This is a genomic window from Mycetocola zhujimingii (assembly GCF_003065425.1).
Taxonomy (GTDB): domain Bacteria; phylum Actinomycetota; class Actinomycetes; order Actinomycetales; family Microbacteriaceae; genus Mycetocola_A; species Mycetocola_A zhujimingii.
Map to the genome: position 1 here is coordinate 2,569,513 of NZ_CP026949.1, position 56,777 is coordinate 2,626,289.

The 56,777-nt window shown below is 65.5% G+C and carries 53 protein-coding genes (2 of these 53 only partly in view); 30 read left to right on the forward strand and 23 right to left on the reverse strand.

All coding sequences use genetic code 11. The features are described from left to right. From C3E77_RS12275 to pip, 3 genes are all read right to left on the reverse strand, one after another. Nucleotides 1-505, reverse strand: partial view of an ABC transporter ATP-binding protein gene (locus C3E77_RS12275; RefSeq protein ID WP_108391890.1) — the 5' portion only. Its footprint begins 428 nt before the window's first position; 505 of the gene's 933 nt are visible here — the first part of the coding sequence; it begins with the start codon at nt 503-505; its stop codon lies beyond the left edge, outside the window. 111 nt (nt 506-616) lie between these two features. Continuing rightward, nucleotides 617-1,510 carry a KPN_02809 family neutral zinc metallopeptidase gene (gene ypfJ / locus C3E77_RS12280; RefSeq protein WP_108391891.1) on the reverse strand — a complete coding sequence of 298 codons (894 nt, stop codon included), beginning with the start codon at nt 1,508-1,510 and terminating at the stop codon, nt 617-619. Between the two features lie 64 nt (nt 1,511-1,574). Continuing rightward, on the reverse strand, nt 1,575-2,531 hold the full coding sequence (gene pip, locus C3E77_RS12285) for a prolyl aminopeptidase (RefSeq protein WP_108391892.1): 957 nt from the start codon (nt 2,529-2,531) through the stop codon (nt 1,575-1,577). Between the two features lie 164 nt (nt 2,532-2,695). On the opposite strand from pip, the gene C3E77_RS12290 reads away from it, so the two are divergent. Together C3E77_RS12290 and C3E77_RS12295 are read left to right on the forward strand one after the other, a co-directional pair. Then, entirely contained in the window at nt 2,696-3,700 is a 1,005-nt protein-coding gene (locus C3E77_RS12290) for an aldo/keto reductase family protein (protein WP_108391893.1), read from the forward strand. A gap of 62 nt (nt 3,701-3,762) precedes the next feature. Continuing rightward, nucleotides 3,763-4,425 (forward strand): SDR family oxidoreductase, encoded by a 663-nt coding sequence (locus C3E77_RS12295; protein ID WP_108391894.1) that lies wholly within the window; start codon nt 3,763-3,765, stop codon nt 4,423-4,425. Nucleotides 4,426-4,553: 128 nt separating this feature from the next. Here the strand turns inward: C3E77_RS12295 and C3E77_RS12300 are convergent, their stop codons facing one another. Next, nucleotides 4,554-5,324, reverse strand: a complete 771-nt coding sequence (locus C3E77_RS12300) for a TetR/AcrR family transcriptional regulator C-terminal domain-containing protein (RefSeq protein ID WP_108391895.1) — start codon at nt 5,322-5,324, stop codon at nt 4,554-4,556. 77 nt (nt 5,325-5,401) lie between these two features. Here C3E77_RS12300 and C3E77_RS12305 point away from each other — a divergent pair, with 77 nt between their 5' ends. Then, a complete protein-coding gene (locus C3E77_RS12305; protein WP_108391896.1) occupies nt 5,402-6,391 on the forward strand; it encodes an efflux ABC transporter ATPase subunit, DrrA-related in 990 nt (329 codons plus the stop codon). Beyond that, complete coding sequence (locus C3E77_RS12310) at nt 6,388-7,233, forward strand: ABC transporter permease (RefSeq protein ID WP_108391897.1); 846 nt, start codon at nt 6,388-6,390, stop codon at nt 7,231-7,233. The genes C3E77_RS12305 and C3E77_RS12310 overlap by 4 nt, the downstream gene beginning before the upstream one ends. A 90-nt stretch (nt 7,234-7,323) precedes the next feature. Here the strand turns inward: C3E77_RS12310 and C3E77_RS12315 are convergent, their stop codons facing one another. The 4 genes from C3E77_RS12315 to C3E77_RS12330 all read right to left on the reverse strand — a co-directional run bounded on the left by C3E77_RS12315 (nt 7,324) and on the right by C3E77_RS12330 (nt 13,509). Continuing rightward, the gene (locus tag C3E77_RS12315; protein WP_108391898.1) at nt 7,324-9,414 is read right to left on the reverse strand and encodes an acyl-CoA dehydrogenase family protein; all 2,091 of its coding nucleotides are present in this window, start codon (nt 9,412-9,414) and stop codon (nt 7,324-7,326) included. Between the two features lie 493 nt (nt 9,415-9,907). After that, nucleotides 9,908-11,785 (reverse strand): DNA helicase RecQ, encoded by a 1,878-nt coding sequence (gene recQ, locus C3E77_RS12320; RefSeq protein WP_418288080.1) that lies wholly within the window; start codon nt 11,783-11,785, stop codon nt 9,908-9,910. A gap of 152 nt (nt 11,786-11,937) precedes the next feature. Beyond that, nucleotides 11,938-12,654: a copper resistance CopC family protein gene (locus C3E77_RS12325; RefSeq protein WP_162925003.1), complete on the reverse strand. Its 717-nt coding sequence runs from the start codon at nt 12,652-12,654 to the stop codon at nt 11,938-11,940. 198 nt (nt 12,655-12,852) lie between these two features. Continuing rightward, nucleotides 12,853-13,509, reverse strand: a complete 657-nt coding sequence (locus tag C3E77_RS12330) for a hypothetical protein (RefSeq protein WP_162925004.1) — start codon at nt 13,507-13,509, stop codon at nt 12,853-12,855. A gap of 125 nt (nt 13,510-13,634) precedes the next feature. Between C3E77_RS12330 and C3E77_RS12335 the strand changes: the two genes are divergently transcribed. The 7 genes from C3E77_RS12335 to C3E77_RS12365 all read left to right on the forward strand — a co-directional run bounded on the left by C3E77_RS12335 (nt 13,635) and on the right by C3E77_RS12365 (nt 20,360). Next, nucleotides 13,635-14,513: a DMT family transporter gene (locus C3E77_RS12335; protein ID WP_108391902.1), complete on the forward strand. Its 879-nt coding sequence runs from the start codon at nt 13,635-13,637 to the stop codon at nt 14,511-14,513. 105 nt (nt 14,514-14,618) lie between these two features. Further along, nucleotides 14,619-14,933, forward strand: a complete 315-nt coding sequence (locus C3E77_RS12340) for a GNAT family N-acetyltransferase (RefSeq protein ID WP_234031207.1) — start codon at nt 14,619-14,621, stop codon at nt 14,931-14,933. Then, entirely contained in the window at nt 14,930-15,886 is a 957-nt protein-coding gene (locus C3E77_RS12345) for a pirin family protein (protein ID WP_108391904.1), read from the forward strand. The genes C3E77_RS12340 and C3E77_RS12345 overlap by 4 nt, the downstream gene beginning before the upstream one ends. A 77-nt stretch (nt 15,887-15,963) precedes the next feature. Further along, a complete protein-coding gene (locus C3E77_RS12350; protein ID WP_108391905.1) occupies nt 15,964-16,563 on the forward strand; it encodes an ECF transporter S component in 600 nt (199 codons plus the stop codon). A gap of 8 nt (nt 16,564-16,571) precedes the next feature. After that, a complete protein-coding gene (locus C3E77_RS12355; RefSeq protein ID WP_108391906.1) occupies nt 16,572-18,299 on the forward strand; it encodes an ABC transporter ATP-binding protein in 1,728 nt (575 codons plus the stop codon). Beyond that, nucleotides 18,296-19,105, forward strand: coding sequence for an energy-coupling factor transporter transmembrane component T family protein (locus tag C3E77_RS12360; protein ID WP_108391907.1), 810 nt, complete (start codon nt 18,296-18,298; stop codon nt 19,103-19,105). The genes C3E77_RS12355 and C3E77_RS12360 overlap by 4 nt, the downstream gene beginning before the upstream one ends. A 157-nt stretch (nt 19,106-19,262) precedes the next feature. Then, nucleotides 19,263-20,360: an Rv2578c family radical SAM protein gene (locus C3E77_RS12365; protein ID WP_108391908.1), complete on the forward strand. Its 1,098-nt coding sequence runs from the start codon at nt 19,263-19,265 to the stop codon at nt 20,358-20,360. Between the two features lie 106 nt (nt 20,361-20,466). Here the strand turns inward: C3E77_RS12365 and C3E77_RS12370 are convergent, their stop codons facing one another. Beyond that, entirely contained in the window at nt 20,467-22,806 is a 2,340-nt protein-coding gene (locus tag C3E77_RS12370) for a DEAD/DEAH box helicase (RefSeq protein ID WP_108391909.1), read from the reverse strand. Between the two features lie 372 nt (nt 22,807-23,178). Here C3E77_RS12370 and C3E77_RS12375 point away from each other — a divergent pair, with 372 nt between their 5' ends. The 3 genes from C3E77_RS12375 to C3E77_RS12385 all read left to right on the forward strand — a co-directional run bounded on the left by C3E77_RS12375 (nt 23,179) and on the right by C3E77_RS12385 (nt 24,696). Further along, nucleotides 23,179-23,454, forward strand: coding sequence for a GlsB/YeaQ/YmgE family stress response membrane protein (locus tag C3E77_RS12375; RefSeq protein WP_108391910.1), 276 nt, complete (start codon nt 23,179-23,181; stop codon nt 23,452-23,454). A gap of 158 nt (nt 23,455-23,612) precedes the next feature. Continuing rightward, nucleotides 23,613-23,897 (forward strand): hypothetical protein, encoded by a 285-nt coding sequence (locus C3E77_RS12380; RefSeq protein WP_108391911.1) that lies wholly within the window; start codon nt 23,613-23,615, stop codon nt 23,895-23,897. Nucleotides 23,898-24,054: 157 nt separating this feature from the next. Further along, entirely contained in the window at nt 24,055-24,696 is a 642-nt protein-coding gene (locus C3E77_RS12385) for a DedA family protein (RefSeq protein ID WP_108391912.1), read from the forward strand. 16 nt (nt 24,697-24,712) lie between these two features. On the opposite strand, the gene C3E77_RS12390 is transcribed toward C3E77_RS12385, so the two are convergent. Both C3E77_RS12390 and yczR read right to left on the reverse strand, forming a co-directional pair. Continuing rightward, nucleotides 24,713-28,171 (reverse strand): efflux RND transporter permease subunit, encoded by a 3,459-nt coding sequence (locus tag C3E77_RS12390; protein ID WP_108391913.1) that lies wholly within the window; start codon nt 28,169-28,171, stop codon nt 24,713-24,715. A 205-nt stretch (nt 28,172-28,376) separates the two neighbouring features. After that, on the reverse strand, nt 28,377-29,807 hold the full coding sequence (yczR, locus tag C3E77_RS12395; protein ID WP_108391914.1) for a MocR-like transcription factor YczR: 1,431 nt from the start codon (nt 29,805-29,807) through the stop codon (nt 28,377-28,379). 62 nt (nt 29,808-29,869) lie between these two features. Between yczR and yczE the strand changes: the two genes are divergently transcribed. The 5 genes from yczE (at nt 29,870) to C3E77_RS12420 (ending at nt 33,063) form a co-directional block, all read left to right on the forward strand. Beyond that, the gene (yczE, locus tag C3E77_RS12400) at nt 29,870-30,520 is read left to right on the forward strand and encodes a membrane protein YczE (protein ID WP_108391915.1); all 651 of its coding nucleotides are present in this window, start codon (nt 29,870-29,872) and stop codon (nt 30,518-30,520) included. 156 nt (nt 30,521-30,676) lie between these two features. Next, nucleotides 30,677-30,976 (forward strand): rhodanese-like domain-containing protein, encoded by a 300-nt coding sequence (locus tag C3E77_RS12405; protein ID WP_108391916.1) that lies wholly within the window; start codon nt 30,677-30,679, stop codon nt 30,974-30,976. 141 nt (nt 30,977-31,117) lie between these two features. Continuing rightward, nucleotides 31,118-32,023 (forward strand): DUF4097 family beta strand repeat-containing protein, encoded by a 906-nt coding sequence (locus C3E77_RS12410; protein WP_108391917.1) that lies wholly within the window; start codon nt 31,118-31,120, stop codon nt 32,021-32,023. Then, nucleotides 32,020-32,649 (forward strand): PadR family transcriptional regulator, encoded by a 630-nt coding sequence (locus C3E77_RS12415; RefSeq protein WP_108391918.1) that lies wholly within the window; start codon nt 32,020-32,022, stop codon nt 32,647-32,649. Before C3E77_RS12410 ends, C3E77_RS12415 begins: the two co-directional genes overlap by 4 nt. 216 nt (nt 32,650-32,865) lie before the next feature. Further along, entirely contained in the window at nt 32,866-33,063 is a 198-nt protein-coding gene (locus tag C3E77_RS12420) for a DUF3073 domain-containing protein (RefSeq protein ID WP_108391919.1), read from the forward strand. Nucleotides 33,064-33,114: 51 nt separating this feature from the next. On the opposite strand, the gene C3E77_RS12425 is transcribed toward C3E77_RS12420, so the two are convergent. The 7 genes from C3E77_RS12425 to C3E77_RS12450 form a co-directional block, all read right to left on the reverse strand. After that, a complete protein-coding gene (locus C3E77_RS12425) occupies nt 33,115-33,456 on the reverse strand; it encodes a TIGR02611 family protein (protein WP_198410486.1) in 342 nt (113 codons plus the stop codon). Nucleotides 33,457-33,539: 83 nt separating this feature from the next. Further along, nucleotides 33,540-34,043: a MarR family winged helix-turn-helix transcriptional regulator gene (locus C3E77_RS12430; RefSeq protein ID WP_108391920.1), complete on the reverse strand. Its 504-nt coding sequence runs from the start codon at nt 34,041-34,043 to the stop codon at nt 33,540-33,542. Nucleotides 34,044-34,112: 69 nt separating this feature from the next. Then, a complete protein-coding gene (locus C3E77_RS12435) occupies nt 34,113-34,394 on the reverse strand; it encodes a hypothetical protein (RefSeq protein WP_146188131.1) in 282 nt (93 codons plus the stop codon). Between the two features lie 53 nt (nt 34,395-34,447). Continuing rightward, complete coding sequence (locus C3E77_RS15455) at nt 34,448-34,609, reverse strand: hypothetical protein (RefSeq protein WP_158270310.1); 162 nt, start codon at nt 34,607-34,609, stop codon at nt 34,448-34,450. Nucleotides 34,610-34,756: 147 nt separating this feature from the next. After that, entirely contained in the window at nt 34,757-36,214 is a 1,458-nt protein-coding gene (purF, locus tag C3E77_RS12440) for an amidophosphoribosyltransferase (RefSeq protein WP_108391922.1), read from the reverse strand. A gap of 41 nt (nt 36,215-36,255) precedes the next feature. After that, nucleotides 36,256-37,371 carry a phosphoribosylformylglycinamidine cyclo-ligase gene (gene purM, locus C3E77_RS12445; RefSeq protein ID WP_108391923.1) on the reverse strand — a complete coding sequence of 372 codons (1,116 nt, stop codon included), beginning with the start codon at nt 37,369-37,371 and terminating at the stop codon, nt 36,256-36,258. A gap of 14 nt (nt 37,372-37,385) precedes the next feature. Further along, complete coding sequence (locus tag C3E77_RS12450; protein ID WP_198412146.1) at nt 37,386-37,799, reverse strand: hypothetical protein; 414 nt, start codon at nt 37,797-37,799, stop codon at nt 37,386-37,388. Nucleotides 37,800-37,886: 87 nt separating this feature from the next. Here C3E77_RS12450 and C3E77_RS12455 point away from each other — a divergent pair, with 87 nt between their 5' ends. Next, complete coding sequence (locus C3E77_RS12455) at nt 37,887-38,675, forward strand: EI24 domain-containing protein (protein WP_108391924.1); 789 nt, start codon at nt 37,887-37,889, stop codon at nt 38,673-38,675. A 423-nt stretch (nt 38,676-39,098) separates the two neighbouring features. On the opposite strand, the gene C3E77_RS12460 is transcribed toward C3E77_RS12455, so the two are convergent. Next, entirely contained in the window at nt 39,099-39,464 is a 366-nt protein-coding gene (locus C3E77_RS12460) for a sterol carrier family protein (RefSeq protein ID WP_108391926.1), read from the reverse strand. 19 nt (nt 39,465-39,483) lie between these two features. Here C3E77_RS12460 and purD point away from each other — a divergent pair, with 19 nt between their 5' ends. After that, nucleotides 39,484-40,773 (forward strand): phosphoribosylamine--glycine ligase, encoded by a 1,290-nt coding sequence (gene purD / locus C3E77_RS12465; protein WP_108391928.1) that lies wholly within the window; start codon nt 39,484-39,486, stop codon nt 40,771-40,773. Nucleotides 40,774-40,802: 29 nt separating this feature from the next. Here purD and C3E77_RS12470 read toward each other — a convergent pair whose 3' ends face one another. Both C3E77_RS12470 and C3E77_RS12475 read right to left on the reverse strand, forming a co-directional pair. Continuing rightward, complete coding sequence (locus C3E77_RS12470; protein WP_108391930.1) at nt 40,803-42,929, reverse strand: hypothetical protein; 2,127 nt, start codon at nt 42,927-42,929, stop codon at nt 40,803-40,805. Between the two features lie 62 nt (nt 42,930-42,991). Continuing rightward, nucleotides 42,992-44,053, reverse strand: a complete 1,062-nt coding sequence (locus C3E77_RS12475; RefSeq protein WP_234031208.1) for a LacI family DNA-binding transcriptional regulator — start codon at nt 44,051-44,053, stop codon at nt 42,992-42,994. Nucleotides 44,054-44,175: 122 nt separating this feature from the next. Here C3E77_RS12475 and C3E77_RS12480 point away from each other — a divergent pair, with 122 nt between their 5' ends. The 9 genes from C3E77_RS12480 (at nt 44,176) to C3E77_RS12520 (ending at nt 55,186) form a co-directional block, all read left to right on the forward strand. After that, on the forward strand, nt 44,176-45,477 hold the full coding sequence (locus tag C3E77_RS12480) for an ABC transporter substrate-binding protein (protein WP_108391932.1): 1,302 nt from the start codon (nt 44,176-44,178) through the stop codon (nt 45,475-45,477). Between the two features lie 66 nt (nt 45,478-45,543). Continuing rightward, nucleotides 45,544-46,428, forward strand: coding sequence for a carbohydrate ABC transporter permease (locus C3E77_RS12485; protein ID WP_108391934.1), 885 nt, complete (start codon nt 45,544-45,546; stop codon nt 46,426-46,428). Between the two features lie 78 nt (nt 46,429-46,506). Beyond that, entirely contained in the window at nt 46,507-47,325 is an 819-nt protein-coding gene (locus C3E77_RS12490) for a carbohydrate ABC transporter permease (RefSeq protein ID WP_232529020.1), read from the forward strand. 8 nt (nt 47,326-47,333) lie between these two features. Next, nucleotides 47,334-50,012 carry a family 78 glycoside hydrolase catalytic domain gene (locus C3E77_RS12495; protein ID WP_108391938.1) on the forward strand — a complete coding sequence of 893 codons (2,679 nt, stop codon included), beginning with the start codon at nt 47,334-47,336 and terminating at the stop codon, nt 50,010-50,012. Nucleotides 50,013-50,054: 42 nt separating this feature from the next. After that, on the forward strand, nt 50,055-50,954 hold the full coding sequence (locus C3E77_RS12500) for a phosphoribosylaminoimidazolesuccinocarboxamide synthase (RefSeq protein ID WP_108391940.1): 900 nt from the start codon (nt 50,055-50,057) through the stop codon (nt 50,952-50,954). 10 nt (nt 50,955-50,964) lie between these two features. Beyond that, entirely contained in the window at nt 50,965-52,422 is a 1,458-nt protein-coding gene (locus C3E77_RS12505; protein ID WP_108393332.1) for an MFS transporter, read from the forward strand. An 18-nt stretch (nt 52,423-52,440) separates the two neighbouring features. After that, nucleotides 52,441-52,941: a GNAT family N-acetyltransferase gene (locus tag C3E77_RS12510; protein ID WP_108391942.1), complete on the forward strand. Its 501-nt coding sequence runs from the start codon at nt 52,441-52,443 to the stop codon at nt 52,939-52,941. A gap of 42 nt (nt 52,942-52,983) precedes the next feature. Continuing rightward, nucleotides 52,984-53,874 (forward strand): VOC family protein, encoded by an 891-nt coding sequence (locus C3E77_RS12515; RefSeq protein ID WP_108391944.1) that lies wholly within the window; start codon nt 52,984-52,986, stop codon nt 53,872-53,874. A 91-nt stretch (nt 53,875-53,965) separates the two neighbouring features. Continuing rightward, entirely contained in the window at nt 53,966-55,186 is a 1,221-nt protein-coding gene (locus C3E77_RS12520; RefSeq protein ID WP_108391946.1) for an alpha/beta hydrolase, read from the forward strand. Between the two features lie 32 nt (nt 55,187-55,218). On the opposite strand, the gene C3E77_RS12525 is transcribed toward C3E77_RS12520, so the two are convergent. Beyond that, on the reverse strand, nt 55,219-55,842 hold the full coding sequence (locus tag C3E77_RS12525; protein ID WP_108391948.1) for a response regulator: 624 nt from the start codon (nt 55,840-55,842) through the stop codon (nt 55,219-55,221). Then, a protein-coding gene (locus C3E77_RS12530; protein WP_108391950.1) for a sensor histidine kinase crosses the window boundary here: on the reverse strand, nt 55,839-56,777 show its 3' portion. It continues 312 nt past the right edge of the window; only the last 939 of its 1,251 coding nucleotides appear in the window; its start codon lies off the right edge, out of view; the stop codon is at nt 55,839-55,841. The genes C3E77_RS12525 and C3E77_RS12530 overlap by 4 nt, the downstream gene beginning before the upstream one ends.

Below are 56,777 nucleotides of genomic sequence, written 5' to 3' on the forward strand. Positions count from 1 at the left end.
GCGCTCGCACCCAGCGGATGCCCTCAGGGTCGAGCCCGTTGATGGGTTCGTCGAGGAGGAGCGTCTTCGGATCACCGAGCAGGGCAGCGGCGATGCCGAGCCTCTGGCCCATCCCGAGCGAGAAACCACCGACGCGTTTTCTGGCCACCGATTGGAGCCCGGTGAGCTCGATCATCTCTTTCACCCGCGACCGTGGGATGCCGTGGGTGGCGGCGAGGGCGAGAAGGTGGTTTTCGGCACTCCGACCGGCGTGCACTGCTTTGGCGTCGAGCAGGGCTCCGACCTCGGACAGCGGTGATGTGTGTTCCCGGTAGAGCCGGCCGTTGACGGTGACCCGGCCGGCGGTAGGACGGTCAAGACCGACGATCATGCGCATGGTCGTTGACTTGCCCGCGCCGTTTGGGCCCAGGAATCCGGTGACTGCGCCTGGCCGCACGGTGAACGAGACGTCGTTCACGGCGGTTTTCGCGCCGTAGGTCTTGGTGAGGTTATGTGCTTCGATCATGCTGCGAGGTTATGAGCAGCGCATCACCGGGCGCATCATCCCGGCAGTCAGCACATCGCCCGCTGTGTCATACCCAGGTACCGTCGTTCGCGGTACCTGGTCTCTGCCGATCTAGAGCTGGGAGCCGTCCACCGCGAACGTATCGCAGGCGCCGGGTCCACCCTCGCGGCCGGCGTTGAACCAGCGCTGCCGCTGTTCGCTTGACCCGTGGGTCCACGCCTCGGAGTTCACGCCCTGGCCGGATCCCGCCTGGATGCGGTCGTCACCGACCGCCGCGGCGGCGTCGAGCGCGTCGGCAATCTGAGCCGCTGTCGGCCGCTCGAGGTATGTCACACCGTTCTCGTCTTCGGTCTCGCTCGCTCCGGCTACCCAGGCGCCGGCAAAGCAGTCGGCCTGGAGCTCGATGCGCACGGAATCGGAGTCCGGCCCGGTTCCCGTGCGGTCGGCGGACTCCATGATTCCCGAGATCGCCTGGATGTGGTGCCCCCACTCGTGTGCCGCGATGTACAACTGGGCGAGCGGGCCACCCGTGGTATCGAACGGCGGCTGGCGCAGCTGCGCAAAGAATGAGGTGTCGACGAAGATCGTTTCGTCGCCGGGGCAGTAGAACGGACCGGTCGAACTCGATGCCGCACCGCACGCCGTCGTTGTGGATGATTCGAAGAGGTCGAATCCGGGCTTACGGTACTCGCCGCTCGCGACCGTGCTGTAGTTGTCGATCCAGAAGTCGTCGATCGACGACCCTGCCCCGACCATGAGGCACTCGACGCTCTCGTTGGCGTCCTCGCCCGTCTTGCACTGTTCGCTGAGGGATGTGGAGGATGGCGCCGAACCGCCGGCTTCCCCGCCGCCGCCGATGAACCCGCTCAGGTCGATCCCGGTGAACTGGGCGATGAGGAAGACCGCCACGACAGCGAGTCCACCACCGCCGACGCCGATCGCTGTTCCACGACCACGCTTGCGTACGTTGCTGCCGGAGATGTCTGAGTCTGGATTGAAGGTCACCGGGATAACTTACCGGCACCCGGCCTGAGCCGCAGAACCGCTTGCGCGGGAGGAACGGCGACCGCTAGGAGGCGAAACGATCGGTGGCTTCGATCAGCGCATCGAGGATTCCCGGTTCATCGAACGCGTGCCCGGCATCCGGAATCATCTTCAGCTCGGCGTGCGGCATCGCTTCGGCGAGCGCCCACGCCGTCATCGGCGGCGTGCACATGTCGTATCGACCCTGCACGATGACGGTGGGGATGCCGGCGAGCTTCGGAGCATCCCGAATCAGCTGTCCTTCCTCCCACCACCCGCCGTTCATGAAGTAGTGGTTCTCGATGCGGGCGAATGCGACGGCGTATGCGGGTTCGGTGAAGCGCGCAATGTTCGCCTCGTTGGGGAGAAGAGTGATGGTCGACGATTCCCAGCGCGACCAGGCAACCGCCGCCGGCTCGTGCACGGCCGGGTCCGGGTCGTTGAGGAGCGTCGAATACGCACGGATGAGATTGCGGCGCTGATCGACAGGCACCGGCTCGAGAAAGCCCTGCCACAGGTCAGGAAAGACAGCGGATGCGCCACCCTCGTAGAACCAGTCAAGCTCGACCTGGCGCAGGGTGAAGATGCCCCGGAGGACGAGTTCAGACACCCGATCGGTGTGGGTCTGTGCGTACGCGAGGGCGAGCGAGCTGCCCCACGACCCACCGAAGACCTGCCAGGTATCCACGCCGAGGTGTTCACGCAGCTTCTCGATGTCGGCGACCAGGTGCCAGGTGGTATTCGTCTCGAGGTCCGCTTCCGGCGCGCTCGCGTGCGGCGTGCTCTTGCCACAGCCGCGCTGGTCGAAGAGGACGATGCGGTACTTGTCCGGATCGAAGACGCGGCGCTGGCTCGGGGTCGTTCCGCCGCCGGGCCCGCCGTGCAGGAAGACGACGGGCTTGCCGCCCGGGTTACCGCTCGTCTCCCAGTAGATCAGCTGACCGTCACCCACATCCAGGTGGCCTGTGTCATACGGTTCAATCTCCGGATACATCTCGCGCATACCTCGACAGTATCTCTGTCCGGGTGCTGTGTGAGGGGTCCTTGTGCCTTCCCACGAACCGGCCTCGCGGCATCCGTCGCAGAACCAGTGGCACAGAACGCGAGCGGGTGCAAGGTCCCGAACATCTGTGGCCTCGAACCGTCGGCTGGGCGTAGCGTGGCCGCATGGACAATCGCTATCTCGGCAATTCAGGCCTGAAAATCTCCGAAATCATCTACGGCAACTGGCTGACCCACGGGTCACAGGTTGAGAACGACACAGCGAAGCAGTGCGTCGCCGCTGCGCTCGAGAGTGGCATCACAACGTTCGACACCGCTGACGCCTACGCGAACACCGCGGCGGAGACCGTGCTCGGCGAGGCGCTCGCCTCCGAACGACGCGAGTCGCTCGAGATCTTCACGAAGGTGTACTGGCCGACCGGTCCGATGGGCCCCAACGACTCCGGCCTCAGCCGCAAGCACATTATGGAGTCGATTCACGGGTCGCTGACCCGGCTCGACACCGACTATGTCGACCTCTACCAGGCGCACAGGTACGACCACCACACCCCGCTCGAAGAGACGATGCAGGCCTTCGCCGACATTGTCCGCCAGGGAAAGGCGCTGTACATCGGCGTTTCGGAGTGGAACGCAGACCAGCTGCGCCGTGGTTCTGCTCTGGCGAAGGAGCTCGGCTTCCAGCTCATCTCGAACCAGCCGCAGTACTCGATGCTGTGGCGGGTCATCGAGGAAGAGGTCGTGCCCGCCTCCCGCGAGCTCGGCATCTCGCAGATCGTCTGGTCCCCCGTTGCACAGGGCATCCTCTCGGGCAAGTACCTTCCGGGCCAGCCGCTGCCGGAGGGCTCCCGCGCGACAGACGCGAAGGGCGGCGCCGACTCGGTGAAGGTGTTCCTCCGCGACGAGGTGCTCACCGCTGTGCAGAACCTCAAGCCCATTGCCGAGGAGCACGGCCTGAGCCTGGCGCAGCTTGCCGTCGCGTGGGTGCTCGCCAACGACAACGTCGCTGGCGCCATCATCGGCGCTTCCCGCCCCGAGCAGGTGCGCGAGAACGTGAAGGCGTCCGGCGTCAGCCTGTCGAAGGAGACCCTCGCGAACATCGACAAGGTCCTCGGGTCACTGCCCGAGACCGACCCCGCGAAGACAAAGTCACCGGAGGAGCGTCCGTCCTGACCGACGGCGCCGCCACGACGACTTCTACAACCGCTACGACCTTTACGACCAGGGAGAAAACAATGAGCCGAATCGTCATCATCGGAGGACACGGCAAGATCAGCCGCATCCTCACCTCACAGCTCGTCGAGAACGGCGACGAGGTCGTCAGCGTCTTCCGCAACGCTGACCACTCGTCGGAAATCAGTGCACTCGGCGCAGAGCCGGTCGTCTGCGACATCGAGACGGCGAGCGTCGACGACCTCGTCCCGATCCTCACCGGGGCGGATGCTGTCGTGTTCGCGGCGGGCGCGGGCCCCAATTCCGGCGCGGAACGCAAGCACACCGTTGACTACGAGGGCTCGGTCAAGTCCATGAAGGCTGCCGAGCGCGCCGGGGTCAAGCGCTTCGTGCAGGTCTCCGCAATGGGAATCGACGGCGAGGTCGACACCAGCGACGACGTCTGGGCCGCTTACGTAGCCGCCAAGCGCAACGCAGACATCGAGCTGAAGAAGACGTCACTCGACTGGACGATCCTCCGGCCCGGTGCACTCACGGACGACGAGCCGACAGGCCTCGTCACCCTCGCGACCGAGACCGAACGGGGCTCAATCCCCCGCGCGGATGTCGCATCACTGATCGCCGCAGCACTGACCTTCCCCGAGACAGCCGGCTTCACCTGGGAGGCCATCTCGGGCGAAACCCCGATCCCTGCGGCGATTGCTGCCGCGGTCGCCGCGGGCTAGCTCGACCGCTACAGATCCATGCGGGCGCTGCAGATGCTTCTGCAGCGCCCGCATGTTTTGTGCAGCGCCCGAGATGATGACGGGGCGGATGCCGTCTCGTCGCCGGGCGCGGAGCATCAGCTCGCGCGCTACCGACCGGCAGCGACGTAGGCCATGATCCCGTCGAGTACGCGGGCGAGCCCGAACTCGAACGCCAGCTGCGGGTTGCTCGCCGCCTGGTACACCTCTCCGACAGCCTGCCCGACGCGTCCGGCGAGCGGGTACCTCGACCCGTCCATGACCTTCTCGAGCACCGGCGCGTTCGCGGCCCACCATTCGGCGTCGCTTACGCCCGACCGCTGCTGGGTCTGGTCCATGTCGCGCGCCATCCGCGCTGCGCTGAGCACGAACCCCGCGACCAAAGTCACCATCTGGTCCATGTCGATGTCGCTGAGACCGATTCCCTCGACGGCGGAGAGCTCCCACTCGTAGCGGTCGGAGATGTGCGGTCCGAGCGCCGGCCGCGACGTGTCGACCGAGAGCAGCCAGGGATGCCGGCGACACTCGGCCCAGAGGTGCCGCGCAACGGTATCCAGCCGGGAGCGCAGGTCGCCAGCGAGCTGTGGGTGCGGGATCTCACCGGTGACCTGGTCGACCATGAGCCCGATCAGGTCCTCCCGCCCTGGCACATAGGTGTACAGGCTCATCACGCCCATTCCCATGCGCTCGGCGACCTTGCGCATCGAGAACGCCTCGAGCCCCTCCTCATCCGCAAGGGCGATGCCGTTCGCGACGACGGCGTCCACCGTCGTCTTCTGCTTCGGCCCGCGAGCACCGGGCTGCTCCCCCAGGGTGTGGCGCCAGAGCAGCGCCAGCGTGCGATCCGGGTCAGCCGTGCCTTCACCATCGTTCGCGGTCATGCCCCTAGTGTACTTACTCCGTATGGTGTACGCTCGGCTCCTCATTAACTCCGTACGGCATACGATAAAGGAGTATCGTGCACCTTCCATCCTCCTCCCGGCCCGGTTCCCCACCCGCCCGATCCCCGCAGGCCCCCTCCCTCAGCGCCACCCGGCTGCGCAAACACTATGGCTCCGTTCACGCGCTCGACGACTTCGACCTCACCATCCCGGCGGGCAGGATCCACGGCCTGCTCGGGCCAAACGGTGCGGGCAAGAGCACCGCTGTTCGCGCGCTCGCAACCCTCATCGACCTGGACTCGGGCGAGGCGACCGTCGCCGGGTACGACGTGCGCTCCCAGTCGACGGGGGTCAGGGCGAGCATCGGCCTCGTCGGACAGAGCCCTGCTGTCGACGAGATCCTCGGCGGCAGGCAGAACCTCGTCATGTTCGGCCGGCTCTTCGGCCTCGGCAAGCGCAGCGCGGGGGTCCGTGCCGACGAACTGCTCGCGGCCTTCGACCTGACCGAGGCAGCCACCCGGCCGGTGTCCGGGTACTCGGGCGGCATGCGGCGACGCCTCGACATCGCCGCGAGCCTCATCCTCTCCCCCGCGGTCCTCTTCCTCGACGAACCGACGACAGGGCTCGACCCACGAGGACGCAACGAGGTCTGGCGCACCATCCGCCGGATCGCCCGCGCGGGCACGACAGTGCTCCTCACCACCCAGCACCTCGACGAGGCAGACCAGCTCGCGGACACGATCTCCGTCATGAACGCCGGTCACGTCATCCGCTCGGGAACCCCGGACGAGCTCAAGAAACAGCTGGGCGCCGATCGGATCGTCGTCACGGTTGCGGATGCCGCTGACCTCGCGTCCGCGGCGGACGCCATGCGGAGCGGAGGCAATCCGACCGTCGACGAGGCGGCGCGCACCGTGACGGCGGAGGCGCCGTCGGGCACCGCGGCGCTCATGGCGACCGTCCGCGCTCTCGACACCGCAGGCATCCAGCCGATTGACCTTGTGCTCCGCCGGCCGACCCTCGACGAGGTATTCCTCGCCCTCACCGCACAGGAGGACCCATCGTGACCACGCTCACCCCCGATGCGCCGGCGCCGCACGCGCCGGCATCCCGATCCTCGGTTCCTCGTTCATCGGCCCTGCGCAACGGCTGGATCCTCACCCAGCGCGAGCTGCTGCACTGGGTGAGGCAGCCCGCACTGCCGATCTTCGGGCTGCTGTTCTCGATCATGCTTCTCCTCATGTTCGGGTTTCTCTTCGGCGGCGCGATCGAGGTCCCCGGCGGCGGCGGCTACATCACCTTCCTGCTCCCCGGCATGTTCACGCTGACCATGCTGTTCGGACTCGAAGGCACGATGCTGGCCATGTCGACGGATGCCGCCAAGGGCATCACCGATCGCTTCCGGTCGATGCCGATCCACAGTTCGGCAGTGGCGCTCGGGCGAAGCGGAGCCGACATGGCGTCGTCCATCCTGAACCTCGCCGTGCTTCTCGGTGGTGGCCTGCTGATCGGGTGGCGCATCACCACAGACATCGGTTCAGCGTTGCTCGCCGTCCTGCTCCTGTTGTGGCTTCGGTTCGCCCTGCTCTGGATCGGCATTTTTCTCGGGCTGGTCTTTCGCGGACCCGGCGCGACCATGGCCGTTCAGGTGCTGATCTGGCCGATCGGCTTCCTGTCCAACGTCTTCGTTGCGCCGGAGACCATGCCGGGCTGGCTCGGCGCCGTCGCCGAGTGGAACCCGATCTCAGCCACAGCCACCGCTACTCGGCAGCTCTTCGGTAACCCGACCGGCATCACGTCGGGCTGGCTGCCGGATGCCGCGCTCGGAATGGCGCTCGGGTGGCCGCTCCTGATCACGCTCGTGTTTTTGCCACTGTCGGCGAGGGCGTACCGCCGGTTGCGCCGGTAGCGACAGGTCCCAGCGACAACTCCCGGCGACAACTCTCCGCCACACAACGAAGCCGCCCTCCCCGGTCGGGAAGGGCGGCTTCGTGTGTGACTACTTCTTCTTGGCCTTGAGCGACTTCTCCTGCACTGGTGCGGTGCCCGACGCGCGAAGATTTGCGAAGTACGCAGCTGCTTCGTCCTGGCGCTCGGCTTCGATGCCGGATGCGACCGGCGCCCGGAGGTGCTCCTGGGTGTACCCGAACGCCTCGACCAGGTCGAGTGCATGCGGACGGAGCCGCGCGAGCAGCCTGTCGATGTATGCCGTGACGGCACTGGCGCGCTGGCCGGACAGCCGGCCGTTGATCAGGTACCAGGAGAGGTTCTTCTCGATCAGCCCGAGTCCGAACAGGTCCCTGAGCCAGGTCAGCACCTTCTTCGTGCCCGGGTCGGTGACATCGGCGAGTGCCTCGGTGAACGCTTCCCACTGGAGCAGCTCGGTGTGCGCGCGAGCAGCTTCAATGAGTTGGTTCTGGTTCGCGTTGAAGAGTGCAGCGGCATCCGTCGCACTCAGCTTGCTCGCTGCCCGCAACCGGCCGGCGATCCCGGCAACCATTCCCTCGACGCGGGCCGTGAGCAGCTCGCGCTGTGTCGCCTCATTCTGCAGGTGCCCGACGGACCGTGCCGTCGAGCCAAAGTCTGCAACGGTCTGCGCGAGAGAGCGAAGCCCTGTGCCGTGAACGACCCGTCCGCGAGCCTGTTCGGCCGCGAATCGAGCGAGAGTCGCGGCGTCAGCGCCCTTGAACCGCTTGGCGTAGTCACCGAGGAGTCGCTTGCCGACGAGCTGAAGCAGCACGTTGTTGTCGCCCTCGAACGTGACATAGACGTCGAGGTCGGCGCGAAGGCTCGTCAGCCGGTTTCCGACCATGAACCCGGCGCCACCGCACGCTTCGCGCGCTTCCTGGAGGGTGTCGAGCGCGTGCCAGGTCGACAGCGACTTGAGGCCGGCAGCAAGCGTCTCGAGGTCCTGCCTGTCGTCTTCGGTGTCGGACTTGCCGCTGAAGACTCCGTCGAACTTCACCAGCAGCTGATCGTGGGCGAAGATCTCCGCGTACGTGGTGGCGAGCTTCGGCAGCAGCCTGCGCTGGTGACGCTGGTAGTCGAGGATGACCTCTTCCTGCGTGTCGCTGGCCGCGTTGAACTGGCGCCGCTGGCTTCCGTAGGTGATCGCGATCTGCAGGGCGACAGCGGATGCCGCGACAGCGGCACCATCAAGCGACACACGCCCCTGCACGAGAGTGCCCAGCATCGTGAAGAACCGGCGACCTGGGCTCGAGATGGGCGACGAGTACGTGCCGTCCTCGGCGACGTCGCCGTATCGGTTGAGCAGGTTCGTGCGAGGGATCCGAACGTGGGTGAAGTGAAGCTTGCCGTTGTCGATGCCGTTCAGCCCGCCCTTGATCCCGTCGTCTTCACCGCCGATTCCGGGGAGGAAGTTGCCCTCGTCGTCACGGAGAGGAACCCAGAAGCAGTGAACGCCGTGGTTGACGCCGTTGGTGATGAGCTGGGCGAAGAGTGTTGCAGCCTTTCCGTGCACCGCCGCATTCCCGAGGTAGTCCTTCCAGGCCGCACGGAACGGCGTGTGGATGTCGAACTCCTGCGTCTCCGGATCATAGGTCGCCGTTGTGGCGATCGAGGCAACGTCTGAACCGTGGCCGACCTCGGTCATCGCAAACGCACCGGGGATGTCGAGGCTCATGATGCCTGGCAGCCACTTCGCGTGGTGCTCGGGAGATCCGAGGTGCATGACGGCCGATCCGAAGAGTCCCCACTGCACACCGGACTTGATTTGGAGCGACGGGTCGGCGGTGACCAGTTCCTCGAACCCGGCGATGTTTCCGCCGTGGTCGTCCTTGCCGCCGAGCGCGACGGGGAAAGCCCGGAGCACCTGGCCGTTCTCGACGAGGAGCTTGAGCTGGCCGAAGACCCGCTCGCGGTGCTCGTCGAGGTTCTGGCCCTCGATGCGGTGGAACTCCTCCCGCGCGGCGAGCGCCCTGGCGTTCAGCCGCTGCTCCGGCCAGGTACCGAGCAACCGGTGCGCGAGGTCAGGTACGTTCACCCTGGATCCGTCCGGGGCACCCGCGGGAAGGTCAGCGAGCACGTCGTCGCGGGTAATCTCATCGGGGCGGATGGTGGTGTCAGCCATGGGAAGGTCCTTGTCTTTCGGCACTGAAGTACGTCTGAATAAACCGTACGAGCGGCACATGCCGATACGAAAAATGCCGTCCCACCGCTACAACTGGAGCGAAGAGGCCCCACACTCGCGCTGTGGAAACCTACAGTCCGGGGGGTGATTCCTCATCCAGACCCCACAAGGAGCCGTGCGAGATTCCGTCGAGCGGTCACAGACGTGCCCTTCGCGCGGATACAGCGTATGGTCAAGAGACACAGCCGGCGCGGCTGGCAGGTCGAAGGAGCACTCATGCCAAGCAAATCACCCCAGAAAAACTCCGCCAAAAAAGAACCAGCGAAGTCACTGAAGGAGAAGCGCGCCGACAAGTCGGCGAAGCGCGAAGACAAGGCTCGCAAGGGCTAATCAGCCCGAATACTCTTTCTCACTCAAGCGCTGTGCCCCCGGGCACGGCGCTTGAGTGCGTTAACGGCCGCGGCTTAGGAGTAACGAGCTGCGGAGCAGACAGCTAAGGAGCCGACAGCTCCTGGGGCTCGGCCGGTTCACGGCCAGCAACGACGTCGAGCAGCGGCTGCCCGTATGTCGCCCGCTTCTTCTCGCCGATACCGGTGATCGACGCGAGCGCATCGAAGGAATCGGGCCGCGCGGTGGCGATTGCACGCAATGTTGCATCGCCGAAGACGATGTACGCGGGCACCCCCTGCTGCTTCGCCGTCGCCGCGCGCCACGCGCGCAGCGCCTCGAAGAGATCGACATCCTGCGGGGCGAGGTCGGATACTGCCTGCTTGCGCGCCTTGCTGGCGGACGCTCGCCGCTCGGGCTCGGTGCGCATGGGTACCTGCTGGGTTCCGGAGAGCACCGATGCGCTGTCGTCGGTGAGACCGAGCGTGCCGTATTCACCGCGCGTTGCGAGCAGTCGCTTGGCCAGGAGCTGGCGGATGACGCCACGCCACTGCTGCTCGCTAAGGTCCTGCCCGATTCCCCACGTCGCTATCGACTCGTGTTTCCACTGGGTGGTGCGGGGCGTCGTCTTTCCGCGGAGGATGTCGATGAGGTGGCCGGCACCGAACTCCTGGTTCCGTTCGCGCTTGAGCCGGACGATCGTGGAGAGCAGTTTCTGTGCCGGGATCGTTCCGTCCCAGACCTGGGGCGGATCCAGGCAGGTGTCGCAGTTGCCGCACGGCTCTGACGGCTGGCCGAAGTAGCTCAACAGATTGGTGCGGCGGCACTCGACTGTTTCGCACAGTGCGAGCATTGCGTCGAGGTGTGCGGACATGCGCCGTCGGTGGGCGAGGTCGCCGGGTGACTCATCGATCATGCGGCGCTGCTGCACGACGTCCTGCAACCCATAGGCGAGCCACGCGATGGAGGGTTCTCCGTCGCGACCGGCACGACCGGTCTCCTGGTAGTACCCCTCGACGCTCTTCGGCAGGTCGATGTGGGCGACGAACCTCACGTCGGGCTTGTCGATGCCCATTCCGAAGGCGATGGTCGCGACGATGACGATGCCGTCTTCGCGGAGGAACCTGGCCTGCGTTTTCTGGCGAACCGAGGCGTCGAGGCCCGCGTGGTACGGCAGCGCGTGAATGCCGTTCGCCTGCAGGTGGGCCGCGGTCTTCTCCACGGTGTTGCGGCTGAGCGCGTAAACGATGCCGGCCTCTCCCGCTCCTTCTTTGGAGATGAAGTCGACGAGTTGCTTGCGTGGCTCGTTCTTCGGCACGATGCGGTACTGGATGTTGGGGCGGTCGAAGCTCGCCACGAAGTGGGCGGCGTTCTGCAGGTGCAGGCGTTCGGTGATTTCGCGGTGCGTGGCATCCGTCGCCGTTGCCGTGAGCGCGATCCGCGGAACGTCAGGCCAGCGCTCCGCCAGCTCGCCGAGGGCGAGATAGTCGGGGCGGAAGTCGTGGCCCCACTGCGAGACACAGTGAGCCTCGTCGATGGCGAAGAGCGCGATTTTGCCGTTCGCGAGGAATCGCTTTGTGGCTTCCGAGCTCAGTCGCTCGGGGGCGACGTAGAGCAGATCGAGCTGCCCGGCGAGGTACGCCTGCTCGACCCGGTCGCGCTCGACGGCGTCCTGCGTCGAATTGAGAAATGCCGCCCGAACGCCGACGGCCAGAAGGGCGTCGACCTGGTCCTGCATGAGGGCGATGAGCGGCGAAACGACGATGCCGGTGCCGTCGCGCACGAGTGAGGGCACCTGGTAGCAGAGGCTCTTGCCCCCGCCGGTGGGCATGAGCACCACGGCGTCACCGCCGGAGATGACCTGGTCGACGATCGCCTGCTGCTCACCGCGGAACGAGTCGAAGCCGAAGACCGAGTGCAGCACGTCGGCTGCGGTGGGGGCCCTTGACGCTTCTGGCAGCACGTTTGTCACCTCGCAAACGATAGCCGCTGCCGGTGACAACGGTTAATCGCGGGAGGCACCTCGCGGCTGGCGAACCCCCACCGCTGCAGTCCCATGCAGGCGCTACAGACACTTCTGCAGCGCCCGCATGGATGTGCAGCGCTCGGCGCAGGACGCCCCGAGCGGAGCCCTCGCTAGCGCTGAGCCCCTGGCGACGACGCGTCAGCTTCGCCAGCCTCGTCGGCACCCGGCCCGGCGGGCGGACCGTTCTTTCGCCGCACAACGACGACGACAACCACTGCCGCGATCACGAGAACGGCGAGCGCCCCGCCAATCCAGAGGAGGTCATTCGACGCGGCGGTCGTGTCGTCCGACTCGATCGGACCCGAGGGCGAGGCGGTGTCAGTTGCCTGGGTGGTGAACCTCGGCTCCGGCTCCGGCGTGGCCGATTCGACGGGTGCCTGGGCCTGTCCACACACCGGTACGGCTGCCACTCCCGCCGCGAGTTCCTGACCGGATGCCGGCTGCCAGGTGAACGTGAATTCTCCCGAGATCGGATGCCCGTCAGCGGACACCACCTGCCAGAGCACCGTGTAGTCGCCCGGCTGGCCGAGCTGCACCGGGGTGGTGAGCGTGCTGCCAGAGACGGTCATGCAGCCATCACCGTAGTAGAGGGTCTCCGCACCAGGGCCGCGGACCTGAATAGCATTCGATGTTCCGCCCGCCTCGAGGATGGCGTCGTTGGTCGTTATTGAGAAAGTGCCGGGCTGCTCCGTCACGACGGAGTCGGCGGCCGGCGTCGAAGAGACCAGCGCGTTATGCGCCTGGGCGGGTGCACCGGTCAGGCCGAGCCCGGCAACCGCGAGCAGTCCGGCGAGTGTCGATAGTCCGAGAAGGCGGCGAATACGCATATGCCTAACCTTCCATACTCCCGGCGCGGATTGACCCTGCGCGTGAGCCAGCTGGGTGCCTGGGTGGACGGTGTGAGTTCGATTCATGAGTTCCGAAATTCGTTGAGGTGCGACCGGGCGCGCAAAGCGGCGGTCGGCGAAAGAAAATGGTCTGCGTTGTGCCGGCCGCCAGTCGCTGAAGGCGAATGCCCTCCGCTGTCAGGCGAACGAGTGGGTCCGGCGAACGGGCGCGGGAGGTCCCCGATGGCGCATCGCCGAGAGCAGCACGCGGTGACGGGCAACCAGCACGGGCAGCCAGTCGACCGCGGTGCGAACCTCGCCGCCGACGACAGGGACGACACGAGCGATGATGAGCGCCCGAACGCCCATCCGCAGCGTGTCGACCAGGGCGACGAGCACTCGCTCGCCGCGAACCAGAGCAGCGATCGTGACACCGGCCGCGAGCGCGTGGCCGAGCCACATCGCCGGGGCTGGCGTCGCGTGGACGTGGGTCACGGCATCCGTCGACAGCAGGATCATTCCGGAATGGTGGCCCGCACTGGTCGTCACCGTGCCCGTCGTCACTGTGCCCGTCGCCACTGCGCCCGTCGTCACCGTGCCCGTGGTCGCTGGCGCGAGCGCGAAGAAAAGGTGGTAACCCAGCTGGCTGAGCACGACCGAAACCGCGAGACGCCAGGGCGAAAGCGCTCGACCGGCGAGGGCGATGCACACGAATACGGCGAGAACGGATGCCACGGCGAGCGCGAAAATACCGGGAACAGCGTCGCCGGAAATCGTGTGGGAGAGCGCGGCGACGAAGGTGGCCAGTGCGGCCGCGAGAAGGCCGCGAAGCACGCGGGTCCGCCGAGCGCGCATGATCATCCTTCCCGCGGGAGAGTGGGCTGACTGGCCCTCCCTCCACTGTACGTCGCCCCAACAGGAGCGCAGCACCCGGAACCGCGGCGTGCGCCGGGCTGTGGCGAGTCAACTACGCTTTCGACATGCTCACCGCGGTCATCGGCCTGATCGGCGCGTTCGTCTACGGCGCGGCGGACTTCCTCGGCGGACTCGCCTCGAAGCGAATCAGCCCGCTCAGGGTCACAGCACTCGCCGCTGTGTTCGGTCTTGTCATTCTCCTCGCGGTACTGCCTCTCGGCTTCGGGCGCTGGTCGGCCGAAGCCGTGCTGTGGGGCGGGCTGTCTGGCGTCACCGGCGCCATCGCCATCTCGCTGCTCTACGCCTGCCTCGCGATCGGACCGATGTCGATCCTGTCCCCGCTCACCGCCGTCGTGTCGGCGATAGTACCGATGACCTGGGGACTGACCACGGGCGACGAGTTCGGCGTCCTGGGATTCTTTGCGCTCGGACTCGCGCTCGTCGCCGTCGTCCTGGTCGGCTTCGTTCCTGAAAAGGGCGCGGTACGACCGAGCATCCGTGGTGTGCTCATGGCAATCGGCTCGGGTGCGATGATCGGCGCGTTCATCATCCTCATCGACCAGACGCCCGAGGATTCCGGGGTCGTTCCACTCGTGATGAACCGGGCGGTGAACGCCACGCTGATGTTCACCGCGGTGTTCCTCATCTGGCTGCGAACCCGGAACCCCGGTCGCGATGCGAGTCCCTCCGCACCTGCGCGGACCGGGTGGCGCCCGGGGCTGAGCCTCGCCGTCGCGTGCGGCCTCCTCGACGCGCTCGCCAACACGCTGCTGCTCATCGGCATCCGGATCGGTGATCTCTCGGTGATGGGCGTGCTCACGGCTATGTACCCCGCCGGCACGATTCTTCTTGCGGCCGTGGTACTCAAAGAACGGATCGCCCCCGTGCAGTGGCTCGGGCTCGTGCTCGCACTGGTCGCAGCGGGCATGCTCGCTCTCGCCTGACGGTGCCGGGCCGGGCGGTCAAATGAGGGAATCCGCTCGCGCCTCGACGACGACAGGAATAGGTTGGAGTGACCCCTTCCGTCGTTCGTGAGAAAGCAGGAACCTGTGGCTGATGATGCCGACCAGACCACCAGCGTCACGAGGAACGACGACGAGTCGAGGTATGAGATCCGGGTCGGTGGCACGCTCGCCGGGTTCGTCGCCTTCCGCCAGAAGCCGGGTCGGCTGTCGTTCACCCACACGCTCATCGAACCCGAGTTCGAGGGCCTTGGCCTTGGCTCGGTCCTCGTGCGAAGCGCCCTCGACGACGTCGTCGCCAGCGGCGACACGATTGTGCCGTACTGCACCTTCGTTCAGTCCTGGCTGAAGCGTCACCCCGAGTTCGAGGGCACCGTCGACTGGAAACCAGTCCAGCAATGACGCGACTGGACCAGCCGGTGAGTGAATCGCTCAGCTCGCGCTCCGGTCCGACGGGGCAGACGGCGCGCCGGCTCGAGTCCCGCGAGGTCCCGCTCGGCGGCATCCGCGGGATCGTCGTGCACCGGTCACTCCCCCAGCGCACGCTGCCCATGGTCGGCGCGTGGTGCTTCCTCGACAGGTTCGACGACGAAGAGGTCGGGATGAAGGTGCTGCCGCACCCGCACACCGGACTGCAGACAGTGACCTGGCCCGTCGAAGGCAGCATCCGTCACCGTGACAGCGTCGGCAGCGACGTCGCCGTCGAGCCGGGCGAACTCAACATCATGACGAGCGGGTACGGCATCTCCCACTCGGAGTTCTCGCTCGACCCCGCCGGCAGTCCTCTCCGCGGCCTCCAGCTGTGGGTGGCGCTGCCCCGCGACGTCGCCGACATCGATCCGTTCTTCGAACGCCATACCGAGCTTCCGGTCTATCGCGCTGACGGCCTCACCGCGAGCGTGCTCGTCGGCAGGCTCGGCGACGTCGTCTCGGAGGCGACCGTATTCACGCCGCTGGTCGGGGCGGATGCCGTGATCGACGCTGGTGCGCGCGTCACCCTCCCACTCGAAGGCCACTACGAGTACGCGGTCATGGTGCTCTCGGGCACGCTCGAGGTGGCCGGTGAATCGCTCACGCCCGGGCCACTCCTCTACCTCGGCTCCGAGCGCGAATCGCTCGACGTCGCGAGTGCGGACGGGTGCCGGTTCGTTCTGCTCGGCGGTGTGCCGTTCGCGGAGGAGCTCATCATGTGGTGGAACTTCGTGGCCAGGAGCCATGAGGAGATCGTGAGCGCGCGGGACGCGTGGGAATCGCGCAGCATCCGTTTTGGTTCGGTCGAGGGACACGGTGGTGAACGGATTCCGGCACCGCCGCTCCCGGGCGTGCGGTTGACCCCGCGTCGCCGACAATCCTGAGCGCGGGTCTCAGGCGAGACGCACTAAACTTAGGGTTACCTCACCAACGAAACCGCTCACCCGAAACCGAGATCGACATGCGAAACGCGAGCACCCGCCTCCTGCTCACCTGCGCGGCCATCGGCGTCGCCGGTGGCCTGGTTTTTGTGGTCAGCGGCTATCTCAACGGGCTCGTGTCGGCCACTGCTCCGGTTCTGTACGGTTCGATCGTCGGCGTGTATTTCCTCCCCGGCGTTGTCGCACAATCTCTCCTTCGACGGGGTGGGGTCGCGCTGCTCACCGGTCTCTTCGCCGGTCTCATCGCCGCGGCTTTCAGCCCCCAGTGGTTCCTCCGCTACCTGGGCGCCGGCCTCGCGATCGGGCTGCTGCAGGAACTGCCGTTCCTCGTCAGCCGCTACCGGTACTGGCGCTCCTGGGTCTTCTACCTCGCGGCGGCGATCGCCGGGATCATCTTTGGCGCCGGGGTCTATCTGACCATCGGTGCCGAACAGTTCAGCGCGAGCCTCGGTGTCGTGTACTTCGCTCTGTTCGCCGTGAGTCCGATTATCTTCACCTGGCTCGGGCGGGTCATCGCCAGCCGGATCGACAAGACCGGGGTGGCGCGGGGGCTCCAGCGCGAGGTCGACCGCAGGCCGGACTCACCAGGTTCGGTCGACGCACCAGTGACCTCCGCGTGACCAGCTGAATGCCGGATCACACTGCCGCGCTGCGGCTGGAGGATGTGCGGATCCGCTATGACGGGAGCGCCGACGACACCCCGAACGGTGTGAGCTTCGACGTTCGCACGGGTGACGTCGTCCTCATCCTCGGCCCATCGGGGTGCGGCAAGTCGACACTCGCCCTGTCACTCAACGGGCTCGTCCCGCACGCTGTTGCCGCGACGCTGTCAGGATCCGTCTTCGTCAACGGCATCCGAACGGCGGATGCCACGGTGTCGCGGTTGTCGCAGGATGTCGCGATGGTCTTCCAGGACCCCGATTCGCAGCTCGTCACCGGCACGGTGTTCGACGAGGTCTGCTTTGGCCCGGAAAACCTCCTTCTCCCCGTGGACGACGTGCTCGAGCGAGCCGAACGCGCCCTCCGTGCCGTTGGACTCTGGGAGAGGCGGCTGGACAACCCCGACCTGTTGTCGGGCGGTGGCAAGCAGCGACTCGCCATTGCCTGCGCCCTCGCCATGGACACCGGGGTGCTCGTGCTCGACGAGCCGACCGCCAACCTCGACCCGACCGGTATCAGCGATGTCTACGCGGTCCTTCGCGATATCGCGGCGGCGGGGACGCACGCGGTTGTCCTGATCGAGCACAACCTCGACGCGGCCATCGACCTCGTCGACCGGGTCATCGTCCTCGACGGCACCGGGAAAATCGCCTTCCAGGGCGACCCGAGAACAGTGCTCGCCGGGGCCGCGGAGCAGGTCGCGGCGCTCGGAGTCTGGCTGCCCGTCGCCACCCTCGCCGCGCTGCGGTTGAGGAGCGCCGGAGTGGTACTCGATCCGCTCCCCCTCACCCCGGACGAACTGACGACCGCGCTCAATGGCATCCGTTCTCTTCCCCCGCTCGCGGAACGCAGGCCCGAGCCGACCGTCGTCCCGAGCGATGCGGCCGTGAGCGTTCGGGGTCTGACCGTGACCCGCGGCCGCACCCCGATCATCCGTGACGTGTCACTCGAGATCGGCCGGGGCGATTTCGTCACGGTGATCGGTGCCAACGGAGCGGGCAAGACCACGCTCGTTCAGGCTCTTGCCGGTGTCGTTCCGCCGCCGAAGGGCCGGGTTCGCGTCGGCGATCTTGACCCTGCGACGAGTGACGCGCGGATGCTGGCGGACCACGTCGGTTTCGTCTTCCAGAACCCCGAGCACCAGTTCATCGAGAACACGGTGTTCGACGAACTCGCACACGGGCTGCGGGTGCGCGGGCGCTCTGACGACGGGCCGAGCGTGGATGAGATCGAGGCGCGCGTCACAGCGATGCTCGAGCGCTTCGGCCTGGCGAAGCACCGCGACATGCATCCGTTCCTTCTCTCCGGTGGACAGAAGCGCCGGCTTTCGGTGGGGACAGCACTCATCACCGGCGCCCCGGTGCTCGTCCTCGACGAGCCGACGTTCGGCCAGGATCGCCAGCGAGCGAACGAACTGCTCACCCTGCTTCGGGACCTGCACCGCTCGGGAACAACGGTGATCACCGTGACCCACGACCTCCAGCTCGTCGCCGAATACGCGAGCCACGTTGCTGTGATGCATGACGGACAACTCCTGGCGTTCGGTGCCGCCGGGGATATTCTCGGCGACGGCGAACTTCTCTCAAGGGCCGGGCTCATTCTGCCCCCACTTGCGCGGGCGATGCGGGGCGTGACGCGGCATCCGTCGTGGATGTCGCTGACCCGCGTCGCTGACCTGCCGGGGAGCCCCACGTGACGGCGGCGCTCGACCCGTACTCCGTGCGACGCGGAGTGACGGCCCGACATTTCCTGCACAGGCTCAACCCGCTCGCGAAGATCGCCGGGCCGCTGCCGTTCATGCTCTACCTCCTGTTCGTGCGCGACATTGCGACTCCGCTTGTGTTCATCCTGCTTGCGCTTCTGCTCATCACCGTCGGGGCGAAACTCAGTGCCAGGCTCGTGGTTGCGCTCTGGCTCGGCCTGCCCGCTGTCGTTGCCGTGCTGTCGGTGAGCTTCGGGCTGTGGACGGATGCCGCGCGCGTCGACGACACGCTGCTCCTGTTCCAGCTCGGCGAGTACCGGTTCTATCTCGGGGCCTGGCTGATCGGACTGGCCACGGCACTCCGTCTCGGGGCGCTGCTCTCGCTCGCGCTGATCGCGGGCCTCACGATGACGGGGCCCGACCTGGTTCGGGCGCTGGTGCAGCACCTGCGCGTGCCCTATCGCATCGGGTATACGGCACTCGCCGCCTATCGGTTCGTGCCCCGGTTCCGGCTGGAACTCGAGCAGATTCGCCGGGCGCACCGCGTTCGGGGCGTGTCAGGCGGCAGGGGCCCGCTCGCCGGCATCCGTCGCGGTCTCGGCTACATCGTGCCGCTGCTCGTCGGGGCGATTCGGCACGCTGAGCGAGTCGCACTCGCGATGGACGCACGGGCGTTCGGCGCGCATGAGTCGCGCACGGAGCGGTATCTCGTCCCGTTCCGCGCCCGCGATTGGGTGTTCGTCGTGCTGTTCTGGGCGGTTGGCGCGGCGCTCATCGTGGCGGCGGCGGCCCTGCTCTAGCGGGCCTGTTCACCGAGCGCGGCACTTCCATGCCCTGCGCTGCAGAAGCTTCTGCAGCGCAGGGCTGGATCTACAGCGGTCGCGGGCTAGAACGCGCTCGCGCACGTCCGCTTCCTCAATAGCCCGGTTTTCTCGAATCCATGTTCTAATGGAGTGCATGAGGTGGGACGGTCAGCAGCTCGGCACCGAGGAGCCCTCGGCGCTTCCGGGCCTCGCGAAGCTCAACAACCTCGTGCGCAGCGTCCAGACGCCGGAGTTCGCCGGGGTGACCTTTCACGAGGTGCTCGCGAAGTCGGCGCTCAACAAGATCCCGCGGCAGTCGCAGATGCCGTTCGGCTGGACCATCAATCCTTACCGTGGCTGCAGTCATGCGTGCGTTTATTGCTTCGCCCGCCCCACCCACAGCTACCTCGACTTCAACGCCGGCGACGACTTCGACAACCAGGTCGTCGTGAAGATCAACGTCGCCGACGTGCTCTCGAAAGAGGTCGCGAAGCCGAACTGGGGCAAGTACCCGGTCGCACTCGGGACAAATACCGACCCGTACCAGCGCGCAGAGGGCAAGTACGCGCTCATGCCCGGCATCATCACGGCGCTGGCGAACTCCGGCACACCGCTGTCGATCCTCACCAAGGGCACGCTGCTCCGCCGCGACCTCCCGCTGCTTGCGGATGTCGCCCAGACCGTTCCCGTTGACCTCGCGATGTCGATTGCGATCTATGACGACGAACTGCAGAAGTCGATCGAGCCGGGCACGCCGTCGGCGAAGGCCCGCCTCGCCACGGTGACCGCCGTGCGCAACGCCGGGCTCGACTGCAGCGTCTTCCTGATGCCGATCCTGCCGTACCTCACCGACACAAAGGCGCACCTCGACGAGGCGCTGCGACAGGTGAAGGCGGCGGGAGGAACCAGCGTGCTCTTCACCTCGCTCTACCTCAAACCGGGAGTGAAACCGTGGTTCATGCACTGGCTCCAGCGGCAGCATCCTGAACTCGTCCCGAAGTACACAGCCCTCTACGCCCGCGGCCAGTACGCGCCGAAGGAGTATCGCACCTGGCTGGCCGCACGCATTTCGCCGCTGATCCGTGCCCACGGGCTCGAACGCGGGCGCGAAGATCCGGCGACGGGCGGCATCCGTTCGAAAGCGCTCGGGATGCTGCGCAACGACGCGGGCGAGCGGCCAGCGTTCTCGAGTGATGACGGCTCGACCGGTGCGCGCATCCTGCCGTCGACCGAGCAGCCGATGCTGTTCTAGAGAGGCCCGAAAAGGCTGCCGGGTACACGAAAACACCCGCCCCGGTCGAGAACACACGTGTGAACGGGTGGTCTCGACCGGAACGGGTGTTCTGGCGGCTCAGCTGTTAGGCGGTGAGCTTCGCATTGGTCATGCGACCGGCGAGTTCCTCGATGATCTCGTCACCGGGGCGAGCCTGAACGTAATCAGCCTCGATCTCGGCGCGACCGAGCAGGTCGGTCATGCGACGCTGGCGCGCCTTCGGGATGATCGTGACGACGGTACCGACCTTGCCCGCGCGGCCCGTACGGCCCGAACGGTGGAGGTACGTCTTGTACTCGTCGGGCGCGTCAGCCTGGATGACGAGGGTGATGTCGTCGACGTGGATGCCACGAGCGGCGACGTCGGTCGCAACGAGCACGTTCACTCGCCCTGAGGTGAGCTGCGCGAGGTTGCGTGTGCGACGGGCCTGGTTGAGGTCACCGTGGAGCGATACGGCACGGATGCCTGCATCCTCCAGCTGGTCAGCGAGGCGCTCGGCGTACGCACGGGTGCGCGAGAAGATGAGTGTCTTCTCGTTGCGGTTCGCGAGTTCCTCGATGATGCGGTCCTTGTCGCGGTGCTCGACCACGAGAACGCGGTGGTCGATCGTCGCTGAGGCCTGGTCTTCGCCGGCAACCTCGTGCACGGCGGGGGACGGCAGGAATTCCTTGACGAGCGAAGCAACACCCTTGTCGAGGGTTGCCGAGAAGAGCAGCTTCTGGCCACCGTTTGCCGTGCGGCGCAGGATGCGCTGCACAGGCTCGAGGAAGCCGAGGTCGCACATGTGGTCGGCCTCGTCGAGGACCGTGATGGTCACTTCGGAGAGGTCGAGACGGCCCTGCTCGATGAGGTCTTCGATCCGGCCGGGGGTGCCGACGATGATGTCGACTCCGCGCTGGAGAGCGCCAACCTGGCGACCCTGCGGCACTCCGCCGTAGATCTGCGTGGTGAAGAGGCCGACGCTGCGGGCGATCGGCTGCACTGTGCGGTCGATCTGCAGCGCGAGTTCACGGGTCGGTGCGAGGATCAGCGCGCGGGGCTTGCGACCCATGGCACGCTTCTTGCCTCCGCCGTTTTCCATGAGCTTCTCGACGAGCGGTGCGCCGAAGGCAATGGTCTTGCCTGATCCGGTGCGACCGCGGCCGAGGACATCCTTGCCGGCGATGACGTCGGGGATGGTTGCTGCCTGGATCGGGAACGGGCTCGGTGCGCCGAGCTCAGCGAGAGCGGCGACGATGTTGCCACCGAGGCCGAGGTCGGTGAACGAAATGCCCTCGACGTCGACAGCCAGTGTTGCCTGTGCCTCGAGGCGCTCGAGCACGACGTCGTCTTCGGGAGTGAAGTTTCCCTTGGCGTCGCGGTTCGGGTAGAAGTTCTTGTCTGCTCCGGCGTCGCGGGGACGGTCGAAGTTGTTGTCGCGGCGGGGTGCGCGGTCGTCGCGGCCCGCAGAAATGCGACGCGTCGACGGACGCTCGATGCGCTCGCCACGCGTGAACGGGCGGTCGTTGTTGTATGCGGGGCGCTCAGAGCGGTCGCTACGGGGAGCGCGGTCGTCGCGGTTGTACGACGGACGCTCAGTGCGGTTCTCGCCACGGTTATACGCGGGACGCTCACCGTTGCTGCGCGGGGCGCGGTCGTTGTACGACGGCCGCTCGGCGCGGTCACCGCGAGGTGCACGGTCGTCACGGTTGTACGCGGGACGCTCGGTGCGGTTCTCGCCACGGTTGTACGCGGGACGCTCGCCGTTGCTGCGCGGGGCGCGGTCGTTGTACGACGGACGCTCGGCGCGGTCACCGCGAGGTGCACGGTCGTCACGGTTGTACGCGGGACGCTCGGTGCGGTTCTCACCGCGGTTATACGAGGGACGCTCGGTCCGGTTCTCACCACGGTTATACGCGGGACGCTCACCGCTGCTGCGAGGCGCGCGGTCGTCGCGGCCGTACGAGGGACGCTCGGTCCGGTTCTCACCACGGTTGTACGCGGGACGCTCGGTCCGGTTCTCACCACGGTTGTAAGCAGGACGCTCGCCATTGCTGCGCGGGGCGCGGTCGTCGCGGCCGTACGAGGGACGCTCGCTGCGGTCACTGCGGGGCGCACGGTCGTCGCGGCCGTATGCCGGGCGCTCGGTGCGGTTCTCACCACGGTTGTACGCAGGACGCTCGCCGCGCTGCGGCTGGCCACCGTCGTTGCGGTCGTCGCGGGGTGCGCGCTGGTCGCGGGGCTCGTCGGCGTGACGGCGCTGGGCGCGCTCGTCTGCGTTCCAGCGGGCCTTCTTCGGTGCGTCGGATTCTGCCGCGCGGTATCCGCGGTGTCCCGGGCTCCTGCTGCCAGCTGTGGTTCCTGCCGGGCCGCCGCTCTTGCGGGCGTAGCTCGGGTCGAAGTTGCGGGCGGCGCGGCCGCCAGCGGGTTTATTGTTCTTGGGCATAGTACTTTCCGGGTTTTAGTTCATGCATGAATCGAGAAGCGCACAGCAGAGCTGCGGCATTCATATACCCGGGCAGTCGATGGCCGGGACCGTTTCACATCAAAGTGAATACAAGTCGCGTTTTCGCGATGTATAACCGGCCCACCAGACTTACAAACCCTTCCGCGGTACATCCACGGTGTCCAGAGCCGACTTGGCTACATTACGGCACGAAGGCGGAATTGTCACGTAAATTTCCGAGTTTCGCAATGACTTAGCGGCAATTCCCCAGAAAAACCTCAAACACGGTACTCTCGAGTTACACCAGCCTAACCGGGCGGGTTCAACGGGACTCCGGCAACGGAGATCCATCGGACAAATGGAGGTGGAGCCTTGGGCTTCCTGGCATTTCTTCTTCTCGGTCTGATTGCTGGCGCAATCGCAAAGGCCATTCTTCCTGGCAAACAGGGCGGCGGATGGCTCATCACACTGCTTCTCGGTGTCGTGGGCGCGCTTCTGGGCGGCTGGCTCGGTGGCCTGCTGTTCAACATCGACATGAACGAGTTCTGGAGCATCTCGACCTGGCTCACCGCCATCGTCGGTTCCATCATCGTGCTCCTCATCTACGGCCTCGTCACGCGCAACTCGCGCAGCGGCAGCCGGGCCTAACGGTCCACGAACCAAACGGATGCCTCCTCGCCTCACGGCGGGGAGGCATTCGTCGTTTCGACCTCCGTCTTTCGTGTGAATGCCGGGTTCCAGCTTGAGGTCCGCCGTCGGGTTCGGAAGGGTTGGACTCTTCTGACCGCCGATCGCAAAGGACGCTCATGCTCACCCTCACCGATAACGCAAGCACCATCGTCAAGACCATCACACTTCAGACGGCGGGGACCGAGGATGCCGGCCTTCGGATAACCAGCCCGGAACCGTCGTCCACCGACCTTTCCGTCGCGGTCGCCACGGCGCCTGAGCCGACGGATGCCGTCGTCGAGTCGAGCGGTGCCCGGATCTTTGTCGACGAGAACGCCGCGGTCATGCTCGACGACAAGATCCTTGACGCTGAAGTCGACGAAGCCGGCGCGGTTCGCTTCGCCATCGGCACCCAGCCCTGACCTCAGCGCCTCACGGTTTTGTCGAGATCCCGCGGTCCCGGATCTCCTCCGCTGGGCTGACCCCACCCAATACCTGAGGTGGATGCCGTGAACATCAGGCCTTCGTAGCCTCGAAAACGGTGCCGCACTCCTGCGTCGCCGCGATCGAACGGCTGACATGGACTTTCTCACCGATGCTCTTCTCTCGACGGCCACCTCACCGTGGGTCTATGCGATCGTCTTCGCTGTCGTTGTCATCGACGGGTTCTTCCCGCCGGTTCCGAGTGAGACCGTGGTCGTCGCCGCGGCCGCCATTGGCGTCTCGGCCGGAGCACCGAACCCGGTCCTGATCATCCTCGTGGCCGCGATCGGGGCGGCACTCGGCGACAACATCGCCTACCTCCTGGGGCGCATCGTCGGAACCGACCGCTTCGCGTGGATGCGGCATCCGCGAACCGTCCGTGCCTTCGACTGGGCCGCACACGGCATCCGTTCCCGGCCGGCGGCCCTGATCCTGACCGCGCGGTACATCCCGATCGGCAGGATCGCCGTGAACATGACCGCGGGAGCCACCGGGTTTCCCCATCGACGGTTCTGGCCGCTCACGGTTCTCGCCGGAGTGTCGTGGGCGGCGTACTCGGTTCTCATCGGCCTGCTCGCCGGGCACTGGGTGAAGGACCAGCCGCTTCTCGGCGCGCTGATCGGAATCGTGATCGCCATCGCGCTCGGCTTCCTCATCGACCGGGTATCGAGTGCGGTCGCGCGGCGGCGGACCGCGGCCCACCAGAGCACAGCGACCGCCGACATTCTGGCCCGGTGAGACCGCGTTCCAGCGTTTAGCTGACGGATGCCGCCTTCGCCGCTTCTGCAGGCTCAGTCGCCTCGGTCTCCCGCTCGGCCACTGCCCGCCGCTCGAGCCGACGCTCGCGCGCACCTTCGACCAGGTTGTAGAGCGTCGGCAGCACGACGAGCGTCAGGACAGTCGACGACACAAGTCCACCGATCACGACGATGGCGAGCGGCTGCGAGATGAAGCCGCCTTCACCGGTGAGGCCGAGTGCCATGGGTACCAGGGCGAAGATCGTCGCGAGCGCCGTCATGAGAATCGGGCGGAGCCTCCGCGACGAACCATGGCGCACCGCTTCGGTCACCGCCATGCCGCGGGACCTGTACTGGTTGACGAGGTCAACGAGCACGATCGCGTTGGTCACGACGATACCGATGAGCATCAGCACACCGATGAGCGAAGCAACACCGAGCGGAACACCGGTGATGACCTGCAGGCCAATGGCACCCGTGGCGGCGAACGGCACAGACACGAGCAGAAGCAGCGGCTGGCGAAGCGACCGGAAGGTGGCCACCATGACGATGTACACGATGAGGATCGCGGCGAGCATGGCAAGCCCCAGCTGCTGGAAGGCGTTGCCCTGGTCAGCGGTCACGCCGCCGAGCGTCGCCGTCGTCCCCGCGGGAAGGTCGATCTCGTCGAGCGCGGTTGACACCTCGGTACTCGCGGTACCGATGTTGTCACTCGCCGGAGTGATGGCGACCGTTGCTGAACGCTGGCCTCGCACCGAGGTGATCGTCGACGGGCCGTCGACCTCCTCGACGGTGGCGAGGCTGTCGAGCTGCACCGGTCCGAGAAGGGTCGGAACCTCGAGCGCTGACAGTTCACTGATCGTGGCTGGCGGAGTGTCGGTCGCGATGTAAATGCTGACGGTGGTCTCGTCGAGCACGATCGAACCAGCGGATGTCGGTTGCATCGCCTGTGAGATGTAGCCGCCGAGCGCAACCTCGCTGTAGCCGGCAGCAGCGGCGTCGAGCCGGTTGACCTTCACCTCGATGTACGGTCTGGATGCGCTGAGGTTGTTGGTGACCTGGCGCATTCCCTCGAGGTCCTTGGCCGCGTCGGTGACGGCATCCGTCGCCTCCCGCAGCGTCTCCTGATCGGGTGCCGTGATGTCGACCTCGATGTCACTCGATGCACCGAAACCACCGGCAGAGCTGAGCTCGATTTCGCCGGCGTCAGCAATGTCTTCGAGTTCGGAGCGCACCGTGGACTGGAGCGCTTCCTGGTCGGCGTCTTCGTCGGTCGTCACCGAGTAGGTGATGCTGCCTTCGCCGCCACCGCCGAACGCGGAGAGAAGCCCTCCGGACGAGCCGATCGAGACCTGGACGGTGTCGATGCCCTCGATGTCGCGCAGGGCATCTTCAACCTTCGTCGCCGCAGCATCCTGGGCATCGAGGCTTGAGCCGACGGGGAGCTTCTGCGAAACGCTCAGCGTGTTCTGCCCCGAGTCACCCAGGAAGTTGGTCTTCATGAACGGCACCAGGGCCAGGGTGCCGCCGAGCACGAGCAGCGAAAGCAGCAGCGTCGCAACCGAGTGCTTGAGCGTCCAGTTGATGATCGGCAGGTAACCCTTTTGCAGGAGGGTCGGGTGCTCGAGCTCGTCTTCGTCTTCCACTCCGGTCTTGCGACCCCGGCGGGTGGCCACCGCGACAGCGGCAGCGGAGGCATAGACGGCGGGCTCGGTCTCGCGGTGCCCTGGCTGCTCGCCCGAGGTCTCGCTTGAGATCTCACTCGAGACCGGGCTTGGAGCGTGTGCAGCCTCGTGTGGGGTGACGACTTCGGATGCTGTCACGACGGATCCGGCAGCGGGCTGCGCGGTTGCACCATCGGTGACGGCAGCGTCGGCGGCGGCATCGTCGGTGACGACGTGCGCCGCCGCCGGCTCAACGGCCTTCTGGTCCTTGATCGCCGTGGCCTCGGTAGACTCCGTGGCCGCCTTGGCCGTCTTCGCGGGCTTCCGTTCCTTCGCGCGGAGGAACCAGTACGCGAGCACCGGCACGATGGTCAGCGAGACGAAGAGCGACGCGACGAGGGCGATCGTGACGGTGAGCGCGAACGGGCGGAAGAGCTCGCCCGTCATGTCGCCGACGAACGCGAGCGGCAGGAATACAGCGACGGTCGTGATCGTCGATGCGGTGATGGCGCCGGCGACCTCGCGCACCGCAGTGACGATCGATACGGCACGGCCGTCAGCCGTTCGGTCGCGTGCCGCTGCCATGTGTCTCTTGATGTTCTCGATGACGACGATGGAGTCGTCAACGACGCGTCCGATCGCAATGGTGAGCGCACCGAGGGTGAGGATGTTGAGGGTGTAACCCGTCGCCTGCAGGCCGATGAAGGTGATGAGCACAGACGTGGGGATCGAAATGGCCGTGACCAGGGTCGCCCGCACATCGAGCAGGAAGACCAGGATGATCAGAACGGCGAAGACGAGCCCGAGCAGTCCCTCTGTCGCGAGCGACTCGATGGACTGCTCGATGTACGGGGCCTGGTCGAAGACGATGTCGAGTTGGACGTCGGAACCCAGCGCTTCCTCGAGGTCGGGAATCAGCGCGCGAACGCCCTTGGACACGTCAACGGTGTTGGCGGCCGGGAGCTTGGTTACGGCGATGGTGAGTGCCGGCTTGCCGTCGACGCGGGAAATACTCGTCACCGGGTTGTCGGTGAGTGACACCGACGCGACGTCGCCGATGGTGAGCACGGCTGAACCCGGTGCACCGGGCGCATCCCGGACCAGCGGCAGTCCGGCGAGCTCCTCGACGGAGCCGAGCTTTGAGCCGGTCTGAACGGAGAACGTGCTTCCGTCTTCGGTGATGTCACCGGCGGGGATGAGCACTCCGTATTGTTCGAGGGTGTCGCTGATCGCGGTCCGCTGCACTCCCTCCTGCGCCAGCCGGACGGCATCCGTCACGATGGTGACCCGCTTGCCGACCTCACCGATGAGCGCCGCTTCGCGCACACCCTCAATGTCTTCGATGTCGGGCACTGCCGTCGCGTTCAGGCTGTCTGCGAGCGCGTCGGTGTTCTCGCCGGTCGCACTGGCAGCAATCTGGATCACCGGAAGGTCGTCGAGTCCGCCGGAGAGGACCTCGGGTTCGACGTCTTCGGGGAGTGTCGACTTGATCCGGTTGATCGCCTGGTTGATCTTCTGCTCGGCGGTGGCGAGGTCGGTGCCGTAGGTGAAGGTCGCGGAGATGAGACCGAGGTTGGTCGATGAGGTCGTGCTCGTCGACTCGATACCTGCAACACCCTGGATCGCCGTTTCAATCGGGGTGGAGACGTCATCGTTGACCACCTCGGGTGACGCACCGGGGTAGCTGGCAACGATGGCGAGCTGTGGGAAGCTCACGCTCGGAGCGAGTTCCTGCTTGAGGCTCGACAGGGCGATCCCGCCGAAGACCGCGGCGACGATGGTGACGAGTGCGATAAGCGCACGGTTCTTCATGCTTAGAACGGCAAGGACGTGCACGGGTCTCCTGAGGGCGATGCGATGACTGCCGCGAGCGCGGCGGGAGAAACGACGCGTGGCCGCTCTACACAGCAAATTCTGTCACAGCGCCCGTGCAGGAACTGCACGTACGACAAATGCTCAGCGTTCCGTTATCGCCCGGGTCGTGGCGTAATTCCGCACGCAGAATTCATCCGCTCGGTCACACCACCTCGGCGAGGAGCGCCGACTCAGGAACAGGCGCACGGAGGATCGACTGCCAGGCTATTGCGAGGGCATCGATTGCCCGCTCGGTGTCGTCCACCCCGTAGGTGATCGGGATGCGAATGAACCGCTCGAAGGCCCCGTCGATGCCGAATCGTGGCCCTGACGCGATCAGCAGGCCCTGGTTGCGGGCCGCGAGCGCGAGCTGTGAACTGACAGGCACTCCGAGGTTGACCCAGGCCGACAGCCCGCCGTTGACGTGCGGCACATCCCAGTACGGGTAGCGATCACCGAGCAGTTGCTCGAGGCGATCGCGCGTCGCCCGAAGCTGTGACCGTCGCGTCTCAAGGATCGACGTCATGTCGGGCAGCAGTTCGAGCACGGTCAGCTGTTCGAGAATCGGAGTGCCGAGGTCGCCGATCGACCGGGCGGCTACGAGCTTTCGGATGACACCCCGGTCGGCGCGGATCCAGCCAAGACGGATGCCGCCCCACACGGTCTTTCCCACCGAACCGACCGTGATGATTTTGGCACCGGCGTCATCGGTCGCCGCAAACGGAGGAAATGAGTCGGGCCTGTCGATATCGAGCTCGCGCGTTGTCTCATCGATGAGAAGCACAGTCCCCTGACGGGCAGCCGCGCGACACACCCGCCGGCGCGTCTCGAGCGGCATACTCGCGCCGGTGGGATTGTGAAAGTCAGGCATGAGGTAGGCAAGGGTCGGCGAGGAGTTGTCGAGCGCGTGCTCGAGGTCGTCGTCGTTCCAGCCGCCCTCCGCCGTCACCGGGATGGGTACCAGGCGTGCCCCGGCCGATCGGAGCGCGTCGTGGGCGTGCGGATAGGTGGGGTGCTCGATGAGCGCCCGATCACCGCGCGACAGGTGGGTCCTCGCGATCAGTCCAATCGCGTGCTGCGCGCCGAGGGTGACCATGATCTCGTCAGGCGACGTGGGTAACCCGGCTTCGGTGTACCGGTCCGCGATCGCCGCCCGTAACTCGGGCAGGCCGATCGTGTCGTAGTCGAAATCGTCGAGGTAGCGCGGAAGCCGGGCCGCCGCGCGCACGGCGGCTCCTGTCATCGCTCCAATGGCGGGCAGCGCCGCCTTGCTGAAGTCGAGGTAGCCCGATCGTCGGGCCGTCACGGGTCCGGGCCGAACGCCCGGAAGCTGGGCGACGCTCCCTGACCCGCGGACGCTCTCGAGGAATCCGTTGTCCCTGAGTTCACGGTAGGCAGCGGTCACTGTCGTCCGGCTGACGTCGAGGCGCTCGGCCAGGTCCCGCTCGGCCGGCAATCGGGTGTCGGCAGGAATCCGTCCATCGAGGATCAGCAGGCGGACCCGATCGGCGAGGCTCCGGTACGCCGCGTCCTCATTGCGCCAGGAACCAAGCAGGGCGGAGAGCGCGCGGGCCGTGATGTGGACATCAACCATGGGGCCACTATAGAGAGATTGGCCTCTTGCCAGAAGGCCAATTGTGAAATTGGATTGAAACCATGACCCGCCGCATCCTCCAGCTCCTCATTGGCCTCTTCCTCTACGGGATTGCCATCGCACTCATCGTGCGTGCGGGGATCGGCGTTTCGCCGTGGGACGTCCTGACCCAGGGCGTCTCGCTCAAGACCGGCTGGGGTTTTGGACTCATCACCATCCTGATCGGTGCACTCCTCCTTCTGCTCTGGATACCGCTGCGGCAAAAGCCGGGGATCGGAACAGTCCTCAACGTGCTCCTCGTCGGACTCGCCGCGGATCTCGGCCTCTGGTTGATCCCCGAGGATCTGGTGCTCTGGGCCCGGATCCTGCTCTTCTCCGCCGGACTTCTCACGCTCGCTCTCGCCACGGGCCTTTACCTCGGTGCCCGGTTCGGCGCCGGCCCACGAGACGGCCTGATGACCGGTGTGCACGAACTCACAGGCTGGCCGATCTGGGTTGGCCGCAGCGGCATCGAACTCACCGTGCTCGGCATTGGCTGGCTCCTCGGCGGCAACGTCGGCATCGGTACCCTGCTCTTCGCCGTGCTCATCGGCCCGCTCTGCGGCATCACGATCCCGTGGTTCCGGATCGATCTGCCGCGTGACGCAGCAGATAGCCGCCTGTCGGGGTCGGCCGAACCGAGCGCACCCCTGCTCGACTCCCCCGCGAACTAACCAGCTGCGCCGCTGGCCAGATACCGGATGCGGTCTGCGTAGACCGCGAGGGCATCGCGGACGAATACAGCACCCGCGCCGGATAGCAGATCGGTTTTGCGGATGCCGCACCGCAAGCGGAGAATCGCAGGACACGTTCCGACCGATTGGACCCCCATGGACACCATCACCGTCTCCGAACTCGCCGCGCTCGATGGCGCCACAGTCATCGATGTTCGCGAGCCAGACGAATTCCAGCAGGTGCGCGCGGCCGGTGCCGTCAACATCCCGATGAGTCAGATCATCGACAGGATCGACGAGCTTCCCGAAGACGACACTCTCTACCTCATCTGCGCCCTCGGCGGGCGGAGCGCCAAGGTCGCCGAATACCTGGAGAGTCGTGACTACAACGTCGTCAACGTCGAGGGCGGGACGCACGCGTGGACCGACGCTGGCCTGCCCGTCGAACAGGGCTGATCCGGCGGCTCGACCGAATCCTGAGTATCACTCGGAAACTCTTGCTCTTCGTTAGAACGCGATATATCGTGTTTGGAACGAGATATATCTCGTCTTCCACAGACGGCGACCCTTGGCGGGTCGGCAGGAAAAGGATCAACAATGTCACTCGAAAAATGGATAGTGCGTCCCGGTGAGTCCCGCGTCATCGACGTGGAGCTCGTGCGCAAGCTCAAGGTCGGAATGATCGGCGGCCAGATCGACATTCTCGGACACGATGAGCCCGGCGCCCGGGTCGAGGTGCACAGCGTCTCCGGTAAAGAACTCAAGATTTCCATCGATGGCGACGTTCTCGAGATCGACCATCCCCAGCTGGGATGGGACAACTTCCTCGAGGTCTTCAAGTCGTTTGGCTCGAACTCCGCGAAGGCACAGATCAGCGTGCTCGTGCCGCGGAAGATCGCGCTGACATTCGGAATGGTGTCGGCAGGCGCATTGATCTCCGGCCTGACGACCAGCGCGCGCCTCTCCACGGTCAGCGGCGAACTCCAGATCGAGTCGGTCACGGGCGACCTCGACCTCAACAGCGTGTCAGGGGAGATCAGCGTGCAGTCCCACGTCGGCGCGATCAACGCCCACAGCATCTCCGGCGACATCACGGTGGCGGGCGAGATCAGCCGGTTCACCAGCGACACCGTCTCGGGAAATGTCTTCATCGACGCTTTCGGACGTTGCGACCGGATCTCGACGAACGCCGTTTCCGGCAGCCTCACCGCACGGCTCCCCGCGAGCACAGGCACGAAGTATGTCGTCAACACGGTGTCGGGCACCCTCCAGCTCGACAACTCAGTGATCCGGGGTACTCGCGGTCGCGGGTTCTCGAGCACGACAGAGGGAGACGGCAACTTCTATACCGACGTGCTCGCTAATTCCGTTTCCGGCAGTGTCTCCGTCGTTCGCAGGAATGACCAGGAGGAGGGCGAGACGCACCCATCAGGTGCCTCGGCCGGGGCTGCAAGCGAACCAGAGAACGACGACGACGCCTTCATGAGCGGTGGCCACGCATGAGCCCGGTATTCGGCCACGGCAGCCTGCGCCTCTACCTGCTGAGCCTTCTGGCCGAGGGACCCAAACACGGTTATGAGCTGATCCAGGCGCTCTCAGAACGGTTCGGCGGCACCTACTCACCGAGCGCGGGCACGATCTATCCCCGGCTTGCGAAGCTCGAGGAAGAGGGCCTCGTCACCAGCTCGAGCGACGGCCGCAAGACCGTTTACTCGATCACGGATGCCGGCCGCCGCGAACTGGAGGACCGTCGCGTCGACCTTGACGCGATTGAACTCGAGTTGACGGATTCAGTCCGCCGCCTGGCCGACGAGGTCCGCACCGGCGTCACCCACGCCATGCGGACGCTCAAGGCCGACCTGGCATCCGCCGCCCAACAGGCCAAGCAGTCGGCGACGAGTGCGCCGTCCGTGTCCACCGACGACACGGCACCGCGGACCGCGAGTCGCATCGCTCTTCACGACGCCGACACCGTGCTCGCCGATTTCCGTCAGGCCATCCGGTCGGAGCTGCGCGGGCATGTCAGCGCCGGTGGGACCCTGAGCGATGATGTCGTCCGGAGCCTCAAGGACGAACTCGATCGCGTGCGCGCCAGCGTCAGAAACTCGCTCGGTACGCCGCAGGACTGACGACTCCCGCCGACGAGGAGCGCCGCGACCCACAGTGTGGGGACCGGCGCTTCTCGTTTCGCGGCGGGGAATCTCGGCGCCGAGGGCCAGCAGCCGAGGCGCGCCATGCTAATATCGAATTTAGTCTTTATCGTTCCCTGGTTGGTTAAAACCAAAGGGCGGGTCTTCACCGCCTCGCTACTAACCGCCTCGCTACTATTCGTAAGGGGGTCTCGCATGGGGCGTGGCCGTCAGAAGGCAAAGCACACGAAGATCGCACGTGAGCTGAAGTCGTTTAGTCCCGACGTGAACTACGACGCTCTCGAGCGCGAGCTCACGGGGCACTCCGACGACGAGTCGTACGCAGGCGAGGCAGCGAAGTGGGCGGAATACGCCGACGACTACAAGGCAGCCGACGAACCGAAGCGCGCGTAACCGCCGTATAGATCGGTGTCGACGAGATCGTCATTGACCCGGCATCTGCGCTCAGCTCGTAGCGCGAGCTGATTTGCGCGAGTTCCACCATGCCCAGAATCGTGACAGCTGACGCTTGACGAATGCCGCGAGGCGCTTGGCCCAGGCAAATTCGGTTCCGAGGATGGCGAGACCGAGAAAGACGACGAGCCACCCCGGGCCCGGCAGGGGCACGAGGACGAGGCCGACAACCGCAATCAGCCCGCCGAGAATACCCACGCCGGTGCGGTAAGCGTGCCGGAGCCTCGGTCGATCATCGATCCACGCCCGCGCACGGCGAAGCATCCGCCGAATAGGACGATCGGGGCTTTCCCCCGCGGCGATGTCGCGGGCGAACTCGTCCTCTGAAACCATCCCCACACGCTATATCGCGAGTCTGTGATTCCGCCACGAACGGGCGACCCATCCAGCTCGGCGAACCGACGTGCCCGCGGCGGTTACTGGTTGTCGGCAGATTCGAGTCGCTGGATGACCTCGGAGAGAACGCGCTCGACGACCTTCGCGTCGGCGCTTGAGAGTGCCTCCATCGACTCAACCACTGACAGGTGGAAGTTGCCGTAAGACTCTTCGATGTTCTTCGCCCCGGCGGGGGTCGGCTGGAGGATCCAGGCACGGCGGTCGGTCTTGTGTGGAGAACGATCGAGGTGGCCGAGCTCGACCAGATGATCGACGATCTTCGTCACCGCCGCACTCGAGAGACCGAGCATGACAACGAGGTCCTTCGGACCCATCTCGCGGTCCTCGCGTTGGGCCTGAAGCAGGTATCGCATCGCGTGGAACTCGTTCTTGCTGAGTCCGGACGCCTTGCGCACCCGCTCGATGCTTACTTCTTCAGCTCGATGAAGTCGCAGAACGGCCTGAACCGCACCGAGCGCGGATGCGCCGTGCGGCTGGCGGGTGTAGAGGTGCTCCGCTTCGTGTCGAACGACGTTGAGGGGCATGCCACACGCGTCCTTTCTGAGGGGTCAGAATCGGAAGAGCCGGCCATCATCGCCCAAGCCTCAGTCAATTCAGGGCCGGTCGCGTTGCTCCACAAGGAGAGACGCGAGGTGATCCTCCAGTTTACGCTTCGCTGTCGTCAGGTCGGAGAAGTCTCCGATGTAGCGGGCGAAGGTGTCGCGCACGAAGTAGTGCCCGCCCTGCTTGTCGATGGTCCCACCGAAGTAGCCGAGGTACGACGCCGCCCAGAAATCGGTGTCAGCGAGGCGCCACTCGGCTGCGGCGTGCGCTTCGGGTTCCTCCGTCGCCGCCCACGTCATTGGGGCGGAAGGGGAACTCTCCAGGAGTGTCATGCGTGTGTGTGCTTTCGTCGTGCTTGAAGTGTGAGTGGCGCGGATGCCGCAGCCTAGTTCCAGCCGGAACCGAGGAGCATCATGATGGTCACGCTGACCACCGAGAGAACGCCTGTTGCGCTTGCCAGGGTCATCAAAACCTGGTCGCGGGCGGCCTCGCGCACCTCGGTAAAAGGGCTGTGCAGCCGTCCGGTGTTGCGGTGTGTAATGCTCATGTGCTCTCTCCCGTCGTTAGAAAAACTCTCTCACGAAGTAAGATTTTTACGGAAGAACATTGTCTGCTATTGACATAGTTTGCACGATGTGCGAGTTAATCACGGGCCGCTTAAATAGCGGTCAGCAAGGGCCGCGGCGGCGGTCAGCTAGGAGAGCTGGTTACGCTCGACCCACTCGAGGTACTCGGGGGTGACGGTACCCGTGACGTACTCCCCCGTGAAGCAGCTCATCTCAAGTTCGGTCACATTCGAGCCCTGGATGATGGCATCCTTCATGTCAGCGACCTCCTGGTAGATGAGGTGGTCGGCACCCAGCTCTCGCGCGATCTCGGGGATCTTGCGGTTGTGTGCAATGAGCTCGGAGCGGGACGGCATGTTGATGCCGTAGACGTGCGGATAACGAACGGGCGGAGCTGCTGACGTGAAGGTGACTTTGTTGGCACCTGCCGCGCGTGCCATGTCGACGATTTCCTTCGACGTGGTTCCCCGCACAATCGAGTCGTCGACGATGAGAATGTTCTTTCCCTTGAACTCCATCGACATCGCGTTGAGCTTCTGACGGACACTCTTCTTGCGCTGCGCCTGCCCCGGCATGATGAAGGTGCGGCCGACGTACCGGTTCTTGTAGAAGCCCTCGCGGTACTCGATGCCGAGTTTCTGGGCGACCTGCATCGCAGCGGGGCGCGATGAGTCGGGGATGGGCATGACAACGTCGATGTCTCCCGTTGGCGCGTACTCGGCGATGGTCGTCGCCAGGCGGTCACCGAGCCGCAGCCGGGCCTCGTAGACGGAGATTCCGTTCATGACGGAGTCCGGGCGGGCGAGATAGACATACTCGAAACTGCAGGGGACGAGCCGCGGGTTTTTCGCGCACTGCCGCGAGTACATCTCCCCGGAGGTCGTGATGAAGATCGCCTCGCCGGGCGCAACCTCGCGCACGACCTCATAGCCAGCGCTCTCGAGCACGAGCGACTCGCTCGTGACGATCCACTCGTCACCGACGAGTCCGGCGGAACGTCGGCCAAGAATGAGCGGGCGGATCCCATACGGGTCACGGAATGCAAGCAGGCCGTGTCCCGCAATCATGGCGATTGCGGCATACGAGCCCTCTACCCGCTCGTGTACCTGGGACACGGCGGTGAACACCTGGTCCGGGTCGAGTTCAAGACCGGTGATCTGCGCCTGAAGTTCGGTGGCGAGGACGTTGAGCAGCATCTCGGTGTCGCTCGTCGAGTTCACGTGGCGACGATCGATGTGGAACAGGTCATCGGCGAGCTCGCGGGTGTTCGTGAGGTTGCCGTTGTGGACAAGGATGATGCCGTACGGCGCGTTGACGTAGAACGGCTGCGCCTCCTGCTCGTTATCCGCGATTCCCTTCGTCGCGTATCGAACGTGGCCGAGGCCCATCTTGCCGAGGAGGGACCTCATGTCGCGAGTGCGGAACGCCTCGCGCACCTGGCCCTTGGCCTTGTGCATGTGGAAGGTCGGACCGTCGGCCGTTGCGATACCGGTCGAGTCCTGCCCGCGATGCTGCAGCAGCAGCAGCGCGTCGTAAACCTGCTGGTTGACCGGCTCAGGGGAAACGATGCCGACGATGCCGCACATACCTAGCGGGCTCCTTGCGTTGCGGTGGTCTTGTGGGGGTATTAGTGCGAGTAGCTTCCGACGAGTCGGACGGCGCCGCCGTCGACGCCCTTGGCGCCCTGTTCAAACCCGCTGAAGTCCCGTGCTCCCGTGTGCACGGTTCCGGTCTGCCAGGCCGGGATGCCGCCAGCGGCCAGGTCCGCGATGACCGCGTTTACGGCATCCGCCTTGACGATCGCGAAGAAGCCAATGCCCAGGTTCCACGTTCCCTCTGCGCTCTCGAGGGACGAACCGGCCATGTCACTGAGCGTCCGGAAAACGGGGGCGGGCGACCACGTGCTTCGGTCGACCTCGGCCCAGCTGCCAGCCGGGAGCACGCGCGCGAGGTTGGCGGCGATGCCACCGCCCGTGACGTGCGAGAGGGAGTGGATGGCGCCCGGGTGGCGGCCGATCAGGTCGAGAAGCGGCGCGGTGTAGAGGCGGGTTGGCTCGAGGAGCACTTCGCCGACGAGACCGCCGAGTTCGGATGATGTGTCGGTGAACGCGACGCCGCGCTGAGCGAGAATGTGCCGCACGAGCGAGAAACCGTTGGAGTGGAGCCCCGACGACTCGAGGGCGATCACGGCGTCACCGTCTTCGACGAGGTGGGCACCGAGCAGGGCGTCTGCCTCGATTACGCCGGTGGCGGCTCCCGCGACGTCATAGTCGTCGGGGCCGAGGAGGCCGGGGTGCTCTGCCGTCTCGCCGCCGACGAGCGCGGTTCCGGTTGCGGAGCAGGCGCGGGCGATGCCCGCAACGATGTCGGCGATGCGCTCGGGCACCACCTTGCCGCACGCGATGTAGTCGGTCATGAAGAGCGGCTTCGCTCCGACGACGACGATGTCATCGACCACCATGCCGACGAGGTCCTGTCCGATGGTGTCGTGCTTGTCGATCGCCTGGGCGATCGCGACCTTGGTACCGACGCCGTCGGTGGATGTTGCGAGCAGCGGCCGTGTGTATGACGTGAGGAACGACACGTCGTAGAGTCCCGCAAACCCGCCGAAACCGCCGAGTACTTCGGGGCCGTGGGTGGCGGAAACCGCCTGCTTCATCAGCGAGACGGCGAGATCTCCCGCCGCGGTATCGACGCCGGCTGCACGATAGCTCGTTGAGCCGTCGTGGATCGTGGAGTTCATGCTCACGCGTTGCCCTAAGTGGTGGGGGGAAGTTGCGGGGGATGCTGCTCGGTTGACGCGTCGGAAACCGGAACTTCGGCATCCGTCCGAGCATCGATTTCCTCAGCTCGGGCCGCGTGCACCTCTACCCTATCGGCTCGCACGCTGTGCACCTTCCGTCCGACAAGGCGCTCGAGCAGGATCGCGAGCAGACCGAAGAGAGCGACGCCGACAGCCACTCCGATGAGGAGGAGGAAGCCGAAGACCTGGAGGCGACCGAAGTCGGGGTTCTCGGGGAAGGCGAGGGTGAGCACGAACGCGACGATGGCTCCCAGGAGCGCGCCGAGCAGCATGAAGTTTGCGTATCGCGGTGAACGTCGGACCTGCACTGTCGTGGGCTCTTCGGAGAAGCGTTCGGGGGCAGCGGGCCGCTCTGGCTCAGAATTCATGCTTCTATTCTCGCCCATCAATCTGAGCCGCCGCCCGGCATACCGGATTGCCGGGCTGGGTGCGGGCCGGACCGCTAGCCTGATGCCATGACTGATCAGAAGACGAAGACCGGGTTCGTGTCGGGATTCGCCATGGGCATCCGTTTGCTTGGTCGAGGGTTTCGCCTGTGGGCCACCTCACCGCGGCTGATGCTCATCGGGGCGATTCCCGGACTGATCACGCTGGTTCTCATCGTCGCCGCCGCCGTGGTGCTCGCGCTCAACCTTGAGAACATCGCAACCTTTGTCACCCCGTTCGCCGAGAACTGGGACGAGGTGTACCGAACAGGGGTTCGCATCCTCGTGATGGCTGCTCTCGTCGGCGCCGGGCTGATGATCTTCGTCTACAGCTATGCCGCCATCACCCTGCTGATCGGCCAGCCGTTCTTCGAGAGAATCTCCGAGCGCGTTGAACAGTCACTCGGGGGCGTTCCGCACGAGGTCGAGGCTCCGATTCTCGCGTCGATCGCGCGGGGCATCGGCGAATCGATCCGGATTCTCGCGGTCACCATTGGCATCGGTATCGGATTGTTCCTGCTCGGCTTCGTTCCCGTGATCGGCACGCTGCTCGCGTGGCTGCTCGGCGCGGTTACCGGTGGCTGGTTTCTCGCGCTCGAATTGTCGACCGTGGCGTTCGAGCGGCGCGGACTCGCGCTGGCGCAGCGCCGGGCTGCCCTCCGTGCGCAGCGTTCGACCACGCTCGGCTTCGGTGTCGCCGTCTTCCTGCTCTTCCTCGTGCCATTCGGTGCGCTCGTCACCATGCCGGCGGCAGCGGCGGGGGCGACGCTCCTGGCGCGCCGGTCACTCGGCGAATCCGACGTCCTCCCCCTGCGCTGAGTGCCGCTCGCCCGCGCCGAGCGGGCCGGCACTCACCGGGTAGCCGGGCACGGCTCGCTTCGTCGAGCGCGCCACACTAACCGGGAGCTGGGGCCGGGGCCGCTTCGCCGAGCGCGCCACATCCATGGTTGCGCTGCAGAAGTATGTGCAGCGCAAGCCATCCATCTGTAGCGCTCAGCGTTTGAGCGCGGGCGAGTGGGCGCGGGCGCGCAGCAGGTGCGAGCGAGCCGGCGCGAGCTCACCGCAGCTTGCGTCCGGCGTACTTCGTCGAGCGCGCCCGCACTCACTGGCAGCTCGCACTCGCCCCACTTCGCCGAGCGCGCCACATCCATGGTTGCGCTGCAGAAGTATGTGCAGCGCGGGCGTGCATCTGCAGCGCTCGGCGTTTCGAGCGCGACGGGCGGGACGAGCGAGGTGCGCGCGCTACCTCGGCAGGCGCAGCACCGGAATGTGGCCCGTGAGGTCGGCGCGCTGCCCCGAGGCGAGCACCGCTCCGGATGCCGCAGCCTCGGCCCACGACATCCGTCCCGTCGCGAGTTCCAGCCAGGTGTCGGCGCCCATCTCGATCACGTTCGGCGGAGTGCCACGGGTGTGCCGCGGCCCCTCGATGCACTGAACGGCCCCGAACGGCGGCACACGAACCTCGAGGGTGTTGCCCTCCGAGCGTTCCGCGAGCAACTGAAGCGTGTAGCGCACCGCCGTGGCGATGTCATCGCGGAGGGCTGCCTCACGGACCGCCCTGTCGACGGCCTCACGCCCGATATCGTCAGCAATCCGTGCACGTGCCATGCGCTCTAGGCTAGTACGCGTGAAGATACTTGTCCTCGGTTCCGGCGCCCGCGAGCACGCCATCATCCTGTCCCTCGTCGGAGAGAATGCCGCACACAGCATCATCGCCGCCCCGGGAAACGCTGGCATCGCTGGCGCCGTGCCCACCGTCGACCTCGACCCGAACGACCCGGTCGCCGTCACGAACTTCGCGATCGCCGAGGCCATCGAGCTCGTCATCATCGGGCCGGAAGCACCGCTCGTCGCCGGTGTCGCCGATGAGCTTCGCGAACAAGGCATCCCCGTCTTCGGACCGGGCAAGGCCGCCGCCCAGCTCGAGGGCTCCAAGACCTTCGCCAAGCGCATCATGGACATCGCCGGTGTTCCGACCGGCCGCGCCAGCCGCGCAGCGACACTCGCCGAAGCCGAAGCCGCCATCGACACGTTCGGCGCACCCTACGTCGTGAAGGCCGACGGCCTCGCCGCCGGCAAGGGAGTGCTCGTCACCACCGATCGGGATGCCGCGCTCGCGCACGCGAGCACCTATCTCGAGCTTGGCAGCGTACTCGTCGAGGAGTTCCTCGACGGCCAGGAGGTCTCGCTCTTCTTCGTGAGCGACGGGCACACGGTCGTGCCGCTCTCCCCCGCCCAGGATTACAAGCGCCTCGGCGACAATGACGAGGGCCCGAACACCGGCGGAATGGGCGCATACTCCCCGCTCCCCTGGCTCGATGAGTCGTTCGGCAGCGAGAGCGCGTTCGTCGCCGAAGTGCTCGAGACGATCGCCGTCCCCGTGGTGAGGCAACTTGCCGAGGAGCAGACCCCGTTCATCGGGCTGCTGTACGCGGGCCTCATCCTCACCTCGAAGCGCGACAACGAGTCTGATCGCGGCATCCGGGTGATCGAGTTCAATGCCAGGTTCGGCGACCCCGAAACCCAGGTGGTGCTGCCCCGCCTCGAGTTCCCGCTGTCTGAGCTGCTGTATGCAGCCGCAACCGGAACCCTCAGCACCATCGATCCACCGACGTTCGCGCCAGCATCCGCCGTCACCGTCGTCCTCGCCAGCGAGAACTATCCGGCATCGCCCGTCACCGGTCTGCCGATTTCAGGACTTGAGCAAGCGGATGCCGTTCCCGGCGTTCACATCGCACACGCCGCAACCGCGAAACAGGGTGCCGACCTCGTGTCGACGGGCGGTCGGGTGCTCAGCGTCGTGGCGCTCGGAGACGACTTCACCGAGGCGCGTGCCCGCGCATACGACGCGCTCAGCCACATCTTGCTTGAGGGCGCACAGTTCCGAACGGATATCGCCGCCAGAGTCGCCGACTGAATCGGCCGACCCCGGCTGGCCAGCGCGCCCTACTCGAGCCAGGTGATCTCATCACCGAGCTCGTTGGCGTAAGCGATCGAGGGAGTGAACACTTCCGGGCTCTCGAAGACCAGCTCGCCCGTCGTGCACTCGTCGCGATCGAGGGTGACCTTCGTGAGCTGGTCATCGCTGTCGATGAGCCGCCCCTCCTGCCCGTCCTTGTTCACCATCACGAAGTCTTCGGGCGAAACGGTGCGCTGGGTCTCCGGCGGCAGATCATTCACCTCGGTGTCGCCACCCGCGCAGAATTCGATGGTCGCACTGACGAGGTACTCCGTTTGATCGGCGCCGGGAACCACCACGTCGAAGTCGCGCGCGGTGATCTCAGTCTCATTGGCGAGTCGCACGGTGTCACCGAACGTCGCGTTTTTCATGACGGCGGGGCCATCGATAACGCCACGGAGGAGCATGAACGCGGTGACGAGCGCAGCAGCGGTCAGCGATCCGAGGACCCGTGGGAGCCAGTGCCGCGAAGGCTTACTCGATGCAGGCCTGGGACGTCGGCGTGATCGAGCGCCTGCCGCCGCGGCCGTGGCGGCGACAGAGAGCCCGCCCGGCGCCCATCCGCCACCCGGCGCAGACGATCCGCCCGGAGCCGATCCCCCGCCCGGCGCTGGCGGCGGATCGTTTGGCAGCCGAACCGCGCCGAGGAACGAGAGCTGGACGACACCGGCCAGGTGGTAGCCAACGATCTGCATGAGCTGATCAGGGTCAGGGAACTGGGCCGGCGCAAACGAGACGGTCTCCATCGACTCATCGATGAAGGTGATTGTGCCTGCCCCGTCATTCACGACAGCGAGGAGTCGAGACGCATCGACGCCCTCCCACTGAGTCGCCGGGCCCGGCATGTTCTCGGGCCGCCGCGCTGGGAGAAGGATGCTGTTGGGTGTGACCGCGACAGTGGTGACCGGCGTCCCGTTCGCGCCGGTGCTGCGGAACTCGTGCGCGCCGTCCAGCTGAGGTTCCCAGAAGCCGACGAGCGGCTCAAGGTCTCCGGGAATCGAGCCGAGGTTGAGCCTCGAACCTGTGTCGAGTTCGGCGGGGCTGAGGCCGAGCGCAAGGTGGATGGTCTCGGCGGCGCAGGCGACTGCCTGCCGGATGTCGGCGCTCGTTGCCTCGAGCACCGGATCGAGGCCGAAGACCCGGCGTTCCCGGTCCAGGCGCCGCGACGGCTGACGGCTCACCTCGGCGGCTGCGATATCGAACCAGGGATCGGGCACCATGCCGAGGTTTCGGCTGAACTCACCGAGGAGCATCCGCCTGGTCGCCTCGTCCGGAACCCGGTCGGCGACAAGGAAAACGCAATAGCTCGCGCCGAGGCCGACGACGATCCCGCGGATCGTCAGGCCCGCCCTGCTGTTCGCGGGCATCGCCTGCAGCTGCGCCCTCAGCACATCTGCTGCCGCAGCGCCAGCGGGAGTGCGGGGCACGAGGGCGGAGCACAGGACGTCCTCCTCGGGACGCGGCAGAAGGCCGGCCCGGTTGTTCGCGAGCGCGGTCGGATCAGCGCCATGGGTCAGGTCCGGTTGCGCCGTACCATCGGCCCAGGTGACCGGTGTGGGGGCTGCCGCGCCCTCACTGACCGGGAACCCCATACCCACGAGCGATTCATCGGTCGTGAAGAACACAGCGGGTACGTTCCCCGCTGCGGGATCGAGTCGAACCAGAAGCGTCCTCGCACGCTCGTGGACATCGGGAGCGGTGAGTTGCCAGCGCGAGAGCACTGCGGCGTTGCGGCCGGTTCGAACAAGCAGGTCAGCGGGCCATATCTGCTGCTCGGGACGCACAGGTGCAGCATCGTCGGGAATCGTATCGGCGGTGAAAAGTGTCGGCAACCTCCGCCAGGCGGCTGTGACACCCTCGAGACTTCCACGGATGGCAATGGAAGCGGTGTCCGAGCTGAGATCGACGAGTCCCTCGGGGACGTAGGTCCTGCCGTCGCCCAGCTCCACGGGACGGGTCAGCTCGGCCTTGAGAGCGGCGAGCGCGATCGACAGGGACCCCACCGCTTCGAGCGGCTCGTTGAGCGTTCCGATTCCGAAGGTGACACCGACCATGGTCAGTGAGTCCTTCGGGTCGATCAGCTGCCAGTTGTGTCCCGTCCACTGCGTCGACATTCGCCCTCACATTTCGCTCGTTGGCTCGCCACCTCACGAGCAATTCGACGCCCATAGTATCGTCAGCCGCGCGCGTCTCCGGCGGTGCTCGCTCTCTCGAACAACTCGGGGGCAAGCGTGACGGTCCTGTGCTCATGTGCTCCCCCTGCGATCTCTTCGAGAAGCAGCCCGGCAGCGATCCGACCCATCTCGTGACCGGGTTGCCCGACCGTGGAGATGGGGATAATCGAGTCGGCAGCGAAGTGGTTGTTGTCATACCCGATGATGGCGATATCCTCGGGAACCCGAATTCTCTCTGCCACCAATGCTTGTACGCATCCCGCCGCAAGCGCGTCCGCTGCCGACACGATTGCGTCCGGTCGCTCGGATAATTTGCGAGCGGCGATTTCTTTGCCGAACTCTCGCCCGGTGCGAATTGTCAGTCGCGCTGTTTCCGCGACCTCCAGCCTCGTACCACTTCCCCACTCAGCTACGGCACGTCGCGCCCCCGAAAGCCGCTCGGCGACAGCATGAAGGCTGAGCGGGCCGCCAGCGAAGATGAGACGAGTTCGACCGCGCTCGAGCAAGTGGGTTGCTGCCAGATAGCCGCCGTGCTCTTCATCGACAGTTACCCCGCAGGAGTGACCAGGGTTACCCGGCCAGTTCACCGTCACTACGGGTCGCCCGTGGTTCCGCACGCGCTGCGCAGCTTCAAGCGGACCATCAAGCGGGGCCAGGAGCACGCCGCCAACACGAGCCTCATCGAACCAGTCCAGGAAGTCGTTCTGGCTTTCGAAATTGACGTCGCTGTTGGCGAGCAAAAGCTTCATTCCGGCTTCCGCTGAGGCCGCCTGAGCCCCACGCGCGATGTCCACGAAGAGCGAGTTGCCGATATCAACGATGACAAAGCCCAGGGTGTCCGCCCTCCCATTCGCGAGGGTCCGCGCCAGATTGTTGCGCACGAACCCGAGCTCATCAATGGCGGCGAGAACTCGGGCCCGGGTCGCTGGCGCCACAATCGATGGCCGGTTAAGGACGTTGGAGACCGTGCCCAGGGCGACGCCGGCACGCCGAGCGACGTCGGACATGCTCGCCGCCCCGGGCTGGGTCGACGCTGGTCGATCACTGAGGGGCGTGTCAACCATCTCCTGGCACCATTCTCCCGCTTGTTGAATCGTTATAAATCTCGCTCTTGCAGATTCGATCCTCACACATTACCTTGTGTTGAAGCGCTTCAATATGTCCGAGCGCGCCCATTCAAGGAGGAATGATGATTACCCTGACCACGCGAAGCCGGCGCATGCTGGCGGTTACTGCTGGAGCGGGCATTGCCGCTCTGGTCCTTTCGGGCTGCGGAGGGGGAGGCGGAGGCGCAAGTTCCTCTCCGGACAAGTTCGGTGTCTTAATCAACGCAGAAAACACCGAAATCCCCGACGTGCTGGCGGTGCTTGCCGACAAGCAGTGCTCGACTGAGAACGAGACACTGCCGATCGACTTCGAGTCTGTGCCACAGACCAACCTCGATCAGCGGCTGCAGTTGCTCGCTGGCCAGAACGCTCTCCCCGTCCTCTTCTCCGCCGGTAACGCACCAGCACTGACGAAGACCCTTGCCGAATCCGGAAACGTCCTCGACTTCGAGAAGGCGTTGACCGATCTGGACGCACTCGACAACATCGAGCCGGCAGCAATATCGACAATTGAGTCGCTCTACGGCGGCTTCAACGCACTTCCCTTTGAATACAACGTCGAAGGGATCTGGTACAACAAGCAGCTGTTCGCAGACAACGGCGTGACCGCGCCGGAGACCTGGGACGACCTGGTCTCCGCAGCGGAAACGTTCAACGCAGCGGGCCTCACGCCCTTCTCCGCCAGCGGTGACCAGGGATGGCCCATCACTCGACTCATCGGGAACTACATCTTCCGCACGCTCGGTCCTGACGCACTACAGAAGGTCGCCGATGGCGATGCGAAGCTGACCGATCCTGAGTACGTGGAGGCTGCTCAGGCAATCGCCGACCTGGGAGCGGCCGGATACTTCGGTCAGGGCGTTGGGTCGATCGACGCGGATACCGCAGCGAACCAGTTCATGAATGGCAGTGCAGCGATGTACTACATGGGCAGTTGGACGCTCAGCGATTTCGCTGACGCTGAGCGCAATCAAATCGGTGAAGAAAACATCGGTTTCATGCCATTCCCCTCCGTCGAGGGAGGCGAAGGGGACAGCTCTCAGCTCGCAGCCAACGTCGGACTCCCCGCCACGTTCAACGCCAAGAGCTATGACGAGAACGTCGGCTCCTGGCTGAGCTGCATCTCCGAGAACTATGGAAGCACCGCTCTCGCGGACAAGCAGCGAGTATCGGGCTTCAAGCTCAACACTCCGGTCGAGGACGTTCCGCCCCTGACAGCCGAGGTGCAGGAGCGAATCAGTGCTACCGACGAGACGGTCCTCTGGTTCGAAGCGTTGTTCTCGACCAAGGCCACGACAACGAGTCAGACGAACGCCGCACAGCTGGTCACCGGGGACATCTCCGCTGAAGAATTCATGTCTCTCGTTCAGAACGACCTGTAAAAACTCTTCCGGGAAGGGGTGCGCTTCCGTACCCCTTCCCCAAACTCTCTCTTTCTAAGGGTCACCATGAAACAGGTTCTGGGCGACAGAAAGTCCATCCTCATCCTCATCGGTCCGGCTTTGCTGGTCTACACACTCGTCATGCTGGTTCCCGTCGTCTGGTCACTCGGCTACACCCTCTTCGAGGGCAACGCCATCATCGGTTTCCAGTTCGTCGGTCTGGACAACTTCGCGCGCATGCTCACGGATGCTCGCGTGCACGAAGCCCTCTGGTTCACGATCCGCTACGCGATTGTCATCACGATTGGCCAGGTCTTCTTCGGCTACCTGCTGTCGCTGCTGTACGTGTTTGTGCTGAAAAAGTCGTCGGGGATCATCCGCACCCTGGCGTTCTTCCCCGTGGTACTCCCCACTGTCGCAGTCGCGTTGATGTTCCAAAAAATGTTCGAGGTAGCTCCGCAGAACGGACTCGTCAACGAATTCCTCAACCTGTTGGGACTTGAGTCGGTCGACTGGTTCGGAAACTCCGGGTCGGCATTTCTCGTGATCGCCATCATGGACATCTGGCGATCGATGGGGTTCTACGGCGTCCTTCTCTACGCCGGACTCGTCGACATCCCCGAGGACGTTCTGGAATCAGCGCGAATCGACGGTGCGAGTGGTTGGCGACTGGTGCGGCACATTGTCCTGCCCCTCTCGCTTCCGGTCCTGCTCTCGTCCATCATCTTCAGCATCAACGGCACGCTCAAGGTGTTCGACAGCATCCTGGCCCTGACCAATGGCGGACCCGGGACCAGTACCAGCCCACTGACGATCTACATGTTCCAAACCTCGTTTACCTACGGCGAATACGGGTACGGCAGTTCCATCGCCCTCTTGCTTACCCTGCTCTGTCTCGTCGTCACGGTTTTCATTTTCCGTTCCTCGCGTCGCGACCTTACGAAGGGCTGACCCATGTCTACCTCGACGCTCACCGCGCCCGCTCGGCCACAAGCCCCGGCTGCGCGCCGTCGCTCGCGGCCACGGTGGATGAGGAAGCTGCCAACGACGATCATTGTGGCGTTGCTCCTCATCATTGAGATTTACCCACTCGTGTGGCTTCTTCTCGGCTCGTTCAAGACAAACCGCGAGTTCCTGGAAGAGCCCGTCTGGTCGCTTCCGTCTTCCTTTAATTTCGACAACTACGTCGACGCATGGACCACGGGAAACATCGCGCAGTACGCGACGAACAGCATCATCGCTGTTTTCCCTGCCCTCTTCTTCATGTTGGTCATGGGAACAGCGGCCGGGTTCGCTCTGGAAGTGATGGTGTGGAAGGGACGCAACGGCGTCCTTCTCGCTTTCCTCACCGGAATCATGGTGCCAGGACAGATGATCCTGCTGCCCTTGTTCACCGTGTATTTTCAGACCGGCTTGTCGGGAACGCTCTGGCCGCTGATCATCACCTATACGGCGACAGGTCTCCCCCTGACCGTATTCATGATGGCCACCTACTTCCGATCGGTGCCCAGGGAAGTCTTCGAGGCGTCCACTCTCGACGGCGCAACCATCCTGCGTTCATTCTTCTCGGTCGGACTTCCCATGATCAAGAATGCGATCTTCACGGTCGCGCTCGTTCAGTTCTTTTTCATCTGGAACGACCTCCTGATCGCCCTGACCTTCACCAACTCGACGGATCTCAGAACGATCCAGGTCGGACTCCTGAACTTCAACGGAGAATACGGGAGCACCAATTACGGTCCCCTGTTTGCGGCGATCTGCATCAATGTTTTCGGAACACTGGCGATCTATCTTTTCCTCAATCAACGCGTACAAAAGGGCCTTACCGCCGGCTCCGTGAAAGGCTAACCAGCTCCATGACCGCTCAGATCAGCAGGACCATCCGGTTCGAACACCTCCGCGATGCGCTCGGAATCGGGACTCCCTCACCCCGCCTCTCCTGGCAAACACAGGCGGAAGCAGGCTGGACTCAGGCGGCATACGAGGTCGAGGTGGAACGCGCCGGTCAGGTCGAACTGAGCGGCCGAATCGAGTCGCCAGAGCAGGTCCTCGTCCCCTGGCCGACTCACCCGTTGAACTCGCGGGAGCGGGCGTCACTACGGGTGCGGGTGTTCGGCGCCGACGGGTCAGCCTCCGATTGGAGTTCCCCCTCCGAGGTCGAAGCAGGCCTGCTCAACGCGTCGGACTGGACCGCCCGGCCGGTGTCCGCCGCGTGGGACGAGGATAGCGACAGTGATCGCCGTCCCCCGCTGGTGCGCTCAGAGTTCTCGGTCACCGCGCCAATCGCTCGAGCCCGACTCTACGTCTCCGCCCACGGCCTGCACGAGACCGAGATCAACGGCCGTCGCGTCGGCGATAACATTTTGTCGCCCGGGTGGACTGTCTACGGTTCTCGACTCCGCTATTACACACACGATGTCACGGACCTCGTGCAGGCAGGCCAGAACGCGATTGGAGCCTATCTGGCTGACGGCTGGTACCGCGGGAGGATCGGTTTCAATGGTGGCGCGCGCAACCTTTACGGCGACGACCTTTCATTCATCGCTCAGCTGGAAATCGATCACGTCGATGGAACGCGCCAGACAATCGTGACGGATGCCGACTGGAAAGCGTCATTCGGTCCGCTTCTGTTTTCGGGTTTGTACGACGGTGAGCACTACGACGCGACGCAAGAGCAATCGGGGTGGTCCCAGCCAGAATTCGATGACGTTGGGTGGACACGGGTCGCCGTCGGCGAGCGCGACCCCGGGACGCTTGTAGCGCCAGAAGGACCGCCCGTGCGGTGCACCGAGGTAGTACCTCCCGTGTCAGTCTCGCGAACCGCCGACGGCCGGTACCTGCTCGACTTCGGGCAGAATCTGGTGGGGCGCCTGAGCGTGCGCGCCGATGGACCGAACGGCACCACCATCCGACTCCGGCACGCTGAGGTGATGCAGGACGGCGAGCTCTACACGCGCCCTCTCAGGCAGGCGGCAGCCACCGACGTGCTGGTTCTGAACGGGGAAGGTCCACGCGAGTGGGAGCCACGGTTCACTATCCACGGGTTCCGTTACGCGGAGATTTCTGGTTGGCCGGGTGAACTGAAGGGTGACGACGTCGTCGCCAGGGTTTACCACTCGGACATGGAGCGCACCGGCTGGTTTGAGACCTCCGATCCACTCGTGAATCGCCTCCACGACAATGTGCTGTGGAGTATGCGCGGCAACTTTGTCGATATACCGACTGATTGCCCACAGCGCGATGAAAGGCTGGGATGGACCGGCGACCTTCAGGTATTCGCGCCGACGGCGTCATTCCTCTACGACGTGACCGGCATGCTCAGTTCCTGGCTGAAGGATGTCGCCGTCGAACAACTCGAGGACGGAACTGTGCCGTGGTACGTCCCCGTCATCCCTGGTGGCGATCATTGGACGCCGATCCAACCGGGCGCTGTGTGGGGCGATGTCGCTGTGCTGACGCCCTGGACGCTCTTCGAGCGTTTCGGTGACACTCAGATCCTGGAGAACCAGTACCACAGTGCAAAAGCGTGGGTCGAACTCATAGATCGACTAGCGGGTCCAGACCATCTCTGGAATGAGGGCTTTCAGCTCGGCGACTGGCTGGATCCTGCGGCACCGCCACACGACCCGGCCGATGCCCTCACCGACCGCCACCTCGTAGCGACCGCGTACTTCGCTCATTCCTCACAGCGACTCTCGCAGATCGCGGACGTGCTCGGCCGCGGCAATGATGCTGACCGATTCCGGGCCCTCGCTGACGACATCCGGGAGGCATTCATCGCCGCATACGTCGAGCCGTCCGGGCGGATGTCGAGTGACGCTCAGACTGCGTACGCGCTTGCGATTTCATTCGGTCTTCTCCCCACTGACGAACGGAAGCAAGTCGCGCACCACCGCCTGGCGGAACTCGTGTCGGAAGCAGGCAACCGCATCGCGACGGGGTTTGCAGGCACTCCGGTGATTTCAGACGCGTTGACCATCGCTGGTGAGACCGAAACCGCCTACTCCCTGCTCCTGGAGCGCGAGTGCCCTTCGTGGTTGTATACGGTGCTGCAGGGAGGCACGACCATCTGGGAGCGTTGGGACAGCCTGCTTCCCGACGGAAGCGTAAATCCAGGCGAGATGACGTCATTCAACCACTACGCCCTCGGCGCCGTGGCCGACTGGATGCATCGCGTCGTCGGGGGGCTTTCTGCCGTCGAACCGGGATATCGGCGCGCTCGCATTCAACCGCAACCCGGCGGGGGTCTTACCTCCGCGTCAGCGCGTCACCTCACGCCTTACGGCGAGCTGTCCTCCGCGTGGGTGATCGACGAGGGGACGTTCACCCTGAATCTGACCGTTCCGACCGGCACGAGCGCTGAGGTGGCCCTGCCGGACGGTACAGAACGCCTGGTCTCGTCGGGCTCCCACCGGTTCAGCTGCGCGTCCATTGCCCCTCGTCCCGACGACTTGCGCCTCCCGCCGCGAGATCGAGCTGCCGAAAATGGCTCCGTAGAACCGCGGATGCCGACCGTCGCGCGCCCTTTTTGGTAAACGGAGGTCGAGCCGGGGATCGAACCCCGCGATAATGGGTCCGTGAGCGAATCGACAGACCTGGCCGGCTGGAAACACGTCTACTCCGGCAAGGTCCGTGACCTCTACGAACGCGCAGACGGCACGGCATCCGACTCACTGCTCGTGGTCGCGAGCGACCGGGTCAGCGCCTTCGACCACGTGCTCTCCCCCGGCATCCCCGGCAAGGGTGAACTCCTCACCACGCTGAGCCTGTGGTGGTTCGACCAGCTGAGCGTGCCCAACCACCTCCTGCCAGACCACGAGCTGACCGACGACGGTACTGTCGCCGAGATCATCCCCCGTGAGGTCGCCGGCCGCGCAATGCTCGTCAAGAAACTCGACATGTTTCCCGTCGAGTGCGTCGTCCGCGGCTACCTGACGGGCTCCGGCTGGAAGGAGTACGTCGCGTCGCAGAGCGTGTGCGGAATCCCGTTGCCCGCCGGCCTGTCCAATGGTGACCGGCTGCCGGAGCCCCTCTATACCCCCGCGTACAAGGCGCCGATGGGCGAGCACGACGAGAACATCTCGTTCGAGCAGAGCGTCGAGCTCGTTGGTGAAACGGATGCCACAGCACTTCGCGACCTGTCCCTCGCGATCTACGCCGAGGCATCCGCCCTCGCTGAAAAGCGCGGCGTGATCCTCGCCGACACCAAGTTCGAGTTCGGTCGCGACCGCGCGACGGGCCTCATCACCCTCGGCGATGAGGTACTCACCTCCGACTCGTCGAGGTACTGGGATGCCGCGGTGTACGCGACGGCGGACACTCCCGAAGCCCGCATGGCCAGCTTCGACAAGCAGATCGTGCGGGACTGGCTCGCCGCCAACTGGGACCAGACCGGAACGCCGCCCGAGCTGCCGCAGGCCATAGTCGAGAAAACGGCAGACCGCTACCGGGAATTGCTCCTTCGCCTCACCGCGTAGAGTGCGAAGTGTGGCTGATACCTCCAAAACCGATGCACACAGCGAACGCGTTAAATGGCAGAGTTTCTGGGTCTGCGCTGGGGTTGCCTGCCTGACGATCCTCGACCTCTCGAAGGTCAACGTCGGCCTGCCGTCGATTGAAGAATCGCTCGGCGGCGGCGCGACGGAACTGCAGCTCATCGTTGCCGGCTACGCGCTCGCCTTCGGACTCGCGCTCGTGCCGTCCGGGCGACTGGGTGACCTCAAGTCGCGCCGCAACATGTTCCTGATCGGGCTCACCTCGTTCATGCTCGCGAGCCTGCTGTGCGCGCTCGCACCGAGCATCGAGATCCTCGTTCTCGGTCGCATCCTGCAGGGGGTCGCGGCAGGAATCCAGATGCCGCAGGTGCTCGGACTGATCCAGCAGCTGTTCCAGGGCGCCGAACGCGGGAGGGCGTTCGGACTGTTCGGCGCCACGATCGGCCTGTCAACGGCCTTCGGCCCGACTGTCGGCGGCCTGCTCATCGCGGTCGGTGGGTTGGAGAACGGCTGGCGACTCCTGTTCTGGATGAACATCCCGCTCGGCCTCCTCGCCATCTGGTTCGCGTGGCGGCTGCTGCCCAAACGACAAATCCACGAGGGTGGGGCATCGAGCCTCGACGTCACGGGCATCCTGTTGCTCGGACTCGCCACCTTCAGCCTGATGTTGCCATTCGTCCTGACAACAGGCGGCCCGGATGACGACCCCCGCCGCTGGCTCTGGCTCATCGGGTTTGTGGTTGCCGGTGCCGCGTTCGTCTGGTGGGAACGCCGCTACCTCCGCATCGGCAAGTCACCGGTGGTGCACTTCGGTTTGCTTCGCCTCTCGTCGTACCGCAACGGCATCCTGATCGCGACCGCATATTTCGCCGCGATCCCCGCCATGTTCCTGATCGTCACCCTGTTCCTGCAGCAGGGCCTCGGGCTCGAGGCTGTTTTCGCGGGAATGGTCTCGATTCCGTTTGCTCTCGCGTCGGCTGTGACGTCGTGGCTCGGCGGGCGCCTCGTCAACACGCAGGGCAGGAAGATCGTCGTGATCGGCGTCGCGCTCGCGGCGACCGGCATCGGCGCCACCCTGCCGATCGTCGCCTTCACACCGGAAGAGTTGACGCCCTGGCTTCTCGCCGCTGTGCTCACCATCGCCGGAGCTGGTGGTGGTTTCGTCATCTCACCGAACCAGACGCTCACCCTCCAGGAGGTTCCCGTCACCCAGGGCGGCGTTGCCGGGTCGGTGGCGCAGGTGGGCCAGCGCGTCGGAACGGCGATCGGAGTCGCCGTCGCATCGAGCACGTTCTTCGCCACGCTGTACGCCGAGCAGGGACTCGAGACGACAGAGGCGATCTATCGGGATGCCTACGGCCGCGGAACGCTCATCATTGTCGGGTTGCTCGTGGTTGCACTCGTACTCAGCCTGCTCGACCTGCGCAAGCGCACCGTCGCGGCCGCCTGAGTACGTCGGAGGCGGCCCATGCAGCACGACGAGCCCGTTCTCGCCATTGAACGGCGCGAGTACTCGCACCCCGATGTTCGCCGACTCATCGGACAGCTTCAGGACCTGTACGTCAGCATCTATGGCGGATCCGACGAGAGCCCCATCGACGATGCTGACTTCCAGCCGCCGCGCGGAGTCTTCGCCGTGGGCTATATCGATGACGAACCGGTCGCGATGGGCGCCTGGCGCAGCGTCGAAAGCGCCGGCGGCAGTGGCAGAGGCAGAGGAGAACTCAAACGGATGTTCGTCGACGAGCGTTATCGGGGCCGCAGCTACTCCCGCGCCATCCTGTCCTGGCTCGAGAACTCGGCTCGTGAGCACGGGGTGACGTTCATGATCCTCGAAACCAACCTCAACCATCCGACGGCAATCGCGCTGTACCGCTCGGCCGGATACCGCGACATCCCGAACTACGGCCACTATGCCGACAACCCGAGAACCGTGTCGCTCGGCCGGGAGCTTCTGCCGGCATCCTGAGGTTTGCGGAATGTTGTCGCTACAACTATCGTTACACTCATCATGAACGCGCTCACCACCCCAGACAAGCTCGCCGCCGACACCGCGATGGGCCCCGTCACCCTGCTGGTTGCCGACCTCGATGCAATGACGACGTACTACACGGATGCCGTTCCCCTGCGGATCCTGTCGGCCACCGACCGAACGGTGACGCTCGGTCGAGGCGGAGTGCCGACGGTCATTCTCGAGCACGCTCCGGAACTCACCCACGCCGCGGCGGGCTCGGCCGGACTGTTTCACACGGCGATCCTCTTCGAGTCGAAAGCGGCGCTCGCAGCCGCACTGTATTCGGTCGCGCGCAAGGCGCCCGGAACCTTCACCGGAAGCGCCGACCACCTCGTGAGCATCGCCTTCTACTTCACGGACCCTGAGTGCAATGGCGTCGAACTGTACTGGGACCGCGACCGCACCGAGTGGAGCTGGGTGCACGGTTCCGTTGAGATGGCGACGCTCTACGTCGACCCGAACGAGTTCCTCTCCGAGCACCTCACGATCGAGGGACAGTCGACACCGGGCGACGAGTCGGTTTTCGGCCGCACCCAGGTCGGCCACGTCCACCTCTCCGTCGGCGACGTCGCCACGGCACGCCAGTTCTACGTCGACACCCTGGGCTTCGACGCAACGACGTCGCTCGGAAACCAGGCGCTCTTCGTCTCCGCGGGCGGGTACCACCACCACATGGCCATGAACGTCTGGAATTCCCGAGGCGCCGGCCCGCGGATGCCGGCACTCGGCCTTGGCCGCATCGACATCCGGGTACCGGAGGCGGATTCGCTCGGCGAACTCACCGAGCGGCTCACGCACCACAAGGTTCAGGTGCGCGACGACGGCAGGACCGTGAGCTTTGACGACCCGTGGGCGAACCTCATCCGGGTCGAGATCTCCGCTTCCTGAGCGGGCCTGCCAGAACCCTTTCCGGGTCGCAAGGCCCGGGTGTCCGGCCACGGAAGTTGATAGCCTCGTGCGACTGAGCAAGGGGAAATTAATGCCACTCGATCCGTACTTCCAGAAGCTGTACCTGGAGCGCCGCCGCGACATGGTCGCCGAAATGCGCGGCATCGTCACTGGCTTCGTCACGAGCGCTCTGTCAAAGGTGGTCCCCTGGCGACGGTTCGCCGCGTTCAGGGCCCTGCGTGAGTCGCCGGCCGGAACCGTCGGCACGAAAGCCGCCGGGACCGCGGTCGCCGGCCGGGAGGCATCCCACGACAAAACGACCGCGGCAGCGAAATCGGTCTCCCGCGCCCCGAAGCCCGCCCTCTCGCCCGCGGAGGTCGCTAAACGGAAGACACCGGCGTGGAAGCGCCGGAATGCCCAGAAGTGGGACACCAAACTCTTCGGACGGGTCGGGATCGAGCCCCCGGAGGTCGACATCACCGATTATCTGGTCGATGTCACCGGTTTCCCGACGGTTCGAGTTCGGGTCTACCGTCCCCTCGGAACGTCGCCGACGGATGGACCAGCCCTCCCCGCCGTGCTCGCGTTTTTCGGCGGATCGTTCCAACTCGGCAGCGTAGAGGACACGAGCGTCGACGCGGCGTTCCGCTCACGGACCGCCGATGCCGGCGTCATCCACGTCGCCGTCGACTACGCGCTCGCGCCGGAACATCGCTATCCGACGCAGGTCGAACAGGGGTACGCGGCTCTTCGCTGGCTGATCGAGAAAGCCGAGGAACTCGGCATCGACCCCGAGCGGCTCGCCCTCAACGGCACCTCGTCCGGGGGAAACATCGCGGCGAGCGTCGCCCTGCTCAACCGCGACAGGCTCGGACACCCCCTCAGGCTTCAGGTACTCGAGGTACCGGTGACCGACCTCACCGGCAAGAGCATCGACATGGCTCCGATCCGGGAGATGCGCATCCCGAGCTTCCTGGCCAGGCGTGAGCTTGTCCAGGTCGCCGAGGCCTACCTCGGTGACCGGTCGCGGGCAAGCGAGCCGTACGCCTCACCCGCGCGAGCGCTGACCCACCGAGGCCTTCCGCCCGCGGTCATCCTCACGGCCGAGTACGACGCACTCCGCCTCGACGGCGAAGGCTACGCGATGATCCTGCGCGCGTCGGGCGTCGCCGCGAGCGCGGTTCGCTATTTGGGCGCCACGCACGAGGCAGCGATGTACCGCAAGGTCGTTCCCCTCGCCCGCCGGTGGCACACCGATGTCGTCACAGCGCTTCGGACCCTGCACGATCCCGTCGATTCGCCCGCGCTCTGAGCACAGCGCGACCGTAAACTCCGAGCAGCAGCTCAGCCCAAACGGATCGCTCCGCGTTCCCGGGCGGATGCCACGGCTGCGGTTCGGGACGAGACCTGCAGCTTGGTGAAAATGTGCACGAGGTGGCTCTTCACCGTTGCCTCTGAGAGGAAGAGCCGCCTGGCAATCTCGCGGTTGGACATGCCGTCGGCAACGAGGGTGAGCACCTCGGTTTCGCGTGCACTCAGCGCATCGTCCGGAGCATTCTGGCGGGCTTCGAGCCGACCGGCGACGGTGGGAGCGAGGGCGCTCTCACCACGCGCTGCTGCACGCACCGCGGCAATGAGTTCCTCGGGCGGCGCGTCCTTGAGCAGGTAGCCGGCGGCTCCCGCTTCGACGGCACCGAGGATGTCGGCATCCGTGTCGTAATTGGTGAGAACGAGAACGTGCGGAGCCCCAGGACGTTCGCGGATGCGCCTCGTCGCGTCAGCGCCCTGCATACCGCCGCCGAACTGCAGGTCCATGAGCACGATGTCGACGCCGGCGTAACTGCGCGCGACCGCCTCCTCGCCGGATGCCGCCTCACCGACAACAATCAGGTCGGGCTCGGTCGCGAAGAGGGCACCGAGACCGGCGCGCACAACGGGATGATCGTCGGCAATGAGGAGGCGGATCATGTGCTGACCTTCGGCTGCGACTCGGACGGGATGGCGGAACTGGACTGCAGGATAGGCAGGGTCACGGCGAGCGCTGTTCCCTCCCCCGGCCTCGATTCGATACTCAGCACCCCGCCGAGGGCGTCGACGCGCTGACGGATGGCGGTGAGTCCGAACGAACCGTCGTCTGCGGCTGCGGACGCCGCGAGCTCGGGGTCGAATCCCCGGCCGTCATCGACGACATCGAGGGAAACGCCGTCGGACTGGTAGGTGAGGGTGAGGTCGGCGCGGGTCGCCCGAGCGTGCCGCGCCACGTTTGCGATGGCCCCCTGGGCGATCCGGAGCAGGGTGGCGTCGACGGTCATCGGAAGGGGAACAGCGTCTCCCTCAACGGAGAAGTTCACCGCTGTGCCTGCCCCGCCGGCACGGAGAGTCTGCTCGGTGGATGCTGCCAGTCGCTTGAGCGCGGCGGGAAGCGTCCTGTCGTCGAGCGCTGGCGGCGTCAGCTCGCGGATGATCCGCCGGGTGTCGACGAGGGAGTCCGCCGCGGTCTCACGAGCCAGCCGGAGTTGCTTGAGACCGGGCCGTTCCGCGTCGAGGCGTTCGGCCGCGTGCAGGAGCAATTGAATGCTCGACAGCGATTGCGCCACCGTGTCGTGGATCTCGCGCGCCAGCCGTTCGCGCTCGGCGAGCATCCCCGCCGAGCGCTCGGCAATGGCGAGCTCACCGCGGGTCTCAAGCAGTTCGGTGATGAGCTGCTGGCGTTCCTCGGCCTCGCGATAGAGCGCGCGGTAGCCGAATCCGATGGTGAGGGCGACGCCGGCACCGATGAGCGGGCCGATAACGCCGCCGATCGAGAGCCCCGAATCCAGGCCGAGGGCGAGGATGGTGACCCCCGTCGTCGCCGCGACCACGGTTACCGCCACCTTCGGTGGAAGTACCTGCAGGTAGAGGAA

What these genes read in the sequence shown, in the direction of transcription:
- pip (WP_108391892.1), bottom strand. Translation starts at nt 2,531, where the DNA reads ATGCGCGAGATGTATCCGGAGATTGAACCGTATGACACAGGCCACCTG.
- C3E77_RS12290 (WP_108391893.1), top strand. Translation starts at nt 2,696, where the DNA reads ATGGACAATCGCTATCTCGGCAATTCAGGCCTGAAAATCTCCGAAATC.
- C3E77_RS12295 (WP_108391894.1), top strand. Translation starts at nt 3,763, where the DNA reads ATGAGCCGAATCGTCATCATCGGAGGACACGGCAAGATCAGCCGCATC.
- C3E77_RS12300 (WP_108391895.1), bottom strand. Translation starts at nt 5,324, where the DNA reads ATGACCGCGAACGATGGTGAAGGCACGGCTGACCCGGATCGCACGCTG.
- C3E77_RS12315 (WP_108391898.1), bottom strand. Translation starts at nt 9,414, where the DNA reads ATGGCTGACACCACCATCCGCCCCGATGAGATTACCCGCGACGACGTG.
- C3E77_RS12325 (WP_162925003.1), bottom strand. Translation starts at nt 12,654, where the DNA reads ATGCGTATTCGCCGCCTTCTCGGACTATCGACACTCGCCGGACTGCTC.
- C3E77_RS12330 (WP_162925004.1), bottom strand. Translation starts at nt 13,509, where the DNA reads ATGCGCGCTCGGCGGACCCGCGTGCTTCGCGGCCTTCTCGCGGCCGCA.
- C3E77_RS12335 (WP_108391902.1), top strand. Translation starts at nt 13,635, where the DNA reads ATGCTCACCGCGGTCATCGGCCTGATCGGCGCGTTCGTCTACGGCGCG.
- C3E77_RS12345 (WP_108391904.1), top strand. Translation starts at nt 14,930, where the DNA reads ATGACGCGACTGGACCAGCCGGTGAGTGAATCGCTCAGCTCGCGCTCC.
- C3E77_RS12350 (WP_108391905.1), top strand. Translation starts at nt 15,964, where the DNA reads ATGCGAAACGCGAGCACCCGCCTCCTGCTCACCTGCGCGGCCATCGGC.
- C3E77_RS12355 (WP_108391906.1), top strand. Translation starts at nt 16,572, where the DNA reads ATGCCGGATCACACTGCCGCGCTGCGGCTGGAGGATGTGCGGATCCGC.
- C3E77_RS12365 (WP_108391908.1), top strand. Translation starts at nt 19,263, where the DNA reads ATGAGGTGGGACGGTCAGCAGCTCGGCACCGAGGAGCCCTCGGCGCTT.
- C3E77_RS12370 (WP_108391909.1), bottom strand. Translation starts at nt 22,806, where the DNA reads ATGCCCAAGAACAATAAACCCGCTGGCGGCCGCGCCGCCCGCAACTTC.
- C3E77_RS12380 (WP_108391911.1), top strand. Translation starts at nt 23,613, where the DNA reads ATGCTCACCCTCACCGATAACGCAAGCACCATCGTCAAGACCATCACA.
- C3E77_RS12385 (WP_108391912.1), top strand. Translation starts at nt 24,055, where the DNA reads ATGGACTTTCTCACCGATGCTCTTCTCTCGACGGCCACCTCACCGTGG.
- C3E77_RS12390 (WP_108391913.1), bottom strand. Translation starts at nt 28,171, where the DNA reads ATGAAGAACCGTGCGCTTATCGCACTCGTCACCATCGTCGCCGCGGTC.
- yczR (WP_108391914.1), bottom strand. Translation starts at nt 29,807, where the DNA reads ATGGTTGATGTCCACATCACGGCCCGCGCGCTCTCCGCCCTGCTTGGT.
- yczE (WP_108391915.1), top strand. Translation starts at nt 29,870, where the DNA reads ATGACCCGCCGCATCCTCCAGCTCCTCATTGGCCTCTTCCTCTACGGG.
- C3E77_RS12405 (WP_108391916.1), top strand. Translation starts at nt 30,677, where the DNA reads ATGGACACCATCACCGTCTCCGAACTCGCCGCGCTCGATGGCGCCACA.
- C3E77_RS12410 (WP_108391917.1), top strand. Translation starts at nt 31,118, where the DNA reads ATGTCACTCGAAAAATGGATAGTGCGTCCCGGTGAGTCCCGCGTCATC.
- C3E77_RS12415 (WP_108391918.1), top strand. Translation starts at nt 32,020, where the DNA reads ATGAGCCCGGTATTCGGCCACGGCAGCCTGCGCCTCTACCTGCTGAGC.
- C3E77_RS12420 (WP_108391919.1), top strand. Translation starts at nt 32,866, where the DNA reads ATGGGGCGTGGCCGTCAGAAGGCAAAGCACACGAAGATCGCACGTGAG.
- C3E77_RS12425 (WP_198410486.1), bottom strand. Translation starts at nt 33,456, where the DNA reads ATGGTTTCAGAGGACGAGTTCGCCCGCGACATCGCCGCGGGGGAAAGC.
- C3E77_RS12430 (WP_108391920.1), bottom strand. Translation starts at nt 34,043, where the DNA reads ATGCCCCTCAACGTCGTTCGACACGAAGCGGAGCACCTCTACACCCGC.
- C3E77_RS12435 (WP_146188131.1), bottom strand. Translation starts at nt 34,394, where the DNA reads ATGACACTCCTGGAGAGTTCCCCTTCCGCCCCAATGACGTGGGCGGCG.
- C3E77_RS15455 (WP_158270310.1), bottom strand. Translation starts at nt 34,609, where the DNA reads ATGAGCATTACACACCGCAACACCGGACGGCTGCACAGCCCTTTTACC.
- purF (WP_108391922.1), bottom strand. Translation starts at nt 36,214, where the DNA reads ATGTGCGGCATCGTCGGCATCGTTTCCCCTGAGCCGGTCAACCAGCAG.
- purM (WP_108391923.1), bottom strand. Translation starts at nt 37,371, where the DNA reads ATGAACTCCACGATCCACGACGGCTCAACGAGCTATCGTGCAGCCGGC.
- C3E77_RS12450 (WP_198412146.1), bottom strand. Translation starts at nt 37,799, where the DNA reads ATGAATTCTGAGCCAGAGCGGCCCGCTGCCCCCGAACGCTTCTCCGAA.
- C3E77_RS12455 (WP_108391924.1), top strand. Translation starts at nt 37,887, where the DNA reads ATGACTGATCAGAAGACGAAGACCGGGTTCGTGTCGGGATTCGCCATG.
- C3E77_RS12460 (WP_108391926.1), bottom strand. Translation starts at nt 39,464, where the DNA reads ATGGCACGTGCACGGATTGCTGACGATATCGGGCGTGAGGCCGTCGAC.
- C3E77_RS12470 (WP_108391930.1), bottom strand. Translation starts at nt 42,929, where the DNA reads ATGTCGACGCAGTGGACGGGACACAACTGGCAGCTGATCGACCCGAAG.
- C3E77_RS12475 (WP_234031208.1), bottom strand. Translation starts at nt 44,053, where the DNA reads ATGGTTGACACGCCCCTCAGTGATCGACCAGCGTCGACCCAGCCCGGG.
- C3E77_RS12480 (WP_108391932.1), top strand. Translation starts at nt 44,176, where the DNA reads ATGATGATTACCCTGACCACGCGAAGCCGGCGCATGCTGGCGGTTACT.
- C3E77_RS12485 (WP_108391934.1), top strand. Translation starts at nt 45,544, where the DNA reads ATGAAACAGGTTCTGGGCGACAGAAAGTCCATCCTCATCCTCATCGGT.
- C3E77_RS12490 (WP_232529020.1), top strand. Translation starts at nt 46,507, where the DNA reads ATGAGGAAGCTGCCAACGACGATCATTGTGGCGTTGCTCCTCATCATT.
- C3E77_RS12495 (WP_108391938.1), top strand. Translation starts at nt 47,334, where the DNA reads ATGACCGCTCAGATCAGCAGGACCATCCGGTTCGAACACCTCCGCGAT.
- C3E77_RS12510 (WP_108391942.1), top strand. Translation starts at nt 52,441, where the DNA reads ATGCAGCACGACGAGCCCGTTCTCGCCATTGAACGGCGCGAGTACTCG.
- C3E77_RS12515 (WP_108391944.1), top strand. Translation starts at nt 52,984, where the DNA reads ATGAACGCGCTCACCACCCCAGACAAGCTCGCCGCCGACACCGCGATG.
- C3E77_RS12520 (WP_108391946.1), top strand. Translation starts at nt 53,966, where the DNA reads ATGCCACTCGATCCGTACTTCCAGAAGCTGTACCTGGAGCGCCGCCGC.
- C3E77_RS12525 (WP_108391948.1), bottom strand. Translation starts at nt 55,842, where the DNA reads ATGATCCGCCTCCTCATTGCCGACGATCATCCCGTTGTGCGCGCCGGT.